Source organism: Frankia casuarinae (assembly GCF_000013345.1).
In the GTDB taxonomy this organism is placed as follows: Bacteria; Actinomycetota; Actinomycetes; order Frankiales; family Frankiaceae; genus Frankia; species Frankia casuarinae.
Map to the genome: position 1 here is coordinate 3,438,691 of NC_007777.1, position 57,671 is coordinate 3,496,361.

Here is a 57,671-nt window from a genome sequence, read left to right on the forward strand (position 1 = left end):
GCCCGCCAGATCCGCGGAGCCCGGCCGCGGGTCGTTCACGGCGAAGTCCACGGGGTCGTTGGCCCGGCCGGCGAAGGTGATCATCGTGATCTTCTCGCGACCCCGGAACCGGGCGAACCTGCCGGACAACGTGTCGTCCGCACCGGTGAGTCCGCGCAGCGCCGCCTGGAGCGCCGCTATCCGTGATCCGGCCATCGACCCGGACACGTCGAGCAGGAAGATGGCGTGGCTGGGCCGCCGGAACCGGTCGAGGTAGGCGGACAGCAGCTGGTCGGCGACCTGCCGGCTCGCCGGGAAGGGCAGCTCGGTGAGCGTCCGCGTCGGGAACCGGGCGTCCAACGCCACCCCGGGCAGGGCCGGCCGGCGGCTCGTGGCAGTCTGCAGCCGGTGCTGCGTCCGCGGCAGGCGCAGCCAGCTGACGACCCGGTCATAGAGATCACGCTTGTCCGGCCGCAGCAGCAGGAGAGGGTAGTCGGAGGTGACGATCCCGTCCCGGGGATAGATCAACTCCAATGGTTCGCGCAGCCGGTGCCCGGCGTTCAGGGCCAGCAGCACCGACTCATAGTTGATCATGCCGCCGAGAGTGTCCTGGGAACGGGCGTAGGCGTCGGTCAGGAAACCGGAACTGCCCGCGGTCAGTGCCTGGCCAGAGAAGAACGAGGTCAGCTGGGCAGGTCTGATGTCCTGCGGGCGCAGCGCGTCCGAGGTGCCGGCGAGTGCCGCCGCCACCCCGACCAGGGCGGAGAAACCCGAGTTCGACGCCGCGGGATTCGTCATGGCGTAGGAGAGCTGGCCGGCCGCCACCTTCGCGGCGATGTCGGCCCAGGTCACGTTGGGGTTGCCGGTCCAGCCGAACTGCCGGGCCAGGCTGCGTCGGACCCCGAACACCACCGGTGACAGCATGATCGACGATCGCGCGGCTACGGACGTCGCGCCGTTCGGCAGCAGTCGCAGGTACCGGTCGGAGGCGAACCAGGCGGCGTCGGCCTGGGCGGTGCCCCTGGTAATCGCGTCGGCGCCGTCCAGGGTGCCGGTGTAGCTCAGCCGCAGGGTGACGCCGGTCGCCCGGGTGAGATCGGGAAGCAGCGGCTGGATGTCCTGGAGTTCGGAGCCGGCGAGGACGGTGAGTTCGCCTGCGGACCCGCCGGTGCCGGACCCGTCCGCCGGTCCCGGGCCTCCGCCCGAGCAGGCGGCCACGAGCAGCACCGTCAGGAGACACGCGAGCAGGGCCGCGGGCGGCCGTCGGTTCACCGGCCGCCGCCCGGCAGCGTCAGCTCGCCACCGCCGTCGGGGTACGAGCCGAGCTCGCCGATCTCGCCCGCGGCCGACCGGTCCAGGTAGGCGGTGGCCCTGCCGATCTCGGTGGACAGCGCGTCCACCGTCGTCCGCATGGTGTCCAGCGCGGCGGCGCGGTAGTCGTCGATGGCGTCGATGGTGGCGTAAATGTTCGCGAAGGCCTGCTGGAGGGTCCGCAGCGAGACGGTCGCCGAGGACGCCTGCCGGTGCACGTCGGCGCTCTGCCGGCGCAACAGCTCCGACGTGCCAGAAATGATCTTCTCGGTGGTGCTGTTCAGGGCCGAGATCTGGTCAAGGACCATCTTCTGGTCGGCCAGCGCCTGGGCGACGATCACCGCGGTGCGCAGGGCCGACACGGTCGTGGTGCTCGCCCGGTCCACACCCTTGATGAGTTCGAGGTTGTTGCGCCGGAGCAGGTCCAACGCAAGGTAGCCCTGTGCGCCGACGGCAAGCTGGGTAAGCAGGTCCTGGTGCTTCTGGCGGACGTAGAACAGCACGTCCCGGCGAAGCTCCTCAGCCCGGTCCGGATCGGCGCCCGCGAGCGCCGCGATCCCCGTTTCGAGCTCACCGTCGAGTCTGCCGGCGAGGTAGGCATACTCCCGCAGCCGGCCGATCGCCACCCACAGGTTCTGCTTCTCCTGCTCGATGGCGGCGTTGTCCCGGCGCAGCTCCTCCTGACCGTGCTGCAGGGCGCGCAGGATCCCGTCCAGATGGGCCTGCGACGACCGGTAGGACGCGAAGTAGTCCCGCAGCCGGTTGCCGAAGGGGAGCACGCCGAGCAGCTTTCTGGGGGCGTCGAGATTCTGCCGGGAGGGGTCGAGGTCCGCCACGACCCGGCGCAGCTCGACCAGGGACTTCGACACCGCCGAGGTCTGGTCGAAGGGCCCGGAGTTCATCGCCCGGGTGGGCTTGTCGAGCAACCGGTTGGACACCGACGCCGATTCCCGGATCTCCTTCTCCCCCAGCCGGTGCACGGCGGCGACCTTCGACGCGAACGCCGGCGAGTGGGCATCGATGGACAGCAGCGTGCGCGCGAACGTGCCAGCCTGCTCGTCCAGTCGGGCCACGGCGTCCGGATCGATCGGAACGGCCGGTTCGGCCCGGTCAAGGGGCACCGGTGCCACCGGCTCGGGCGGGGTCAGCACCAGGCCGCCGGGTGACGTATTGCCAGGTGCCGTATTCCGGTCGGCGGCCGGCGGTTGCGTGGTCAACCGGGTCTCCCCTGCGCCTGGTTCACAATCTTGTCAATCATGCGTTCCTCGATGGCGGCGGTGGGCGGTTCCACCACGTCGACCAGTGACGGCGGCGGCGCGAGACCCCGTTCGGTGGCCAGGCGGCGGCCGTACGCGGCATCCGCGGTACGAAACCCGTGCTGAGCCGCGAGACGCTGCAGCTGCGGGTCGGTGGCAAGCAGCCGCCCGGCGGCATCGCCATCGGCGGTCAGCGGTACCACCGTGTGCTTCGCGTAGATCGTTGGCTCCGGGTACATGAGGACCATGTCGGGGCTGATGGAGCCGTCCTTCGCGAGCTGGCGGGCGACGAACTGCGCCTCGTAGATCATGGCCATCGGCGTCTTCCCCATCCCGATGGTGAGGAAGTCGTCGAAGGGTTCCTGGGTGGACTGCTCGACATAGCCCTGCTTGACGAACAGCGGTGCGCAGCGGGCGGCCACCCGATCCGCCGCGGCGCTGTCGGCGACGACGTTACCGCCGTTCTCGACATAGCTGGCGATCGCCAGGTACAGCGCCGCGGAGTTCGACGTCCGCACATCCGTCGAACTGATGAGCACGGACTTGCCGGTCTCGAAAGCGGTGTTCCCCGGCAGGTCCGACCAGCGGGTGTTCTTATCGACCAGATCGAGGTAGCCGCGCATGTTCAGGACGCGGTGGCCGCCGTCCATCCGCACGACCCCGGCGTTCTGCAGCAGTGACGCGATCGGCTGGAAGGTGGCGATCGCCATCGGGCTGAAGAAGGGGACGTAGGACTTCGTCACCTTCCTGGCGGCCCTGATCCGGTCGGCCTGCGGCGCATCGGCCGGAAAGGCCAGGTCATATGGGGTCAGATCGCGGCTGGTGGCGATCTCCCTGGAGCCCGCGGTATCGACCTGCAGCCGGTAGCCGAGCTCCGCGAGCCGGGCGCCCACCGCGGGGTCCGCGAAGAAGTCCCGCTTCTCCGAACCGGCCAGGACCCGGACGGTCCGCACGTTGCCATCGGGCGGACCGCCGCCGGCGTCGCCCCCCAGCCGGGGGACCACGATCAGGGCCACCACCGCAATCACGAGCAGACCGGCCAGCAGGAGCCCGACGGTCCTGCCCCGCTGCGCCGAACGCACCAGCCCTCCGCCCGAATCCCCCGATTGACCCCTCTGCCCCCATAATGGTAGATCCTGGCGACACGTTCTCGACGTTCAACCCACGCGACCGTTTCCTGGTGACCGGTGGATCGCCGCGGCGCCCGTCCGTGGGAGACGAGGGGGTGCCAACTGTCGCTCGTCCAGTAGTCATTGGCGCTCTATAGTGAGCTATGATGGTCATGTGAACCTCAAGGAGTGGGCCGAGTCGCAGGGTGTGGCGTATGTGACCGCGCGCCGTTGGTACGCGGCCGGCAAGCTCCCAGTTCCGGCGCGCAGGGTCGGCGGGCTGATCCTCGTCGGCGAACCTGACCAGCCGACGGGCGATGGGCTGACCGCGGCCCACGCCCGGTCGAAGCCGGGCAGCGCTGGGCGGCGGCAGCGCGCCGCCCAGCTCGCGGCGATCCATGTCCGGGTCGCGAACCAGCGCCACAACGGGCTGCACAAGCTCACGACCCGGCTCGCCCGGTCCCACGACACGGTCGTCGTCGAAGATCTGCACGCAGCCGGGATGGTCCGTAACCGGCGGCTCGCCCGCGCGGTCGCCGACGCCGGCATGGCCGAGGTCCGCCGGCAGCTTGCCTACAAGACCCGCTGGTACGGATCGACGCTCGTCGTCGCCGACCGCTGGTATCCCAGCTCGAAGACCTGCTCCGGCTGCGGCTGGCGAAACCCAAGCCTGACGCTGTCCGAGCGCACGTTCACCTGCCAGTCCTGCGGGCTGGTACTCGACCGCGACCACAACGCCGCGATCAACCTGCACCACCTCGTCGCCGCCAGTACACCGGAGACGGTAAACGCCCGTGGAGCCGACCGTAAGACCCGCGCGAGCGGGCGGGTGGCTGGGAAGCGGGAACCCGGCACGGCCACGGCCGGTCAGACCGGGGGTGCCTCGCCGAGAGGCGAGGCGGCATAGGTGCGGCTGAGCCGGGTGGTACTGAGCCGGGTGGTACTGAGCCGGGGTCAGCCCAGTACCACCCGGTGCGCGCCGGTGTAGAGGTTCATCGACGTACCGCGCACGAACCCAGCGAGCGTCATCCCCGCCTCCTCGGCGAGGTCCACCGCGAGCGTCGAGAGCGCGGAGACCGCCGCGAGCGCCGGCACCCCGGCCATCAGCGCCTTCTGCCCGGAACCGACGACAGCCACCGCACCCCGACGGGTCGGTCTCATCGGCTCCGGGGCCGGCCGGGACCGCGAAACGGCCCCGGCCGGTGGGAGGATTCGTTCCCTCAGTAGTTGACGCGAGTCCAGCTGAAGACGCCCGGGGCAGCCGGGTTGATCGTGAGCTTCAGGTAGTCGTTCGCCTGAGCGCTGCCATCGACGACGACGCGGGTCACGTTGGGAGCCTGCAGGGTCTTCGGGGCCAGCGGGTGGATGCCGTAGAGCGGGTCCGTGCTCGTGAACGGGTGGTCGACCCGGAAGTTGTGCGAGTCACCCTGCAGGATGAGCACCGGCTTACCGAAATGCTCGGCGAGGGTCCCGATCCGCTTGACGATGGGATCGAAGCCACTCAGCCCGTCTCCACCGGCGGCCAGCGCGCTGGTGTCCCACATATCGGCCTGCATGAGCAGCGCGACCCCCGGCGCCCCGGTCCGGCGTGCGACGTTGAACGCCTCGTTGATCCACTCAAGGTCCGCGTCAAGCCTGGTAGAATACTCTTTCCGCTGCTCCGCGGACAGCGGCGTCACCCCGAACCACGGGACGAGGTCGTTGTTGCTGCCCTGCACGTTAAGTGTCGAGAAAACCACACCGGACTGGGTCCACATGGTGTTCTCCACGAAGGGCGCGTAGGCCGGGTCCGCGGATTCGCTGGTGACCTGCCGGGCGTTCACGCCGAGGGTCCGGCCTGGGACAGGGAAGAACACCTGACGCAGTTTTCCGAGACGTTCGAGAGGATTGTAACCACCGTTGTTCGCGCGGTGGCAGTCGGTCCACTCGTTGTCGCCGGGGGTGTAGACAAAAGGATCCTGGAACTGGTCGAAATCCGACTTGATGGTGGCGAAGTACGAGTCCGAGCAGACGCTGCTGCCGTTCTTGATATCGCCGAGATGCGCGACCAGCGAAACGTCGGGATCGGCGTTGATCTTGCCGATGTCGGTGGGAAACTCGGCGATCTTGGCGGCGCCGTAGGGGATGTCGCCGATCACGGCGATCGTAGACGGAGCGGTCCCGGTCCCGGCGCCGAGCGGGGTGGCCGCGTTCGCCGAGATCGGGATCGACACGGACGCGGTCAGCGTACCCACGGCCAGTGCCAACAAAAGCCTGCGGTGCCGCATTGCCGGGCTCCTTCACCACGAGGACCGCACGGTTCTTTTCCGGGGACGGCGATTCATCGGGCCGACGGCCCGCCACCCGCACTCCGGACGTCCGGAAGCTATCGGGTCGACCGGAACGCCCCCGGAAGGGGTGATGAACCTTCACCCACGGCCAGCACAACACGGGTTACCCTACCCCTGCCATCTCGGCCGCTGAACACCGGCGGCCGGCGACGGGAGTCGATCGAGGGAGGCACCGATGGAGGCAGGGGCATCCCCTCCCCCGCGGACCGAGCGGACCGAGCGGACCGAGCGAGAATGTCGGCGCGTCGAGGAACGGGGGCTGTGGTTCGACGAGCTGGAGACCGACGTCGTCTACGTCCACCGGCCCGGGCGGACCGTGAGCGAAGCCGACAACACCCTGTTCAGCACGCTGACGATGAACACCCAGGCGCTGCACCTCGACGAGGCATGGAGCACGACCCAGACCTTCGGCACTCGGCTGGTCAACAGCATGTTCACCCTCGCGACGCTGGTCGGCCTGTCGGTGAGCCGGCTGACCCAGGGAACGACCGTGGCCAACCTCGGATTCACCGAGATCCGCTTCCCCGCACCGGTGTTCCCCGGCGACACGCTCTACGCCGAGACCGTGGTACGCGACAAGCGGCTCTCCCGCAGCCGACCCGGGCAGGGGGTGGTCACCTTCGAGCACACCGCGCGCAACCAGCACGGTGACGTGGTAGCCGTGGCGGTACGGTCCGCGCTGATGCTGCGCCGGGCGGCGGACCGGTGATCGGGCAGCTGCCCGGCCCGGCGTTGCTGTTCTGCCCCGCGGACCGGCCCGACCGATTCGCCAAGGCGGCCGCCGCGGCCGATGGGGTCATCCTCGATCTGGAGGACGGCGTGGCGGCGGCGGACCGGCCGCGGGCACGGCGCGCGTTGCGGGAGAGCATCCTCGACCCACTGCGGACGATCATCCGGATCAACCCCGCCGGGACCGCCGACTACGACGAGGACCTGCGCGCCCTCGCCGACACGCCCTATCCCGTCGTCATGCTGGCCAAGACGGAGTCCGCCGAGCAGGTCGCCGCCGTCGGGCCGCGCCGGGTCGTCGCCCTGTGCGAGACACCGCGCGGCGTGCTCGCCGCGGCCGAGATTGCGGCCGTTCCCACCACCATCGGCGTCATGTGGGGCGCGGAGGATCTCGTCGCCGCGCTGGGTGGCCGGTCGAGCCGGGACGAGGCCGGCCGCTACCGGGGCGTCGCCCTGCATGCCCGGGCGAGCGTCCTGCTGGCGGCCGGAGCGCACGGGCGGGTCGCCGTCGACTCCGTGTACCTGGACATCGCCGATGTCGACGGCCTCGCGGCCGAGGCTCGTGACGCCGTCGCGAGCGGCTTCGCGGCGAAGGCGTGTATCCACCCGAGGCAGGTCGCGGCCGTGCGGCAGGCGTTCGCGCCGTCCGCCGACGAGGTGGCGTGGGCGCGGCGGGTACTCGACGCGGCGACGCACTCCGCCGGCGTGTTCTCCTTCGAGGGACGGATGGTCGACGCGCCCGTCCTGCGCCACGCCGAACGCACCCTTGCCGCCACCGAGCATGATCCTGCTGTCGCCGTCACAGACTCACCCGCCGATCAGCGGCGGCGCCAGGACCTACCACGATCTGTGGATAACCCGGCCCGGCATGGCCCACCCCGGCCTGGCCGGGGAAACATGGAGGGTTGAGTACGGTCTGGCGGCGTCAGACCGTACTCAACCCTCCACAACTCTGCGTAGAGAACTCTGGTCAGCCGGTCGAGGTGAGCGCGGCGACGAGAGAGGTGTCGTGAGTCGCGGTCCGGAACCGGGAATCGTCGAGCACCCGCAGGAGGAAGGGCACGGTCGTGGCCACGCCCGGTCCCTCGATGCGCAGCTCTGACAGGGCCGAGCGCATCCGCCGGACCGCGCCGTCGCGATCCGGCGCCCAGGCGACCACCTTCGCCAGCAGGGAGTCGTACCGGGTCGGTATCCGGTAGCCGGGGTGCGCGTGGCTGTCCACCCGGACGAAGGGCCCGCCGGGGAAATGGCACTCCGTGAGCGTTCCGGGCGCGGGGGCGAATCCCCGGACCGGGTCCTCGGCGTTGACGCGGCACTCGATCGCGACGCCGCGCGGGACGACCGCGTCCTGGGTGAGGTCGAGTTTCTCCCCCGCGGCGATCCGGAACTGCTCGGCGACGAGGTCGATGCCGGTCACCATCTCCGTCACCGGATGCTCCACCTGCAGCCGGCAGTTGACCTCCATGAAGTAGTACGCACCGGCCGGGTCGACCAGGAACTCGACGGTGCCCGCGCCGACGTAGCCCGCCGTGGCGACCCCGCGCAGCGCGGCCCGCCCCATCTCCTCGATGAGGTCCGCGGGCAGGCAGGGCGCCGGCGTCTCTTCGATGAGCTTCTGGTGGCGCCGCTGCACCGAGCAGTCCCGGGCCCCCAGGTACACGCCGTTGCCGTACTGGTCGCAGAGCACCTGGATCTCCACGTGCCGGGCCGAGGGCAGGTACCGCTCGACGTACACCCGCCCGTCGCCGAAGACGGCCTGCGCGCCAGCCCGGGTCTCGGTGTAGGCGCGCAGGAACTCCTCGGGCTGCTCGACGATGCGCATCCCCCGACCGCCGCCGCCGGCGGCGGCCTTGATGATCACGGGATAGCCGATCCTGTCGGCGAACACCTCTGCCTCGTCCGCGTGGTCGATCGCGGTGTGGCTTCCGGGCAGCAGCGGAAGGCCCGCGGCAACCATCAGCGAGCGGGCGACGGCCTTGTCCCCGAGCTTCTCCATGACCGAGGCGGGCGGTCCGACGAAGGTGATGCCCTCGGACTCGCAGACCTCCGCGAAGTCCGCGTTCTCGGAAAGGAATCCGTATCCGGGATGGATGGCGTCCGCGCCGGCGAGCCGGGCGGCCTCGATGATCGTCGGGATGTTGAGGTAGCTGCGGCCGGCGGGGCCCGGACCGATCTGGACGGCCCGGTCGGCGAGCCGGGTCACCATGCTGCCGCGGTCGTCGGCCGAGTAGACGGCGACGGTGCGCAGGCCGAGCTCCCGGCAGGTACGCAGGACCCGCAGAGCGATCTCGCCCCGGTTGGCGATCAGGACGGTGGTGACCATCAGCCGCGGGCGTCCGGATCAATGGCGATCAGCCGTTCGCCGTACTCGACCGATGTCGCGTCGGGCTGGCACACCTCGACGATCCGGCCGGCTGTGTCCGCCTCGATGGGGATCATCAGCTTCATCACCTCGAGGATCGCGACCTGCTGCCCGGCCTTCACGGTGTCCCCGACCCGGACGAACGGCCGCGCACCGGGTTCGGGAGCGTAGTAGAAGACCCCGACGCTCGGCGCGGTGACGTAGCTCAGGCCAGCGTCACCACCGGCGGTCGACGAGTCCGCCGGCCGCTCCTCGACCGGCGCGGCCTCGCCGGGAACGGCACCACCGGAAACGGCACCACCGGAAACAGCGCCACCGGAAACAGCGCCACCGGAAACAGCGCCACCGGAAACAGCGCCACCAGGAACGGAGCGAGGCGCGGGAACCGGATGACGACGCGGCGGCGCCGTCGCCTGGACGGGCTCGCGCCGGTCGTCACCGAGCTCGGCCAGGTCGGTCCAGGCCAGCTCCACGACGATGTCGCCGGCGGTCACCCGCAGGTGCGACGGCGGCCGCACCGCGTTCGCGTACAGGGCAAGGGCATGGTGCTGCACCGCGGCCAGGACGGTGTCGACGTCCGCCGCGTCGATGGCGGACAGCGGGCCGGACGCGGCGGTCGACCATCCCGGCGCCGTGCCCGGATCGTCGACCGCCCGGTTTCCGTTGGAGGAGACGGCGCCGGAGCGGCGCGCTGCCACAGTCGTGCTCATGAACTCTGCTCCCTGTGTTCGGAGTGTCCCGGGTGTTCGGAGTTGCCCGGGCGTCCCGGGGGTGACGCGCCGGCCGGCTCACCCGCCACCGCGCCGAAGCGACGGAAGCGCAGCCACCGCCGGTACACGAGCTCCTCCGGGCCGGCCAGTCCCAGCGTCGCCAGCGTCGCGCGCAGTGCGGCACCGACGAGCGCCGCGGCGTGGACGGGATCGGCCGCGGCACCGCCGTCAGGCTCGGGTACGACCCCGTCGACAATCCCGAGCTCCAGCAGCTGACGCGCGTCCACGCGCAGCGCCTCGGCAGCCTTCGGCGCGGCGGTCGCGTCCTTCCAGAGGATCGACGCGCATCCCTCCGGGCTGATCACCGAGTACACCGCGTTCGCGCACATCAGCACCCGGTCGGCGACCGCGAGCGCCAGCGCCCCGCCGCTGCCGCCCTCGCCGGTGACGACGGCGACAACCGGAACGGGCAGCGCCCCCATCAGGCGCAGGTTCTCGGCAATCGCGACCGACTGTCCCCGTTCCTCCGCCTCGACGCCGGGATGGGCGCCGGCGGTGTCGATGAAGGTGACCACCGGCAGGCCGAGCTTGGCCGCCAGCCGCATGACCCGCGCCGCCTTGCGGTACCCGGCGGGACTGGGCATGCCGAAGTTCCGCTCGCTGAGCTCCGCGACCGTGTGCCCCTTCTGGGTACCGATCACGGCCAGCCCGACTCCGCCCAACCGGCCGAGACCGGCGACCATCGCCGGGCAGTCGGCGGAGGCCCGGTCGCCGTGCAGCTCGTTGAAGTCGTCCAGCAGAAGCGAGATCAGGTCGAGGGTGGTCGGGCGCCCGAGCGCCCTGGCCTGCCGCACGGCGTCCCAGGGATGACGGACGGGCAGGTGGAGCACCTCGGTGATCACCCGCTCGGCTCCGTCATGCCCGTCGGACAGGCCGCCCCCGGCTGTGGCGCCCTCGGCCGTGGCGCCCTCGGCCACCTCATGAACGCCGGTGGCGACGCGCAGGAGCCGGGACAGCGCGGCCCGCAGGTCGCCACGGGGAACAATCATGTCCACGATTCCGTGGTTCAGCAGGAACTCCGCCGTCTGGAAGCCGGGCGGCAGCTTCTGGCGGATCGTCTGCTCGATCACCCGGGGACCGGCGAACCCGAGGCGGGCACCCGGCTCGGCGACGATGACATCACACAGAGTAGCGAATGAGGCTGCCACTCCCCCGAACGTCGGGTCGCTGATCAGTGCCACGGTGAGCACGCCCGCCTCGTCGAGCCGGCCGAGCATCTGGCTCGTCTTGGCCATCTGCATCAGCGACAGCAGGCCTTCCTGCATGCGGGCACCGCCGGAGGCGGTCACAATCACCAGCGGTGTGCGCTCGGCCAACGCCAACTCGCCCGCCCGGGTGATGGCCTCGCCGACGGCCGATCCCAGGCTGCCGCCCAGGAAACGGAAGTCCATCGCCGCGACGATCACCTCGGCGCCGTCGATGCGTCCCCGCGCGCAGACGACCGCCTCGGCCAGTCCGGTCCGCTCGCGGGCCTGGCGCACCCGGTCCGGATAGGGGGCCGAATCGGTGAAGCGCAGCGGATCGGGATCCGCGGGCACGGGCGTCGCCAGCTCGGACCATCCCGGGTCCAGCAGCTGGGCGAGCCGACTCGGGGCCGTCAGCGGCGCGTGCCAGCCGCACTCCGGGCAGACCCGGTTGGCTGCGAGGAACCGCTTGCCATAGAGAAGGGTCCGGCATCCCCCGCACAGATGCCAGGCGAGGCGGTCCGCGGTCGACTCCGCCTCGACGGCTGGCACGGGCACGGGCGCCGGCGCGGTCGTGCCCGCGGTGGCTCCGGTCGTGGGCGCGGTCACCGGGCACCCGCCGTCAGGACGTACCGGTGCGCCGGCGAGCTCTCGCGCGTGGCCGGCGGTCGGTAGGCGGCCGCCCGCGCCGGCAGCCGCACCCCGGCGAACCGCAGCGCCGCGGCCCGCCCGGTGTAGGCGGCGCCGAGCATCAGCTCACCCGCGACGTCCACCGCGCTGCGCCGGTCGACGTCCGCCAGGTAGCTGCCGGCCGCCCAGGTGTTGAAGGCGCCCAGGGACGGGCCGCACCAGATCTGGTAGTCGGTGATCCGGTCGGGCGCGGCGGAGATCGCCCAGCCCGAGGACAGCCCGAGATACCAGCGGAACACCAGCGCCATCCGTCTCTTCGGGTTGGCCTGCGCGCGTTCGATCTGCTCCGGGTCGCGCCGGCTGAAGTAGTCGACGGTGTCGGCCCATACCTCGTCCACGGACCGGCGCAGGACCGAACGCTCCAGCCAGTTCCGATCCTCCGCCGAAAGGTCGTCGAGGGAGTCGTGGGCGCGGTAGAGGTCGTACAGCCGGCGGCCCCGCCCGGCGAACATCGTGCCGCGGCGCAGGACCTGCACCTCGGCGCCGATCTCGAACATGTCGGAGGCCGGCGCCATGTCGATGTCGTTCGGGCCCGCCTTCGCCAGCAGCGCCCGCGCCGCCGCCGACTGACCGGACTCGACGCACGCCTGGTTCACCGAACCGGTGACGACGTAGGCTGCGCCGAGCGCGAACGCGGCGAACACCGCCGATGGCGTACCGATGCCACCCGCGGCTCCCACTCTCGGCGGGCGGCGGTAGCCGAGCTCGGCGGCGATCCGGTCGCGCACCGCGATGATCTCGGGGAGCAGGACCGGGAGCGGCCGGCGGTCGGTGTGGCCGCCGGAGTCCGCCTCGACGGTGATGTCGTCGGCCATCGGCACCGTGCGGGCGAGCGCGGCCTGCTCGGCGGTCAGGGTGCCATCCGCCACCAGCGGGCGCAGCAGCGCGTCCGGGGCGGGGCGCAGGAAGAGCTCGGCCACCTCCCCGCGGGAGACCTTGGCCACCACCCGGTGCCCGACGTGTACGCCGCCAGCGCCGCCCGGCCGCAGCCCCGCGGCCCGGTAGGCGACGATCTGCGGGGTCAGCTCCAGGAACGCGGACGCCTCCACGCAGGTCACCCCGTGGCGCAGGCAGGCGGCCAGGATGGCCCGTTCCAGCTCCAGCTCGTTCGGGCTGTGGATCAGATTGCAGGCGAAGGGCGCCGGGCCGAGCTCACGGCGGATCCGCCCAAGCGCGTCGTCGATCCGGTCGGGCAGCACGCCGGCCGCCCCGTACGTGGCGAGGAAGCCCGCCCGTGCCATCGCCACGACCAGCTCCGGCGAAGCGATGCCGTTCGCCATCGCGCCGGTCATGTAGGGCTGACGCACCCCGTAGTCGGTCAGGAAGGACGCGGCTCCCAGCCGCTCGGGGCGGGCCGGCGGCGCCACAGCCAGCACCGTCGCCCCCGCCGCGCGCAGGCTCGCCGGGTCGTCGGTGGCCGCGATCGCGCCGCCCTGTTCGCTCACCACGACGCAGGGCGCGTCCAGCCGGGCGAGCAGGTCGTGGATCTCCTGGGCGGATCGCGCGAGCCGCGGCCCGCCCGATCCAGGGCGCGGCGTCGCCGGCGCGCCACGGACCGTCGTTGTCGTCGTCACCATGATTGCGCTCCTCTACCGCGCGCTTCGGCGGCGATGTCGGTCAGTCCGTAGATACGCATACCGGGTTTCCAGACGCTGGCGTCCGCGACGACCCGTGCCCGGGCACCGTCGCGGCGGACGTCCTTGATGTGGACCTCCAGCGTCATCTCCCCGTCATCCGGGCGGATCTGGCCGCGGTAGCGCCAGCTCATCGGCAGCCCGGCCGGCACGACGAAGACCGGCTCGACGAGGTCGTCGGTCAGGCCCTCCTGGACCATCCACTCCTGCAGCGCCTGGATGACGGCCTCGACACCCAGCGAGCCGGGCATCACCGGGTCGAGCCAGAAGTGCCGCGCGAAGAACCAGTCGTCCGGGCTCGTGGGGCGGACGGCGTGCAGGTAACCGCGGCCGAAGTCGCCGCCGCCGTCCACCACCGTGATCTGGTCGAGCAGGGCCATGGCGCCCTGGGCGCACAGCGGCGCGTTCGCGGCCCGCCGGGCGGCCACGTCGATGGTCCGCCGGTCCGCCTGCGCCGGGTTGGTGCGTTCCAGCCAGGTCGGCACGAACGCGCCCTGATCGAGACCGTTCTGGTTCGCCAGCGTCCGCTGGGTAAAGAAGCCGAACAACGACTCACCGACGTAGAACGGCTCGCCGTCACGGTCATCGCCGTCACGGCCGGACCCGTGCGATCCGGATCCGTCGACCGGCACGAGGAACAGCTCGTACTGGAAGTTCTGCAGGATCGCGCCGCTGAGCACGGTCGTGGACAGCAGGGTCGAACGCTGCCGGATGGTGCGTCCCGCCAGGTCCACCTCGCGCCGGACGGTCGCCGTGCCGTCGAGGTTGCGCAGGACGTAGTCGTTGGCCGGGTCGGTCAGGGTCGCACCCAGGTAGTAGCCCAGCAGGAGCGCCGACTGTAGCGATGTCTCCATGTGCACGATGTTCGGCATCGTCGGGTTGGGGCTGTCGGTGTAGTACCAGGAGTCCGCCGGCGAGTCGTACTCGGTGATCATCGACGCGCCGCCGCTGAGCTGACCGCGCGCGCCGTCCACCCGCATGACCCGGTCCACCAGCCGCAGGCCGCCGCCGGGCAGCCGGCAGACCGTCCGGCCCGCGGCGGAGGCGAACTCGGGACCGAGCGCGATGGCGAGGTCGCCGCGCGCCGCGTGGAACATCTGCAGCTCACCGAGCAGCGCCGACTCTCCGGTCGCGCCCACGCGGCCGAGGAAGGCCGGCAGGACGCCGCCGTGCGCCGGACCCACGGGGGTGCCCGGACGTTCCCGCACGGCCAGGGCGATCCCGCGGATCGTGGCGACCGGCCCGTGGGCGTCCCGCAGCTCAATGTCACCGCGCAGCCAGGGCCGCGGCACCAGGTCGATGTCGGTGACGGTCAGCACGAGCTCCAGACCGGCCTCGACGGCCGGCCCGGCACCGTGGCCGGGCGCGTGGATCTCGATCGACAGCCGGCCGAGCCCGTCGGGGAGTTCCAGCCGCTCGTCGGGCAGCGCGACGTCGAGGTGCGCATCCGCGATCACCAGGTGCAGACCGGCGGCCATCGCGAACACACTCACCGCCTGCCAGGAGGCGGTGAGCGCCGCGATGGCCAGGTGGGTCGGATCGGGCTGCCCGTCGTGCTCCACGCGGCCGGTCAGCCGGCTCACCGAGGCCCGCAACTGGCCCCGGCCGGCCGCGCCGCCCCGCGGCGCGAGCTCCGGCACGGCGGCCAGCGGACCGCCGGGGGCGAGCCGCACCGACGGGTTCACCCCCCGCTGGTCGTAGCGGGCGCCGAAGACGCCGGCAACGTCACCGCGCGTCAGCCGGTCCAGGTCACCGGCGTCGAGGGTGGTGCGGGTGGTACGGCCGGGCAGTTTGAACGCGTCCTCCGTCCAGCCGCGCGCGCCCCGGGAGCCGGAGGCAGCACCCACCGGCTCCAGGGCGGCGAAACCGGGCGGGTTCCCCGGCGCTTCGATGCCGGCGAACCCGGCAGCCCCGGCGAGACCGCCATGGCTCGCGCCGTCCCGCGCGAGCCACCGGAACACCCCGCCGAGGACCTCCAGGAGCACGTCGGGGCCGCGGGTGACCCGCAGCGCAAGTGTGACCTCCGCCGTGGCCGGGTCGAACCCGCCGGGGGCCCCGATGCGGGTGGTGGCCTGAACACGCAGCTCGTCCCCGACCCGGGGCAGCGGTCCGCTGGTCACCAGAGCCGCCCGGGTCAGCACCCAGTGCCCCCCTCCCCGGGGTGCCAGGTGCGCCGACCCGCGCAACACCTCGTCCAGGGCCTGGCGGACCACGGCGGGCAGCGACACCCAACCGTCGATCGCCGCGGCGTCCCGGGCCACGACGGTGACATCCACCGTCAGCTCGGCAGGCGCCGTGATCTCGACGGGGGCGATCGCGGGAGCGGGCCGCGGCGGAGTGCCGGGCGCCGAGGCACCCGCGTGCCCGGGGAGCCCCGTATCGTGGCAGGCCGGCCGGTCCACCGCCGGGGTGCCCCATCCCGGCCCACCCCGACCACGATCACCCACGGCGGCCGGAATCCGGCCGCCGGGCGGTGCGATGGCGGCCATCGCGGCCAGCGCCCGGTCGGCCAGGGCGGCCTGCGTGCGCATCGCCGAGGCGTGGGCCGCGACCACCGAGGCCCGCAGCCGACGCAGGGTGGCCGTGGCGTCGTCGACAGCCGGGGCGGCTGCCGTACCCACAGCAGCCGTGTGGCCCACGCCGCTCAGGACGTCCGCGCCGCGGGTGGCTGCCGTGATCTCCCTGCCCCCGTCGGCGTTGTCCTCCTCGCCCCCCTCGACATCGCCCCCCTCGACGTCGCCCCCCTCGACGTCGTCAGGGCGGTGGGTGCCGCCGGGCCGCGCCTCGAACTCCGGGCCGGCCTGCATCGCCGCCCAGACGGCGGCGTCGGTGGGCTCGCCGTCGAAACCCAGCCCGTCCTGCGTCGCCTCGACCGTGATGGTCATCGTGATCCCTCCCATCGCCCGTGCAGTGCCTGGTCTTTCGGCCACCGACCGGACCTCATGCCCGGTCACCCGACTGCCACCGCTGCGCCCCCTGACGGATCAGATCCGCCATGTCCGGGGTGCCGACGAAGGTGAAGTCGGACAGGCGCTGCAGCACCCGTCCATCCGGGGTGTGGGCGGTCACGGTCACCGTGACCGTCATCGGGCCGGGTCGGACGTCGTCGACGACCACGATGAACGTCTCGTTGGCCGGCAGCGGAGCGAAGAACTCCGCGTGCCCGATCTCGATCGGCAGGGCGCCCACCTCGTTCAGGGTCCACCGGGCGAGCACGCTCCCGGCCGCGGCGAGGATGTCGCACAGGACCGGGCGGTGCAGCGCGCCCGCGAACGCGCCGCCGGCGAAGGGCAGTTCCGGCAGGCGGCACTCAGCCACCAGACGGCCCGGCTCCCGCACGAGCAGGCGCCGGATGCCCCGCATCAACGGCCCGTGGATGAGCAGCCCGTCGGTGTAGACCCAGGCCGCGTCCTCGCCCTGCTCGCCGAGCCGGTAACCATCGGCGGGCCAGCCCGGGGCGGTCGGGGCGGCCCCGGCGGCCTTGCCGACCTCGGTGACCTCGGCGAGCACGAGGGTGCCCGCGTAGTGCGAGGTCGGCAACGCGCCGCCGCTGTCCCCGCGAACGGTCGCGGACACCGTCACCGGCCCGCCGTCACGCCCGTCACCGGGCCCACCGCCGGTCCCGTCGACGGGCCGCGCGTCGAGCCAGTAGTCCCGCAGGTGCGCCCCGTCGAACACGATCCCCTTGTGCACGATGAAGTTCCGGACCTCGACGACCTGACGCCCGGGCAAGGCTCGTTCGACCCCGTTGACCAACCAGCCGAGACCGGCGGTGGCGGGCAGCACCGGGGCCGGCCCGATCTGGTGCTGGTCGATGACCGTCTCGGTGTCCATAGCCGCTATCGAACGGTGCGCCACGAACGCGGCGGGCGCCGTGCCACCCGCGGCCCGCGCGAGCGGAGCGGATCCACCGATGAGGACCGCGCCATCCGCGCCGTGGCCGTCGACGAGTTCCGCGACGAAGCGGCGCGCGCCCTCGTCCGGCGGCAGCAGCGTCACGCCCCGGGAGCGGAAGAGCTCCCGCAGGTCGGCCGTGACCATCCCGCCGTCCCAGGCGCCCCAGTTCAGGGCGACCACCCGGCCGGTGAGCCCGGTCCGGGCCCAGGCCGCGACCCTGGTCAGCGCCTCGTTGGCCGTGGCGTAGTCGGCCTGCCCCGGGTTACCGAAGACACCGGCGACCGAACCGAACAGCACGAGATGACGCAGCGGTGCCCCCTCCAGCGCCGTGAGCACGGAGCGCAGGCCGGCGAGCTTCGGGGTGAGCACCGACCGGATGGCCGGGACGGTCTTGTCCGTGAGCATCGCGTCGGCGAGAGCGCCGGCGCCGTGCACGACGCCGGTGACCCGGTCACGCCAGGGCGCGAGCGCCGCGGCCGTCGCCACCGGATCCGAGGCGTCCACGGCCTGGTAGTGGATCCGCGCGCCGGTCGCGGCAAGGTCACCGAGGGTGGCCCGCACCTGCCGGACGGCGATCACGGCGGCAGCCGCGGCATCGACGTCGGGCAGCCGCACCTTGCGTCCCTCGGCACGGGCCCCGGCGAGATACGCCGCCTTGAGGCCGTCATCCTCGACTCCGGCCGCCCAGCCCGGCTCCTCAACCAGATTCGTGCGTCCGAGCAGGACGAACTCGCAGGAGGCGCGGCGCGCCAGCTCCTCGACGCAGCGCGCGGTCACTCCGCGGGCTCCGCCGGTCACCACCAGGACGTCATCCGGGCCCACCGGGGGCCGGAGCGTCGCCGGGGAGGTCGTCCCGGTCACCCCGGCCGCCTCAGCCACCCCGGCCGCCTCAGCCACCCCGGTCACCCCGGTCACCCCGGTCACCCCGCCCTGGACATACTCGACGGACCAGCGGCGTCCCTCGGGATCCAGACCGACCTCGACGACGTCCCGGGCGGAATCGACGGCCTCCGCCAGGACGGCCGCCGCGAAGGTGTCGTCGTCGAGCGCCGGATGGACGTCGACCGACCGGCAGACCAGCTCAGGTGCCTCGAGCGCGACGGTCTTCACCAGCCCGGTGATCCCCGCGGTGACCGCCCCGGCTATCGAGGACCCGCCCCGATGGCCGAGCAGCCCGTCGACCCGCGTCACCGTTAGGAAGGCCGCGCGCCGGCCCGCCGAGGCCGCCGCCCGCAGTGGTACGACGAGCCCCTTCGTGGCCAGGATGGCGTCGGCGAGCCCACGCGCGGCGACGTCGAAGTCGGCCAGCCCGGTGGCGCCGATCCCGGCTCGATCGTCCTCCCCGGCGCGGTCCGGCTCAGCCCCGGATCCGGCGCCCGGTGATGCCGGAGCGCCGAGGGCGAGCAGGCAGAGGTCCAGGCGGACCGATCCGGCGACAGCCGCGAGCGCCGCCTCGACCGCGGCGCCATCCCAGCCGAGGAGGCCGGCGGTGTCGGAACCCGCAAGGGACCCGATCGCGATCCGCTCGACCGAGATGCCGCGCTCCCTGAGGTGGCGGACCAGCGCCACACCACCGGCGTCACCGACCTCGATCACGAGCGCGCTGGGCTGGACGCCGAAAGGATCGTCGAGCGGGTCTACGGCCGGCAGAAGGCGCGGCACCGCGCGCAGCCGCTCGATGGGCGCCTCGGTCGGAACGGGGTGCGGCGCCGATGCAGTCGCCGTGGGCATCGACGCCGCCGTCTCAGTAGCGGTGGGCGGGGTCGACTCGGGTGCGGCGCTGGCCGGCGCGGTCAGGCCCAGGCCATCACGCAGGAACGAGGCCACATCCGCCAGCGTCCGCATCTCCGCCGCCCGCTCCGGACCCACCGCAGGAACACCCGGGAACCGCTCCTGCAACGACCCCAGAATCTGCACCCGCTTAATCGAATCAACCCCCAGATCCGACTCCAACGCCATCGACGGCTCCAGCACATCCACCGGATAACCCGTCTTCTCCGCCACCACCTCCGCCACCGCCGACTCAATAACCGACACGTCGACCGCAGCCACACCCGCACCCGCACCCTGAACCACCGAACCCAGGCCATCACGCAGGAACGAGGCCACATCCGCCAGCGTCCGCATCTCCGCCGCCCGCTCCGGACCCACCGCAGGAACACCCGGGAACCGCTCCTGCAACGACCCCAGAATCTGCACCCGCTTAATCGAATCAACCCCCAGATCCGACTCCAACGCCATCGACGGCTCCAGCACATCCACCGGATAACCCGTCTTCTCCGCCACCACCTCCGCCACCGCCGACTCAATAACCGACACGTCGACCGCAGCCACACCCGCACCCACAGCCACACCCGCACCCGCACCCGCACCCGCACCCGCACCCGCACCCGCCGAACCCTGAACCACCGAACCCAGGCCATCACGCAGGAACGAGGCCACATCCGCCAGCGTCCGCATCTCCGCCGCCCGCTCCGGACCCACCGCAGGAACACCCGGGAACCGCTCCTGCAACGACCCCAGAATCTGCACCCGCTTAATCGAATCAACCCCCAGATCCGACTCCAACGCCATCGACGGCTCCAGCACATCCACCGGATAACCCGTCTTCTCCGCCACCACCTCCGCCACCGCCGACTCAATAACCGACACGTCGACCGCAGCCACACCCACACCCGCACCCACACCCGCACCCGCACCCGCACCCGCACCCGCACCCGCCGAACCCTGAACCACCGAACCCAGGCCATCACGCAGGAACGAGGCCACATCCGCCAGCGTCCGCATCTCCGCCGCCCGCTCCGGACCCACCGCAGGAACACCCGGGAACCGCTCCTGCAACGACCCCAGAATCTGCACCCGCTTAATCGAATCAACCCCCAGATCCGACTCCAACGCCATCGACGGCTCCAGCACATCCACCGGATAACCCGTCTTCTCCGCCACCACCTCCGCCACCGCCGACTCAATAACCGACACGTCGACGCCCGCCGGCGGCTCGGCCGTCGCCGGCTGGGCAATCCCAGCGGTGGCCGGCTGCGACCCCACGGTCGCCGGGGCCGCGGATGGGACGGTCACCGGAGGCACGGATGGGACGGATGGGACGGATGGGACGGTCACCGGAGGCACGGGCGGGGCAGCCGCGATCGCACCCGCCGGACGCCCGTTACTGTTCCCGGTGCTGGGGATCGGAAGCGGGACGGCCGGCAGCCCGGGCGCCGGGATTCCCGGCGTACGCAGATCGCCCGCCGTTCCCCGTCCGTACAGGTCCGTCGGTTCCGTACCGGTGGTGAGCGCGCCGCCCGGCGCCCCGCCGGCCGCGAGCCCGCCGGCGCCGTGGCCGCCGACGCCGTTGCCGTACTCCAGGTCGGTCAGGGACGCCAGGATCTCGTTGACCCGGATATGGGCCTCACCCACGGCCAGGCTCTGCCGGGTCACAGCGTCGGCAGCGGCCCGGATCTCCTGACCCGCCCCATTGTCCGCGGGGGCCGCGCGAAGGACCTGCACGAGGCCCTCGGCGACCCGGAGCTGGGTGTCGAGGAACTGGGAGTGCAGGGCCAGATGGTCGCGGGCGACCTCGCTGATGCCGGCGACCTCACCGGCGCTCGGGGCCGGGGCCGCCAGGGTGGCTGCCGCCGGAGCAGGCGCTACCGGAGCAGGCGCTACCGGAGCGATGGCCGTCGGGACGGGTACCGCCCGGGTGGGCGCCGGTGCCGGCTGGGTGGGTACTGGCCGGGTGGGCGCCGGTGCCGGCTGGGTGGGTACTGGCCGGGTGGGCGCCGGTGCCGCTTCGGGGACGCGCCGCTCGGTGGCGGTCGGGACGTTTTCGAGCGCCGCGGCGGCCGACTCCCGCGGCCGGACGGCCGCGGCGGCCGCGAGCGTGACCAGCGCGTCGGCGTAGGCGCGACGGCGAGGCTCCGAGACGTAGTCCGCCCCGGTCAGCGCAACCGTCATCCCGGTCGGCTGCACCTGCTGCGGCAGCGGGGCCGTATAGCGGTTGAGCCCGCTGAGCTCGACGCCGAGCACCGCGAGGCGCACGGCCGCGGTCATCAGAGCCACCGCGCCGTCGCCGTCGCGACCGGCGTCGGTGGGGATCGCCACGACATCGTCGCCGAGGGTGCGCCGGACCAGACCGGTCAGCACCTGGCTCGGCCCGATCTCGACAACCACCGTCGCGCCGTCCGCGTGCAGGGCCTGCAGCCCGGCGACGAACTCGACGGGGTTGCCCAGCTGCCGGGTGAGGACCCGGCGGTTCTCGGCGGGGTCGTCGCCGTACCGGGCGCCGGCGGTGTTGGCGTGCACCGGCACGGCCGGCGATCCGATTTCGGTGACGTCCACCGCGGCGGCGAAGTCGTCCACCGCGTGCCCGACGAGCGAGGTGTGGAACGCCGCGGCCACGGAGATGCGCCGGGCGTCGAGCCCGTTCGCGGTGGCGGCGGTGACGAACTCCTCGACGGCGGGCGTCGGACCACCAACGACGACCTGGTCGGGGGCGTTGTGGTTACACACGACCACGTCCGGGTGCGCGGTCAGCAGCTCGGCGACCGCGTCGCGGTCGGCGCGGACGGCGGCCATGGTGCCGGGGTCGAAGCCGGGTTCGTCCGGCGGGGCCATGGCCTGGCCGCGACGCCGGGCGAGCCGGAAGAAGTCGGCGTCGGCGAGGGAACCGGCGGCCCACAGGGCGGTCAGCTCCCCGAAGCTGTGGCCGAGCAGGCTCACCGGGCGCAGTCCCAGCTCCCGCAGGAACCGGAACTGGCCGACGGAGAGCGCACCGATCGCGGGCTGCGCGTACTCGGTGCGCGTCAGGTTCATCTCGTGGTCGGCACGGTCGCCCGGATCGAAGCTCGGCGGCGGGAACACCGCACGGGCGAGCGTGAGCTCGGCCCCGGCGAAGGTGGCGTTCGCCGCGTCGAAGGCCTCCCGCACCGGCGGGATCTCGACGGCGGCGGTGAGCCCCATGTCGACGTACTGGCTGCCCTGGCCGGCGAAGACGACGCCGACGCGGGGCTGCTCGGCCGCCTGCCGGCGGTAGTGCACCCCGGCGGGATGCGACCATTCGGCGGCGTCGGCTCGCGCCGCGAGCTGCTCGATCGCGATCGCGCGCAGGCGCTCCGCCTCGGCGCCGGTGCGCGCGACGAACCCGACCCGCGCGGCGCTGCCCGGGATGCCCGTGTCACCGTTCGGTTCGGCCTGTCCGCGCACCAGGTCGAGGAGCTCCGCGGGCGTCGCGGCATGCCACAGGTGGGCGCGGACGGCACGGTGCGTCGCCCGGGCGGCACGCTTATCGGCGTCCGGGCGTGCCGTGTCGGGGGTCTCCTCCAGGACGACGTGGAAGTTGGTACCGCCGAACCCCATGGCGGAGGCGGCCGCCCGGCGCCGCCCCACGTCCGGGTCGAGCACCCAGGGCCGGGTGCGGGTGCTGAGGTAGAAGGGCGAGCCCTCCTGGGCGAGCGCCGGATTCGGTTCGCGGACGTTGATCGTGGGCGGCAGCACCCGGTTGTACAGCGACAGCGACAGCTTGATCAGGCTGGCCGCGCCGGCAGCGCCCTTGGTGTGCCCGATCTGCGACTTCACACTGCCGATCGCCGCCCGGCCCGGGCGTGCCCCGGCCTCGGCCAGGACGGCCCCGAGCGCGGACAGCTCGGTGGCGTCACCGACGGCGGTACCGGTGGCGTGCGCCTCGAACAGCTCGACGGACGCCGGGCTCACCCCGGCGTCCGCGTAGGCCCGGCGCAGCGCGCGGACCTGGCCCTCCGCGCGCGGCGCGTAGACGCTCTTGAACCGACCGTCGCTGGACGACCCGAGACCCCGGATGACCGCGTAGATCCGGTCCCCGTCGCGCTCGGCGTCGGCCAGCCGCTTGAGCGCCAGCATCCCGATGCCCTCGCCGACCAGGGTGCCGTCGGCGCCGGCGGCGAACGGCTGGATGCGGTCGGACTTGGACAGCGCCTGCGTCTTCGAGAAGCACATGTAACTGAAGATCGAGTTCTCGGTGTCACAACCACCGGTGATCATGAGATCGGCACGGTGGTCGATGAGTTCGGCGATGGCCCCGCGGACGGCCGTGAGCCCACTCGCGCACGCGGAGTCGACCGTGTAGTTCGTGCCTCCGAGGTCGAGCCGGTTGGTGATCCGGCCGGAGACGACGTTGCCGAGCAGCCCGGGGAACGAGTTCTCCTCCCACGGCGGGAACGCGAGCGAGAAGGCCTCCGAGACCGCGGCGGTTTCGGCCTCGTCGAGTCCCGCGGCGCGCACGACCTCGCGCAGGACCGGCGTCTCCAGCCGGGCCGCCAGCGGGTGGGCCATCGTGGTGGGGCCGGCCATGCCCAGGATGACCCCGGTGCGCTCGGAGTCGTACCACGCCGATCCCGGTGCGCCCGCGTCGACGAGCACATCCCGCGCGACGATCAGACTGAGCAGCTGCACGACCGCGGTCACGTCCAGCAGGTTGGGCGGAAAGCCGAACTCCACCGGGCTGAACGCGACCTCGGGGAGGAAGCCGCCCCGGCGCGCGTAGGTACGGTCGGGCACCGTCGCATCCGGGTCGTAGTAGTCCTCCGGGCGCCAGTGCGTCGACGGCACCTCGGTGACGCAGTCGACGGCGTCGATGACGTTGCTCCAGTACTCCCGCACGTCGCGCGCCATCGGGAACAGTCCGGCGAGCCCGACGATCGCGATCGGGTTGTTCGCGAGTCGTCGGTCGTCAGGGCGGTCGGACTCGTCCACGTGCTTCTCCCCTTTACTGGCCGGCAGGTCACCACCGCGTGCGGCGGGACCCTGATATGTCGGGCGTGGTGCCCTAATATGTCGGGCGTGATGTATCCGGCGGAGGTATTCAGGTGTGAGGTATTGGGAACCGGTTCACCGGAGCGGACCGGCCGGTCCGCCGGAGAGCCAGACGGCCGGCGGGTTGTTCCGGAACAACGTTGTCCCGGAACAACGTTGTTCCGAAGCACTGCCGCAGGTCTTCGTGGCCGTGACAGCGAACCGCGAGGCCTGGCGACAGTTTACTCGTATCCGATCCGCGCGGGCATCCTGGAACCAGTGTCATCGACGTCCTGTTGTTCCGCAAGAACAACCTGCCGAACACTCGATCGGCCGAGGCAATCGCCGCGACGGTGCGTCGTGAGATGCTTCACTCCCGATCCACTCGACGTCGGGTCAGAATACGTCGAGAGGCCGGTCAACCGAACAGGGTCAGGATGGAACCGGAACCGGAATCCGGGGAGCCGGGCGCGACAGGACTTCGCGCACCAGATCCGCAAGGAGACTGGCGACGAATTCGTATCCGGCCGCGTTGGGATGATAGTCCCCGGGGTTCCACAGTTGAGAGTCGTGGGCGCGGTCGACGTGATCGAAATCGACGAGGAGAATTCCGTGGTTCGCCGCGGTCGAGCGGACATGGTCGTTCGCCCGCTCGATCCTGGAGCGGAGTACGTCCAGGATCGCCGGCGGCGCCGAGAGCCTGGTGGTGAGGTCCGGAAAGGTGAAGGTGAACGCGGTGGTTCCCGGGACCGCGAGAGTCGCGACTAGGTGGGTGAAGTTTTTTTCGAACCTGTCCTGCGAGTAGTCCGCGAGCAGGTCGTTGCTGCCCGCGGCGATCCCGACGAGGGCCGCCGGGGCGGAGGCGGCGACGTCGAGCTGCGTGTCGATGACATCCTGCGTCGTCGCGCCGTTCCGCCCCAGGTTGAGAACGCGACTGCGCGGAATACCCAGAGCCGCGGCCATTCTGGGCGCCCAGCCGATCCAGGCGCCGTCGGGAGCCGGGTCACCGCGGCCCTCGGCGAAGCTGTCGCCGACCACGGTGAGCATCGGCGACGGCGTCGGACCGCCGATGATCGGTCGACTGTCCATTACACGGCCGCCGCGGCCAACATGATGGACTCGACGTTCTCCGGCGCGAGAAAGACCGACGACGGCACGACACCCGCGATCATTCCGAAGAACTGCGCCCGCGCCGTCTCGTTGTTCGGCAAGGCCCGCCACAGCGCCACGAGGTGCGGCGGGAAGTTCAGCTCGCCCAGCGTCGTGGTGAAATTGAACGCACCGGCCGATTCCTCGTCGCGCAACCGCTGATACTCGGCGAGGGCCTCGTCCATGGGCCGGTCGCCACGCAGCGCCTGGTCCACGTGCTCGGTCAACAGGTCCGCGCAGCGGAAGGCGTCGGTGATGCCCAGACCGGTCACCGGGTCCTTGTGGTAACCAGCGTCTCCGGTCAGCGCCCAACCCGGACCATAGGACGTGCGGTAGTAGTTGTCCGGATAACGGATTCCGTAGTAACGGTCCTCCTGGACGCCATGGCTGTCGAGATCCTCGGCGAGCTCGGGCGCGACGCTGCGGAAGGTCCGGCGCAGGCTCCCGTCGATATCGGCGCGGAACTCCTCGAAATCCTCGAGGTTGCGCATCGCGGTGACGAGGGTGAGCCCGTCATGGGTGGGCCAGCCGGCGCACTGCTCGTGGTCACCGAACCGGCTGTGGAACTGCCAGTCCAGCCCACTGAAATAGGAGTAGTAGATGAAGCTGGCCGCCGGCACGACCTTGTAGAAGTCGGCTCCCACCAGGTCGGCCACGACGGAGTTGCGGCCGTCGGCGCCCACGACGAGAGTGGCCCGCTCCTCGACGACGGCTCCCGTGGCGTCCCGGCCCACGATCCCCGCGACCGTGCCGTCGTCGTGACGGATCAGATCTCGGACCGAGAAGCCCTCCCGGACTTCGACACCCGCCGCGACCGCGCCGTCGAGCAGGAGCTTGTCCAGCACGATGCGGCGCGGCGCCATCGAGAACGCCAGCCCGTCGACCGGATCGGCGAACCCGCGGATGACCACACCGAGGTGGGACACCGTCATGTCGGTGATCGGCCGGCAGTTGGTCGCCGTGAGTGCGTCGAGCAGCCCCCACTCCCGCAGACGGAGCAGTGCGGCCTGCTGAAGATAGTGGGTGGAGATCGTGTCGCTGGGAAAGGACACGCGGTCGACGAGCAGCACCCGGTGACCGCGCCGGGCAAGCAACATCGCCACAGGTGAGCCGGCGCAGCGCGCTCCCACGACAATCACGTCGTACATGGTCGGAGACTCCCTGAAGTATGCCGGTCAACCGATCGTTACACTGGCACGACGGGTCCCCGGCGGATGTGTTGTCGTTATCCTCCTGGGCATCCTCCTAGGCTCCCCTATATACCTGCAAGGCGTCACAAGGTGATGTAATCGCACGATAGGAATCACCAATGGCAAAGGGTTCGTAAAGTCGCCTCGAATTCATCCCGAAGAAACCTTTCCAGCGGATGCTCAGTAACATGTCTGCTCAGTCGGAGATACGATCCCCACTGGAGATGGTTCGCGAGGCGCACTTTCAGGCGAACGGTGACGCGCCACCAAATCTCGAACAACTCCGTTCCGTCATCGACACGATGGTGCCATTCTGCAACCTGACCGGGGTGCGGGTCGTCGAGCTGCGCCGGGACGGCGGCGTGGCGGAGCTCCCCAACCGACCCGACCTCCAGAACCACATGGGCACCGTGCATGCGGCGGCGCAGTTCCTCGCCGCCGAGGTCTCCGGAGCCGCGGCGTTCTCGGGCGCCCTGGCACCGAGGATCTTCAGCCTCCGCAGCTTCGTGCTGCGCGACTGCCGGATCATGTACCTGCGGCCGGCGGTCGGTCGGATCCGGGCCCACGGTTCAGTGGACATCGAGGTGGCGCACCCGGCAGCGGAGCGGACCGCCGAAGAACGCTTCGAGATCCGCGGGGGCTCGCTGCTCTACGACGACGCCGGCGCCCTCGTCGCCAAGGCGGAGTTCGACTACCGCGCCTGGTTCGACGCCTCCTGACAAGACACCTGCAGGAAAGATACCTGCAGGCAAGGCGCCGCCGGCAGCAGGAGGGCCCTGCCCGCAGGTAAAGCCCGTAACCACGGCTCTCCCTCGCCCGGGCCGGGCATCCCGGCCCGGGCGTCCTCCGCGACTTCACTGGAAGAAGTCCACAGACGTTACTACGCTCACCATCATGCCCGGCTTTCCGGCTGCGCTCACCAACCTTTATCGGACCCGCTGTCGGAAATACCGATCAGACGATCGGCGATCCGGATGGAAGGAGCGGCACGTGTCCGCAGATGCTCTTGTTCCTCCCCCGTCGGCGGCCGCCGGTGAGACCGAACCCGCGGCGGAAAGCGAGACGGAACTCGAGGTCGCCACCACTGCCGGGACGCGATTCGGCCTGCGTGTTCTTCCGCAGGCCGACGAGTCCGCGCCGGTGATTCTCCTGCTTCCGGCGATGGGGGTTCGGACAAAGTACTACACCCCCTTCGCCGAGGCACTGCGGTCGCTGGGGTACTCGGTCGTGACAACCGATCTGCGCTGGCATCACCACGGAGCCGCGGCGCTCCGGCGCTCGGCCGGCAGCCGGGGCAGCTACCAGGAGGGTGTCGAGGACGACCTGCCGACGATCACGGCGGCGACGCGGGAACGATTCCCCGGGGCGCCGCTGTTCGTCGTGGGTCACAGTCTCGGCGGACAACTCTCGATCCTGCGTGCCGCGCGGGAGGCCCCCGACAGCGGCGGGCTGAGCGGCCTGGCCGTCATCGGCGCGGGCACCTCGTACTGGCGCGTCTTCAGGCCCCTTCGTTCAGCGTGGGTCCTGGGCGGTTCCACGTTCGTCGCGGGGGTGTCGCAGCTGCTGGGCTACTGGCCCGGGCACCGGTTCGGCTTCGGCGGGCGGCAGCCCAGGGCGCTGATGCTGGACTGGGCCAGAAGTGCCCGCACCGGCCGTTACCGGCTGGCCAGGTCGGAGCCCGACCTCCTCGGTCTTCTCGGCGCGGTGACCCTGCCGGTACTGGCCATCTCCCTGGACGCCGACCATCTCGCGCCGCGCCGGGCGGTCGACTATTTCACCAGGCGGTTGACGGGCTCGGAGGTCCATCGCGTCCACCTGGACCGCACGAGTGGATCCACCCACCTCGGTCACTTCGACTGGATGAAGGAACCCGCTGTCATAGCACGCCACGTGGCCGAGTGGATCGACCTCGTCCTCGGCCGGAGCGGCACGGGCGCCCGGTGACGGGAACCGCACCGTGACGGGGTGCTCGTCGCGGTTCCGCTCACTGTCGCCATCCCTCTTGTTCGCCATCCCTCTTGTTCTTGTTCGCCATCCCTCTTGTTCGAACTTGTTCGAAGCAGCCGCTCCCCACCGTGATTCTCGCTTCCCACCGGGCAGCCCCGACCGTCCGGTTCACCACGGTTGACAGACGGCTTGTCTTCGTCTCGAAGACAGCCTGTCCATCGCACGTAGGGTGCAGTCATGTCTCCCCGTCGCTACGAGCAACGGCTGCGCACGGCTGGTGCGGACCAGACCCGCCGCCGGATCCTCGACGCGATGTACGAACAGCTGCCCCGGCTCGCGAGCGTGGAGGCGGTCGCGCGGCAGGCGGGCGTGGCCCGGTCGACGGTCTACCTGGTGTTCGGCTCCCGAGCGGGGCTGTTCGATGCCCTCACCCAGGACGTGCTCGACCGGGGCGGTTTCGCGGACCTGGTGCGGGCCGTGCAGGATCCGGACCCACTCGTTCACCTGCGCGGCGGGATCACCGCAAGCGTGCGGGTGTACGCCGGGCAGCGCGACGCCCTGTGGGCCCTGCGCTCGATGGAACAGGCGCTCGATGGCGCGCTGCAACGGGCCGAGCAGGACCGTCTCGGCGGGATGGAACATCTCGCCGAACGCCTGGCCGCCCACGGCCTCCTGCGCGTGCCGGTGGCCGCCGCGGTCGACGTCCTCTGGCTGCTTACCAGCTTCGACGCGTTCGACCTGCTCTACACCGGCCGCCGGCTGTCGGTCGACGAGGTCGCGGCCCGGCTCCTGGCGACCGCCGAGCACGCGCTGCTCTGAACCGGCACACATCCCGCTGGAGCTACCCGAAGGCGGCGATCGACCTCGTCCTCGCCCAGATGGAGACCCTCACCGAGGACTGGTCCCCCGCCGACCAGTAAAACGACACTTCTCCTTGGTCATCGAGCAACCAATGCGCTGACCGGACGAGCTGCTGCCCCCGACATTCTCCGCCTCTTACGGAGATCGATACTCCTGTACTGGACGTGTACTGGACGTGTACTGGACGATAAGAGATGACCTTAACCTTGCTGAATTCGCCGAAGTTCAAAGCCGGTAGCTTCCGCTGGAAGACCTGGGCGGGCGAAGCCGCGTTAGTACTGGGTGGTCGCGGCCAGGGCCAGCAGAACCAGCGCGATCACCGCGGCGGTCGTGCGGATGCTGTTGAAGAAGTCCCAGCGCGCCCGCTGCTCGCGCCAGTCGGCCGGCGGAGACTCCGGCCGCCAGGTGGCCATGGCGTTGTTGATCGGAAGGTCGCCGCGCACGGTGACCAGGATGTTGGTGAGGACGCAGGCCGCCACGATGCCGGCCAGCACCGCGCAGGCCGTCGCACCGGTGACGCCGGCCGCGACCGCCAGGGCGATCGTAGCGATCAGATTTGTAATCTGCAGCAGCTTCATCATCCGCGGGTAGCTGATGTCGAACGCCTGCTTGACCATTACGTAGGGAGTGGGCGGCAGTGAATGCATCGCGGGCCGTACGGCGACCAGGCCGACCGTCAACGTGCCCGCCACCAGCCCGGTCAATACGAGAGAGATCACGACCAGCGCCGAGACCATCCGCTTCAGCTCTCCGTCCTGTGCATGTTGGGGACATACAGGTGACGAGCAGAGACCCGGGCTCGCCCCCGGGCGACTGTGGGGCTAAGGCATTCATACCGCAGACGACGGCTACCCGAAGGCTGGTTCACGAACCGCGTCCAGAATTACCGAAAGTTCCGGGTCATAGGGAAACGAGGCGGCTCTCTACCGAGCCGGTCACAGGCCCAGGTCGTTGATGATCCGGCCGAGCGGCTCGGGCGTGACGGACGGCTGCGGACTATCGACCGTGAGGCGGTTCATCCCCTCCAGGTAGATGTCCACTTGTTCCCTTTCATCCAAATAGGCGGTAAATATTCACATGGTTTTGTGGTCCGGGCATGACTGTGTGCCGCGCGGCCACTCGTCCAGGTAGCGCACCGTCACGGTGATGGTGTTACGCAGTTCCCGCCGTGGTGATGTCGACCTGCTGGTTGCGCCGCACCATGTCGACGATCCGGTTCACCGGTCCCACCACGAACAGCTCGTCCCCGGGCCGGAGCCGGGTGTGGCGTCCCGGCCGGTAGTCCGGCCCGCCACCGGGAGCCCCCTGGCCGTCCCGCTCCACGCCGCCGTCGGTGTCCGCGCCGCTGTCCAGATTCACGCCGCTGTCCAGATTCACGTCTCCGCCGGTGTCCGCGTTCGCGGCCGCGGTGATCACGGCGAGCACCCGGGTCCCGGTGGACAGCTCCCGCAGGGTCGGGCCGACCAGCCCGCCGCCGGCGTGGATGGTCATCCTGGCCACCAGGAACGGCGTGCGCTGCACGTAGAAGGTACTGATGACGTCGTAACCGAGCGCCGCGCCGACGAAATACGGCGTGGCCAGGGCGGACGCGCTGCGTGCCGTATGGATGCCGAAGCGCCGCTCGACCTCGTCGGCCATCGTGGTGTCGAAGATCCGCAGCACTACTCGCAGGTCGGGGTGGTGCGTGTCCGGGTCGGACTCCCGCATCCGGCCGCGGGACCACCCGCCGCCCCGCCGGGCGGCCCGCCGGGCGGGGCGGCGGGCCGCCCACGCCCCCCGCAACTCCTCGTGCGCTTCCCGGGCCGACAGCACGGCCTCCAGGTTCGCGACGTCGTCGCTGGTGAGCACCGCGATCGTGGCGGCATGGGCGAGGCCGGCCTCCAGCAGCGTCGAGCGGACGGTGGCGTCCCCGATGATCACGGGCACCCCACGTTCACGGGCGACGGGCAGGTACCGGTTGTTCTCGTCACGCTCGATCACCACCACATGCCGGCCCGCGCGCACCAGGCCGTTCATCGTGGCGACCCCCACCGAGCCGAGCCTGCATAGAATGACGTGGCCACGCACCGCCCCGGCCCGCCCGCGTCCCATCACCCGCTCCAACCGACGGCTGATGATGATGTTGGTAATGAACGCATAGACGACGGCGATCGACAGGGCGCCGAGCAGCATCAGTCCGATGCCGAACACCTGTAGCCACTCGTCGGCGGCGCCGAAGTTGAAGTCGCCGTAGCCGACCGTGGCCATCGTCGCGACCGTGAGGTAAAGCGCGTCCAGCGGGCCGAACTCGGCGGGTGCGGCCTCGTTGTGGTTGGCGTAGGTCAACCACAGCACGACCGTACCGACCATCATGATCGTTACTACGGCGGCGAGTGCGAACCGGAAGGGGGGGTCGAGCTCCCCACGGATCATCGAGACGATCTCCCGGAACCTGGCCACCGTGGCCCGCCAGACCCCCCGGACCCCTCCGGGCTCGCGGGGATCGCCGGGATCGCCATGCTCGGCCGAGCCGCCGGCCAGCGCGGCGAACAGCCGCGCGTCGTGCAGGCCCGCGACCGTCATGCCCCGCTCGTGGAACTCCGACAGCCGCCCGAGGAGCGTCAGCCGGTCGCCGGGGCGCAGCGAGACGTCGCGGGGCGGGCAGAGCTCGGGGAGGCGCTCCCCCGCGCGGCGCAGCGAGATCGGGGTCAGATCGCCATAGCGGGCCCGGAAGGCATGCCGGCCTATGATCGACTCCTCGATCACCGCGAAGACCTCGGCATCGGACCGTTCGTCCATCGGGAAGGCGTGCGTCACGTCCGAGCGGAGGCACGCCTCGACGAAGCTCGGCCCCGCGAGCTCGGCCCGGTTCAGCACCCGGACCTGGCTGAGCGCGTCCGCGAGCTGGTCGCCGAGCTGGCGGTTACTGATGGCCACGACGAGCCGGACACCGGGGGCCGTCTCGGCCGCGACCAGCGCCGTGCCCAGGTTGTCGAGGTCCGTCTCGTGACAGGACACGACCGCGAGCGCCGCGGCGATGCCGGCCTCGCGCAGCGCCCCGGCGCCACGGGTACTCTCCACCAGGACCCGCACGCCCCACCGCTCCACCCTGCGCCGGGTGGCGGGGGCGACCCGATCGTCGATGGCCACCACCGTCACACCCGACGCCCGGAGCTGTTCGGCCAGCCGGAGCCCCAGGTTGCTCAGCCCGCAGACAATGACGTGACCCGACGAGTCGGAACCACCCGAACCACCGAGACCACCGAAGGCGCCCGAACCTCCCGAGCCGCCCTGACCGTTGACAGCGCCATGCCCGCTGAGGGCACCATGAACGTTGACGGTGCCATGCCCATCGAGGGCACCATGAACGTTGACGGTGCCATTGCCTCCGGTCACGCCGGGACTTCCAGAACCCGCTGCCATGCCACCCCCCTCCAGCACGCCGAACCGGTCCCGTCCCGGTCATGCCTCGACCGGACCATCCTCAACCGGATCGGTCCGGGGCCGATCAACACCGCTCGGCACGCCGTGGCGCACCTGGCCGGTCCTCGCCGGACCCGGCCGGGATCGGGCGCGCCACAAGGGGAACAGGCACCGCGCTGAGGTGGGGTATGGGGACTCGTCCGCTGCCGCCAGTTTGTCATACCGGCCCGCGGCGACGGCCGGGCACGGACCCGGTGGGCGGATCCGCCGCCTCCGATAGTCTTTTCCACCGGTAAGTGGCAAAACGGTTCGGATTCGGCTACCCAGGCAGGGCGGAGAGCAGCAGTGAAGGCGAACGAAACTACTCTGGGTGAACTCCTCCAGGGTCAGTGTCAGTACGTCGTCCCGTTGTATCAACGCCCCTACAGCTGGGAACGCGCCAACCTGCGGCAACTCTGGGCCGACATCACGAGCGTGGCCGCCGCCGGTCCAGCGGCAACACACTTCCTGGGTTCGCTGGTTCTCGCGCCGAGCCCGTCAACCACGCCGGCCGGAGTGGCGATCTGGCTGGTGGTAGATGGTCAGCAACGGCTGACGGCGCTGAGCATCCTGCTCTGCGCGATCCGCGATCATGTCCGAGATGACGATCAGATGCTCGCGGCGAAAATCGACGATCTGTACCTCATGAACAGGTACGCGGCCGGAACCGAACGTTACACCCTGTTACCGACGCGAGCCGACCGGACCGCCTGGACCGCTCTCGTCGAGCGGTCGCCGGAGGCAGGAGGCCGGGCGGGGATCGGCGACGCATACCAGTTCTTCCGCAAGGAACTCGCCGCGTTGCGCGACGCCGACGACCCGCTGGACGCAGCACTGATCGAGCAGGCCGTGGTCGGTCAGCTCGCAATCGTGGAGATCGCCGCGCATGTCGACGACGACGTCTACCGCATCTTCGAATCGCTCAACCACACCGGCCGCCGGCTCACCCAGGCGGACCTGCTGCGCAACTACCTGTTCATGCGGCTACCCACCCGAGCGGACCGGGTGTACGACTGGCGGTGGTTCCCACTCCAGGAACTGCTCGGTGACAGACTGGAGGATCTGGTCTGGCTCGACCTCGTGCTCCGCGGCGACGACCGTGCCACCAAGGAGACCGTGTACCAGTCGCAGCGGCAGTATCTCCAGACGCTGCCGGACGAGGACGCCATCGAGCAGTGGATCTCCGAGCTGCATGCAAAGGCCCTGCTGTTCAGCCGGATCCTCGATCCGGACCGGGAGGAGGACCCGGTCCTGCGGCAGGCCCTGCACCGGCTGCGCCGGTGGGGGGCGGACGTCGTCCGGCCGATCGTCCTACACATGCTGATCGCGCATGCGAATGACCGTCTCGACGCCACCGAGACCGCCGCGGCACTCCGGGTGGTGGAGAGCTACCTGGTGCGGCGGATGCTGGTCGGCATCGCGAGCGCCAACAGCAACCGCATCCTCATGTCGCTCGTCAAGGAGCTCGGCGACCAGACACCGACCGCCGCCGCGGTCACGCGGGTTCTCTCCGGCCCGCGTAAGAAGTTCCCGACCGATCAGCCTGTGAAGGAAGCCGTCCTGCTCAATCCCTTCTACTGGACCGGACGCGGCCCTCAGCGCACCTATGTGTTGCGCAGCCTGGAAGAGGATTACGAGCATCTCGAACCAGTCGACTGGGGCGTGAAGCTGACGGTTGAACACATCCTCCCCCAGTCATTGTCGAGACCGGGATGGAAAGCGGTTCTCGACGCCGATGCCCACGAGGGTGAGACGCGCGACGAGCTGCACCGCAGGCTCGTCCATACTCTGGGCAATCTGACGCTCACCGCCTATAATCCGAAACTCGCCGATCACGAGTTCACCGAGAAGAAGAAGCTGCTGGCCGACAGCGGGCTGGCGATGAACCGAGAAATCGCCGGTCAGGACAGATGGGGCCGGGAGGAGATCCAGAATCGTGGCCGGGCGCTCGCCGAGCGGATCGTGAAGATCTGGCCCGGCCCGGACGAGTCCGTAGTACCGCCGCCCCAGGACCAGCGATGGACCCTGATGAGCCGGGTACTGGCCGCGATCCCACCCGGCCGCTGGACCAGTTACTCCGACGTCGCGGAGGTGATCGGGTCCCACGCCGTCGCGGTGGGAGCCAAGCTGGCCAGTGCCCGGATCTCCAACGCCCACCGCGTCCTGCTCCTGAACGGTTCCGTCTCCCCGGACTTCCGCTGGCCCGATCCGGAACGCACCGACGATCCACGGGAGATCCTGACCGCCGAGGGTGTCATTCTCAGCAGGTCGGGCCGGGCACTGGCCCGCCAACGCATGACCGCCGCCGAACTCGCCGCCGCCGCCGATCTCGAAACCCCGGAAGAGAGCCAGGGCGCCGCCGGAACCAAGGAACGTCTGTGGGCCGCCCCGGCCGCCCGGTCCGCCGTGGGGCTCGCGGTCAGCCTGTGGCCATCAGAGCGGCGCGCGGCGGCGCCCACGGACGATGCGAACTCCGGCCTCTCCTACCGGGACCGGGTCCGGGGCTGCCTGCTGGGCGGGGCGTTGGGAGACGCGCTCGGTGCGGCAATCGAATTCCAGTCGCTTGACGAGATCCGACGGGAGTACGGGACCAGGGTGACCCGCAAAGTCTGTTTGTGCAGGTAGACGGTGTGAGACGGGGTGCGGGGGGCTGGGGCCGGTGGTGGTGTGAGGATCCGGGCCCGGCTGCTGTTTCGTCGCTGTGAGTAGCGCGTGTGAGGGTGGGTTCCGGCGCCGGCGGAAACGCCACCGATGACGTTCTGTGACAGCCGGTGGGGTGGGTGGGGCGGTGGGGCCGTGGGGTCCGGGGGAACAACGGCGGGCCACCACGGTGAGGGTGGCTGCGGTGAGGCAACGGGGTCCCGGTAGGACGGGGATTGCCTAGATCACCAGCCGTAGGGAGCCCCGTTGCCGGTCCAGTCTCGCATGCCCGTCACTCCCACCGATCTCGGACAGGCCGGGTCGGGGCAGCTGGTCCGGATGCGGCGGTCGCTGCGGGTCCTGGGGGCGCACGGCGGTGAGGTGCAGGGGCTCGCCGACGTACTCGCCGGGGTGCCTGACCCGCGGGACCCGCGAGGGATACGTCACCGGCTCCCGGTGATCCTGGGACTGTCCGCCGCAGCGGTCGCCGCGGGGGAGAAGTCGGTGGAGGAGATCGCGGCCTGGGCTGCGCACGCCCCGACGCAGGTCCTGACCGCTCTCGGGGCGCGGGTCCATCCGGTGACCGGGCAGCCGCAGGCACCGTCGGTGGACACGATGATCCGGGTCCTGTCCGCGGTGGACAGCTCGGCGCTGGCGAGGGCGGTCGGGATGTTCGCCGCGGCCCGCGCCCGCCAGGCCCGTGGTGGTGGGCGGCGGGTGGTCGCGGTCGACGGGAAGACCCTGCGTGGCGCGGCTGGGCCTGAGGGGCGGGCACCGCACCTGCTCGCGGTCGCCGAACACGGCACGGGTGTGGTGCTCGCCGAGCATGAGGTCGGCGCGAAGACGAACGAGGTCACCGCGTTCGCACCGCTGCTCCGCGAACTGCATTCCCATGATCCGCTGGATGGGGTGGTGGTGACCGCTGATGCGTTGCACACGACCCGCGCCCACGCCGACCTGATCGTCACCGAGCTGGGAGCGCACTTCGTGTTCACGGTGAAGGCGAACACCCCGGCGTTGTCGGTCGACTGCCACCAGGCGACCGACTGGACGAAGATCCCGATCGGGCACAGCGCCGAGGGCAGGGCCCATGGACGGTTCGAACGACGCACCATCCAGCTGGCCCAGGCCAGCGAGGCGATCCGTGCCCGCTATCCCCATGCCCGCACCGTGGCGCGGATCCGCCGTCATGTCCGGCGGACCGTGACCACCGGCACGGGCCGGGCCCGGGTCACCCGGACGATCCCGAGCACTGTCACGGTCCACGTCCTGACGAGCCTCACCCTCGACGCGGTCACACCCGCTGATCTCGCGGGCTACGCCCGAGGGCATTGGACGATCGAGAACAAGGTCCACTGGGTGCGCGATGTGACGTTCCGTGAGGATGCCTCGCGGGTTCGGACCGGCCCACTGCCCCGCATCATGACCACGCTCCGTAACCTGATCATCGGGCTGATTCGCCTCGCTGGCCATAACCGCATCGCCCCGACCATCCGCAGAATCCGACACGACAACGCCCTGCTCCTGGCCATCCTCACTCTCGACAACCCCGCTGACCTGCATCAATGACTTTGCGGGTCACCCTGAGTACGGGACGGCGGGGGTCATCGGCCTCACGGCCGCCTACGGGGTACACGCTCCGTTTACAGATGACACTCAGATGACGCTCTTTACCGTGGAGGGTCTGATCCGGGCCTCGGTCCGCAGCCGTTCCCGGGGCATCGCCGATCCGCCCGCGGTGCTGTGGCGCGCCTACCAGCGTTGGCTCACGACGCAGCGGCGGACCGGTCCGGCCGCCGGGGAGGTGGACGGCTGGTTGGCGGCGCAGCAGCTGATGTATGCCCGGCGCGCTCCGGGGAACGCCTGCCTGTCCGGGCTGGGGCGCCCCGAGATGGGCACGCTCGCGCGGCCGGCGAACCCCGACAGCAAGGGATGCGGGGCGGTGATGCGCTCGGCCCCGTTCGGGCTGCTCCGGCGGGGCCCGGAAACCTCCTTCGACCATGCGGTCGCATGCGCCGTGTTCACCCACGGTCATCCCTCCGGGTACCTCGCCGCGGGCGCGTTCGCATGGATCGTCGCCGCGATGGTAGACGGCGCTGGCATCACCCAGGCCACCGCATCGGCCCTCGGCCGCCTGTCGGCCGAACGCGACGGCAAGGAAGTAGCCAGAGCTCTGCGGGCGGCGCTCGGAACGGCAGCGGACGGTGCGCCCACGGCGGAACGCGTGGAATCGCTGGGCGCCGGCTGGGTCGCCGAGGAGGCGCTAGCGATCGCGGTGTACTGCGCGGTGGCGGCGCCCGACGATCCGCAGACGGCGCTGCTCGCGGCAGTCAACCACTCCGGCGACAGCGACTCGACCGGCGCGATCTGCGGGAACCTCGTTGGCGCCGCTCTGGGTGAGCCGGCGCTGCCGGCAGCCTGGCTGAAGGAGCTGGCGGGCTATGAGCTGGTCGGGCAGGTCGCGGACGATCTGGTAACCGAGATCGAGAACACCGCGACCGTCTCCGACGCCTTCGGCGCGGCCACCCCGGCCTGGTCCACCCGCTACCCCGGGAGCTGAGCTCACGCACATCAGATCTCCCATCGGTTCGAGCTGCGCCGGTGCTCCGTGGTGCTTCCGGCTCACCTGGTCGGGGGACGTTAACCTGACCGTCCCCCTACCGAAGGTCCCTTTCGGCCACCCGGGGCGGCGAGGTGAGCTGGGCTGCGAGGTGAGTTGCATGAAGGTGCGGACAACAACGGGCCGGCGATGGATCGGGGCGGTGGCGCTGCTGGCGGGCGCGCTGCTCGTGCCGCTGGGATGTGGCGGCGGTGCCGGTGGCGGCGGCTCCACCGACGTCACCACGCCGAAGCCATCGGTGTCCGGCACCACGCCGGTGCCTTCTCCGTCCGTGTCCTCCCGCTCGCCGGATGGACCGGTGGTGACGTCGCCTTCCACGACCGCGACGCCGCGGGAGCCGGTCTGGTCGAGCGAACCGCGCCGCGTCGAGCATCAGCTGTACGGTAACGCGACGGTCGTCGCGGTGCGCGGCGCGCACAACGTCGCCGGCGGGATGGCTTTCGATCGGCTGACGATCGAGTTCCAAGGGCAGCTCCCTGGCTACGAGGTGCGTTACGTGGCCGAGGTGCTGTCGCCGGGCGAGGGCGTTGCGGTCCCGCTGCGGGGGCAGGCGTTCCTGGAGGTGGTGTTGTTCCCGGCCGTGGCCCACGATGAGACCGGTAGGTCGACGCTGCGCACACCGCGGGCCGGCGGCGGGCTTCCCGCGCTCGTCCAGTATCGGATGACCGGCGACTACGAGGGATACGTCCATTTCGGCCTGGGGGTTGACGATCGGGTCGGCTTTCGGGTGCTCGAACTGTCGAACCCGTCGCGCGTGGTGATCGACCTCGCCGCCTGAGGCCTGCCGGTGAGGTCTGCCGGTGAGGCCTGCCGGTGAGGCCTGCCGGTGAGGCCTCGGCCCGTGGCCTGCCCGCGCCGCCCTGGCGCGGGCAGTTCCCTCTTTGCCGTCGCCGGTCATCGAGCCACACCGCGCCGCACCCCGAAAACCCAACACAACAGCATGATCAACTTAGGCTGCCCGGCACTGGTCCGGGAACGGCCCGTTCGGCATCGGGGGTCGGGACCTTCCGCACATGGTCTCAGGACTGGCGCGATATGGGGTGCTTGGCCTCGGCAGAGAAACATACGTGCCGGTCGGGGCACGCCGGAAGGTGTGCCCGCCCTGTGGAGATCGGGAGGCTGTCATGACGTACGTCCCACCTGGAAAGCCAGGCAGTATCGTCCATGTTACGGACCGGTACGAGAACTTCATCGGTGGAAAGTGGCTGCCGCCGCGGGCCGGTAAGTATTCGACCAACCTCAGCCCGGCCACGGCGCAGCCGATCTGTGAAATACCGCGGTCGGCGGCGGAGGATGTCGAGGACGCCCTGGACGCGGCGCACGCCGCCGCCGGCTCCTGGGCCGCCGCGTCCCCGGCGGAGCGGGCCGAGGTGCTGACCGCGGTGGCGGATGCGATCGACGCCAACCGGGAGATGCTCGCGGTCACGGAGAGCTGGGAGAACGGCAAGCCGGTGCGGGAGACGCTGGCTGCCGACATCCCGCTGGCCGCCGACCACTTCCGGTACTTCGCCGCGGCGGCGCGCACCCTGGAGGGGTCGATCTCCGAGATTGACGGCAGGACCTACGCCTATCACTTCCACGAGCCGCTCGGGGTGGTCGGGCAGATCATCCCCTTCAACTTCCCGTTGCTGATGGCGGCGTGGAAGCTGGCGCCCGCGCTGGCCGCGGGTAACTGCTCGGTGATCAAGCCGGCGTCACCGACGCCGTGGTCGATCCTCAAGCTCGCCGAGGTGATTCAGGACGTCATCCCGCCCGGCATCATCAACATCGTCAACGGGCCCGGCGCCGAGGTCGGCAGAGCCCTGGCCACCAGCCCGAAGATCGCGAAGATCGGGTTCACCGGTGAGACCACGACCGGCCGGCTGATGATGCAGTACGCGGCGCGGAACATCATCCCGGTCACCCTGGAGCTGGGCGGAAAGTCCCCGAACATCTTCTTCGAGGACGTCCTGGCCGCCGACGACGCCTATCTGAACAAGGCGGTCGAGGGGCTGGTGCTGTATGCGTTCAACAAGGGCGAGGTGTGCACCTGCCCGTCCCGGGCGCTGATCCAGGAGTCGATCTACGACGAGTTCATGGCGCGGGCGCTGGAACGGGTCGGCCGGATCCAGCAGGGCAACCCGTTGGACCCGGCGACAATGCTGGGCCCGCAGGTCTCCGCGCAGCAGCTGTCAAAGATCGGCTCCTACGTGGACATCGGCCTGGCTGAGGGCGCCGAACTGCTGGCCGGTGGGCACCGGACGCGGCTGGCCGGAGAGTTCGCGAACGGCTACTTCTTCGAGCCGACGCTGCTGAAGGGCCACAACAAGATGCGGGTCTTCCAGGAGGAAATCTTCGGCCCGGTGCTGGCTGTCACCACCTTCAAGGACGAGGCCGAGGCGTTGGCCATCGCCAACGACACGCCTTACGGGCTCGGTGCCGGTGTGTGGACGCGGGACGGTGCCCGCCAGTTCCGGATGGGCCGGGGCATCAAGGCCGGCCGGGTCTGGGTCAACTGCTACCACCAGTATCCGGCGGGCGCGGCATTCGGCGGATACAAGGTGTCCGGCATCGGCCGCGAAAACCACCGGATGATGCTGGAGCACTACAGCCAGACCAAGAACATGCTGGTCAGCTACGACGAGAACGCGCTCGGCCTGTTCTAGGGTCTCGGAGTCCAGGGTTCCGGAGTCCAGGGTTCCGGAGTCCTTTGGCATTTCCCATCGACGATTCCCCTGACTGGAGGATGTTATGAAGGCAGCAGTTGTCACCGATTTCCGGGCACCGTTGCGTATCGAGGACCGGGACGTCCCGGTGCCGGGGCCGGGCCAGATCCTGGTACGGATGGAGGCCAGCGGTCTGTGCCACACCGACATCCACGCGGCGCACGGTGACTGGCCGGTGAAGCCGACTCCCCCGTTCGTCCCTGGTCACGAGGGCGTCGGCGTGGTCAAGGCCGTGGGCGCCGGGGTGACCGGGCGCGCGATCGGCGACCGGGTCGCGATCCCGTGGCTCGGTCACGCCTGCGGACGCTGCCGCTACTGCGTCGGCGGCTGGGAGACGCTGTGCGAAAGCCAGCGCAACAGCGGCTACTCGATCGACGGTGCGTTCGCCGAGTACGCGGTGGCCGACGCGGACTACACGGTGCCGGTGCCCGGTGACGTGCCGTCGTTCGACGCCGCGCCGCTGACCTGCGCCGGCGTGACCACCTACAAGGCCATCAAGGTAGCCGGGGTGACCCCGGCCGAGACGGTGGCCGTGTTCGGCATCGGCGGGCTGGGCCACCTGGCGTTGCAGTACGCCCGCATCGCGGGTGGTTTCACCGTCGGGGTCGACGTCACCGAGGCCAAGCTGGAGCTGGCCACCGAACTGGGCGCCGACCACGTGGTGAACGCGCGGACCGCCGACCCGGTCGAGGCCATCCAGCGGCTGGGCGGCGCCGACGTGGCGGTCGCGCTCGCCGCGTCGCCCCGTTCGTTCGAGCAGGCGTTCGCCTCGCTGCGGCGCGGCGGCCGGCTGGTCTGCGTGGCCCTGCCGGCGGATGGCACGATGTCCATCCCGATCTTCGACACGGTCCTGAAGGGGATCACGGTCAAGGGATCGATCGTCGGCACCCGCAACGATCTGGCCGAGGTGTTCCGGCTGCACGCGGCCGGCCGGACCAGGGTGATCGCTTCCGGCCGGAAGTTGGACGACGTCAACGCCTGCATGGACGAGGTCCTGGACAGCAGGGTCCCGGCCCGGCTGGTGTTCGAGTTCTGATCTGGCCCATTCCGACCGGTCCGGCCTGATCAAATTTGACCCGATCTAACGCGATCTAACGCGATCTGATCCGGTCTGACCTGGTCTGACCTGGTCTGACCTGGTCTGCTTTGATCTTGCCCGCACGGCCATCGGTCCTCATCCCCCCAACGGGGAAGGGAACACGAGGAGAATCCCGAAAGGGGGAAAGACCATGAGTCCGCTTACCGTGGGCGTGGCCATGGAGACCGCGCCCGGCGAGCGTCGGGTGGCCATGGTTCCGCAGGTCGTGGGCCGATTGGTCGGCTCCGGTCTCGACGTGCTCGTCGAGACCGGAGCCGGACGTGGCGCATGGTTTCCCGACGGCGCCTATGCCGAGGCCGGCGCCACCGTCGTCGCACGGCTCGACCTGTTCGCGCGGGCAGACGTGGTGGTGTCGGTCAGCCTCCCGGACCCGCGGACGCGCGCGTTGCTGCGCGGCGGGCAGACCCTGGTAGGGCTGCTGGCGCCGTTGCCGCGGCCGCAGGTGATGGCGCAGCTGGCCGAGGCGGGGGTGACCGCGGTGAGCCTCGACGGGCTGCCGCGGACGCTGAGTCGGGCCCAGTCCATGGACGCGCTGACCTCCCAGGCGAATGTGGCCGGGTACAAGGCGGTGCTGGTCGCCGCCGACGCCTACCCGCGTTATTTCCCGCTGCTGATGACGGCGGCCGGCACGGCCCGGCCCGCCGAGGTGCTGGTGCTCGGCGCGGGCGTGGCCGGGCTGGCCGCGATCGGCACGGCCCACCGGCTCGGCGCGGTCGTCCGCGGTTACGACGTCCGCCCGGAGGCGCGGGGCGAGGTGACCTCGCTCGGTGCGAGTTTCCTCGACCTGGGTGGGCCCGACCTGGGCGGGGTGGCCGGCGGAGCGGGTCAGGGTGGCTATGCCCGGGCGTTGACCGCCGAGGAACTGGCGGGCCAGCAAGAGGCGCTGGCTGCCGCCGTCGCCCGCCATGACGTCGTCATCACCACCGCTCAGGTTCCCGGCCGCCGGCCGCCGCTGCTGGTGACGGAGGAGGCGGTCAAGACGATGCGGCCCGGGTCGGTCGTCGTGGATCTCGCCGCGAGCCCCCTCGGGGGCAATGTGGAGATCTCCGCGCCGGATGAGACGGTGGTCACCGCGGGTGGCGTCACCGTGATCGGCGCCGGCAACCTGCCGGCCCTGATGCCGGCTGCGGCATCGGCCGCCTATGCCCGCAACGTTGCCGCGTTGCTGGGCCATCTGGTCCACGACGGCGCGCTCACCATCGACACCGCCGACGAGATTCAGGCCGGGGTCGTCATCACCCACGCCGGCCGGGTCGTCCACCCCGCCACCGCCGCCCTGCTGACCGGCGGCTCCGCGGAAAGCCAGTCTGGAGCGTGAGGACATGACCGAGACGTTGGTCACCGACCTGACCGTCCTCGTCCTGAGCCTGCTGGTCGGGTTCGAGGTCATCAGCAAGGTGCCGTCCACCTTGCATACACCGTTGATGTCCGGCGCGAACGCGATCCACGGCATCGTCGTCGTCGGCGCGATGCTGGTCGCCGCGACAGCGCACACCCCACTGGGCTACGTCCTGGTGTTCTTCGCCGCCGCGTTCGCCGCGATGAACGTGGTGGGCGGCTACGTGGTGACGGACCGGATGCTGGAGATGTTCCACCGGCGCCCGGCCGCGGAGCGAAGCCGGCTCGCAGGGCAGAACCAGCCGGCAGGGCGGAACCAGCCGGCAGGGCAGAACCAGCCGGCAGTGGGGAGTGAGCGGTCATGAGCGGCTCGGACACGGCGATCCGCCTGCTGTTCCTGGCCGCGGCGAGCTGCTTCGTCCTCGGCCTGCACCTGATGAACTCGCCCGCGACCGCCCGCCGGGGCAACCAGCTGTCCGCGGCCGGGATGGTGGCGGCCGTCGGGACCGCCGTCGGGCTGCTGGCCCGGGACGGCGTCATCACCGCTACCGGCCTGATCGTCCTGATCGCCGGTGTGCTCCTGGGATCCGGCGCGGGCCTGTATGCGGCGCGGACCGTGCGGATGACCGCGATGCCGCAGCTGGTCAGCGTGTTCAACGCGGTCGGCGGCGGCGCGGCGGCGCTCGTCGCGTTCGCCGAGGTGGCGCGGTTGGGCGGCGCGGCCGGGCTGGCCGGGGCCTCCGGTCAGACCACCGTGACCGTCGGCCTCGACGTCGTCATCGGCGCGGTGACCTTCTCCGGCTCGCTGGTGGCCGCCGGCAAGCTGCAGGGCCTGATCAGTGGCGCGCCGGTGCTGTTCCGCGGCGCCCGACTACTGAACGCCGCGCTGGCCGCGGTCGCCGTGACCGGCGTGGCGGCGATCGTCGCTGGTCACGGTGGGACGATCGCGCTGTCGATCGTCGCGGCCGCCGCGCTGGGCTTAGGCGTGACGATGGTGCTGCCGATCGGCGGCGCGGACATGCCGGTGGTGATCTCGCTGCTGAACGCGTTCACCGGGACGGCCGTGGCGATGGCCGGTTTCGTGCTCGACAGCACCGTTCTCGTTATCGCGGGCGCGCTGGTGGGGGCGTCCGGCTCCATCCTCACCGTGCTGATGGCCGAGGCGATGAACCGGTCGATCCCGGCCATCATCGTCGGTGGTTTCGGCACCGCGGACTCGACCGGAAACGCCGGCGCGGCGGCCTCGGCCCCAGTGCGGTCGGTCGCGGCGGACGACGCGGCCCTGCAGCTGGCGTACGCGTCGAAGGTCATTATCGTGCCCGGCTACGGGCTTGCGGCGGCGCGGGCCCAGCATGAAGTAGTCGAGCTCGCCGACCTGCTCACGCAGCACGGGGTGGACGTCTGCTACGCGATCCACCCGGTCGCCGGCAGAATGCCGGGCCACATGAACGTGCTGCTGGCCGAGGCGCACGTCCCCTATCCGCAGATGAAGGAACTGGCCGAGGTCAACCCCGAGTTCGCGCAGGCCGATGTCGCCCTGGTCGTCGGCGCCAACGACGTGACCAACCCGGCGGCCCGCCGTCCCGGCAACGCGATCTCCGGTATGCCGATCCTCGACGTCGACCAGGCGAAGAGCGTCATCGTCATCAAACGCTCCATGGGCCACGGCTACGCCGGCATCGACAACGAGCTGTACACCGACCCGAAGACCGGAATGCTCTTCAACGACGCGAAAGCCGGCCTGAGCGCGCTCACCGCCGCCATGAAGACACTCGTGCACTGACCTCCCCGGCGGTCCGTCCTCCCCGGCGGTCCGATGATGCTGCTCGGCCTCTTGGCAGATGGTTCACCAGGCCGTTCCCTGAGCGATCCCGGCTGCACGCGGAGTGGGATGCGGATGTGGATAAGGCCCTACGTCGTACCGGGATGGTGTGGTGCGGTGGGTGCGGGTGGGACACTCGTCGGGTGATCGGCGGGGCAGGGTGATCGGCGGGGCAGGGTGATCGGCGGGGCAGGGTGATCGGCGGGGCAGGGTGATCGGCGGGGGCACATCGCGCGCAGCCTTCGATCGTGCGCACCTTTCTCACCGAACGCTTTACCGACCCGTATCTCACCCGGTCCGAAACCGGCTACCAGGAACTACTCGCCACGGTCTCGGCACACCAGGTCCACGCCGCTCGCCGCCGGTACGACACCGGCGGCGAGCGGCGTGATCACGCGTGAACCCGGCCTCCCCGAGGACCTGACAGGCCTTGACCGTCAGTCACGATCTGGCGCATCGGCACCATCGGCACCCGGCCCTACGCGGCGACGGCCTCCAGCGCGCGGTCGAAGTGCCGATGGGCGGCCACGGCCGTGGCGAACGCGGAACCGAAGTCGCCGAGCACGGACGGCCCCGCAAGGTCGCGGACCGTCACGATACCCCGGTCGGACACCACCGCGTCACCCTGGTCGGCGACCCGCGCGCCCGGCAAGGATGCGATCTCGAGCAGCGACACCCCCGCGCCGACCGCGCCGATCGGCTTCGCGTGCTTGTACGCCTCGCCGACGTAGTGCACGGCCTCGCCGTTGTGTGTCAGTGCGGTGACACCGCGCTCGCCCGGGGCGACGAACACCGCGTCGTAGAGGACCGAGGACATGGTCACCAGCGTTCGGTCCACCGGCAACGCGTCGCCGGACACCGTGGCGAGCATGCCTCCGTGCGGCGCGAGAACCTCCAGGATCGCGCCCTGTTCGCGCAGCGCGGCGGTGGCCGAACGCAATGCCACCTCGTCCACGCCGTCCGCCGCGAGCACCGCGATCCTGCGGGTGGCCACCCCGCTGGGCTGGTCGGCCTGACTCAGCGCGGGTGAGGATCGTCCGTGGTTCGGGGTGCTCTCCGGTGGCACCGGCAGTCCGAGGTTCTCGGCGACCCCGGCCGCGAGTTCGTGGTCCACCTGGGCGAGATGTCCCAGGACACGCTCCTTGATCTGGGTGTAGTCGACCTTGCCGAGCTCAAAGCTGAACGCGTCGACGATGTGCCGCCGCTCCCAGGAGGACATGCTGTTCCAGAACAGGGTGGCCTGGCTGTAGAAGTCCTTGAAGCTCTCGCTCCGCTTACGGATCGTGTTCCCGTCGACCCGCTCGGCGTAGTGCACGTACCCGCCGTGCGCCGGATCGGAGAGCACCGGGCAACCGCCGCTGATCGAGTTCGGGAAGTACGACGTCTGGCTCTGCTGGATGCGATGCTGCCCGTAACCGTCGCGGGAGTTGTTGTGCACCGCCGCGACCGGCCGGTTGACCGGCAGCTGGGCGAAGTTCGGGCCGCCGAGCCGGATCAGCTGGGTGTCCAGGTAGGAGAACAGCCGGGCCTGCAGCAGCGGGTCGTTCGTGAAGTCGATGCCGGGGACGACGTTCTGTACGCAGAACGCCACCTGCTCGGTCTCGGCGAAGAAATTGCCGGGGTTGCGGTTGAGCACCAGCCGTCCCACCGGCCGCACCGGCACCCGCTCCTCAGGGATGATCTTCGTCGCGTCGAGAAGATCGAAGTCGAACGCGTGCTCGTCGGATTCCGGCACGAGCTGCACGCCGAGTTCCCACTCCGGGAACGTACCGTTCTCGATCGACTCCCACAGGTCCCGCCGGTTGAAGTCGGGGTCCTTGCCCGCGATCTTCTGTGTCTCGTCCCAGACCAGGGAGTGCGTGCCGAGCTTCGGCCGCCAGTGGAACTTGACGAAGGTCCCCTGCCCGGCGGCATCGACGAACCGGAAGGTGTGCACGCCGAAGCCCTGCATCATCCGGTAGCTGCGCGGCAGCGCCCGGTCCGACATCAGCCACATCATCATGTGCATCGACTCGGGGACGAGACTGACGAAGTCCCACAGGGTGTTGTGCGCGGAGGATGCCTGCGGGATCTCGTTGTGCGGCTCCGGCTTCACCGCATGGACGAAGTCGGGGAACTTGATGCCGTCCTGAATGAAGAACACCGGCATGTTGTTACCGACGAGATCGAAGTTACCCTCCTCGGTATAAAATTTTACGGCAAATCCGCGTACGTCCCGGACCGTGTCCGCGGAACCGCGGGAACCGCCGACGGTCGAGAACCGTACGAACACCGGGGTACGCCGGCCGTCCTCGCCCAGGAAGTGCGCCCGGGTCACGTCGGCGAGCGACTCGTACGCCTCGAAGTACCCGTAGGCACCGGCACCACGGGCGTGGACGACCCGCTCGGGGATGCGCTCGTGATCGAACCGAGTGAGCTTCTCCCGGAAGTGGAAGTCCTCCAGCAGCGTCGGACCGCGTTCCCCCGCCGCGAGCGAGTCGTCGGTGTGTTCGACACCGATCCCCTGGTCGGTGGTCATGCGGGCGCCGTCGTCGCCGATTCGGACGGCGTCGAGTTGCTGCTGCTTCGCGTCGTCCCGGGGGAGGCGCGACGTCCCGGGATCGGTCATGATGGTCACCTCGCTGACTACCTGATGCTGTCCGGGCGTACCCGGACCTACCCGCGACGACACGAGTAAACCTCGCTTCCGGACGGCGTCGCGCCGGCGTCGCGGTCTTCCCCGCCGCCAGCGGGAACCAGCGAGGAACCAGCGAGGAACCAGCGACGAACCAGCGAGGAGGCATCCGTTGCGGGAGAACCTGGCGGAGTCGCGCAGCATCGCCCGGCTACTCCACCCGCGCACGGTCGCCGTGGTGGGGGCGAGCCGCGAGCCGGGCTCGATCGGTCACGAGATCTTCCGTCGGCTGCTCGCCAGCGAGTTCACCGGCTCTGTCTATCCGGTCAACGCCGCGGCAACCCATGTGGCGTCCGTCTACGCCTACCGAGACCTGCGCGACGTCCCAGTCGAGATCGACCTCGTGGTCGTCGCGGTGCCGGCGCCACGGGTCGCCGAGGTCATGCGGGCCTGCGCGGAGAAGGGGGTACGCGGCGTCATCGTGGTCGCGGCCGGCTTCGCCGACGGGGGTGACGAGGGACGGGCCCGGCTCGCGGACGTTATCCGGATCGCCCGTGACGGCGGCATGCGACTGATCGGGCCGAACGCGATGGGCGTCATCAACACCGTCCCGACGGTCCGGCTGCACGCCACCTTCGCGGTCGGCGACCCCCCGCCCGGCCGGGTCGGCCTGTTCACCCAGTCCGGGGCGCTCGCGGGCACGTTCCTCACCGACGCCTCCCGGCGCGCGCTGGGCATCTCCACGTTCGTCTCGATCGGGGACCGCTCGGACGTCTCCTGCAACGACCTGCTGCGGTACTGGCGCTCCGATCCACGAACCGGCGTGGTCATGCTGCATCTGCAGAGCCTGGGCAACCCACGCCGGTTCGCCCGGATCGCCCGCGAGCTCAGCCGGCACAAGCCGGTCGTGGCGCTCAAGAGCGGGCGGGAGGCCGCCCACAGCGACATCGGCGCCCTGTTCAGCAGCGCCGGGGTGATCCGCGTCGACACGTTGAGCCAGCTGTTCGACACGACCCAGCTGCTGGCCTGCCAACCGCTGCCGGCCGGCCGGCGGGTCGGCATCGTCGGGACCTCCAGCGCGCTCGCGGCGCTCGCCGCCGACGCCTGCCGTACCTACGGGCTCGACGTGCCGGCGCTGTCCGCCTCGACCTGCGCCGGCCTCGCCACGCTGGTCGGCCATCGGTACGCCACGAACCCCGTCGATCTCGGGCCGCTGGCCGATCCGGACCGGTTCGACGCCGCGCTGCGCGCGGTCGCGGCCTCCGGGGACGTCGACGCGATCATCACCCTGGTCACCCCGCACGCGCAGGTCGACCGGCTGGCGAGCTCGGTGCGCGCGGTGGCCGTCGAGAGCGGCCTGCCGCTGCTCGCCTCCTTTCTCGGGCAGGATGGGATCCCCGCCCAACTGGCTGTCCGGGACGGCTCGGGTACCCCGGGCCCGGGGTCGGTGCCGTCCTACGCCTCGCCGGAGTCGGCCGCGCTCGCGCTGTCCCGCGCGGCCGACCATGCCGCCTGGCGGGCCCGGGACCAGGGCAGCGTCCCCGTGCTGGCCGGCATCGACCTGGACCGCGCCCGCGCCGAGGCCGAGCGCTACCCGAAGGACGGGGCGTGGCTGCCCGATGCCGCCGTCGCGACCCTGCTGGCCGGGGTCGGCCTGCGCGCCTGGCCGAGCCGGCGGGTCGGCGACCAGGCCGAGGCCCTCGCCGCGGCGGAGGCGTTCGGGTGGCCGGTGGCGCTGAAGATCGCCGACGAACGGTTCCGCAGCCGGCTCGACGTCGGCGCCGTCCAGCTCGGAGTCGACGATGCGGCCGGGCTCACGCAGGCCTGGCAGGCCATCCGCGCCGCCGTCGGGCCGGGCGACATGCTCGTGCAGCCGATGGCCCCGGCCGGGGTGTCGACCGTGGTGCGGCTGCGGCAGGATCCCATCGTCGGTCCGCTGCTCTCACTGCGCCTGGGCGGGGTCGTCGCGGACCTGCTCGTCGACCCGCTCTCCCGCACGCTGCCGCTGACCGACCGGGACGCGGCCGAGCTCATCCAGGAGATCCGCGGCAGTGTGCTGCTGCTCGGCGGCTCCGGGGCGCCCGCCGCCGACACCGACGCCCTGGCCGACCTGCTGCACCGCGTCGCCCGGCTCGGGGAGGAACTGCCGGCCATCGCCGAGATCCTGCTCGATCCGGTGCTCGTCGGCCGCCGCGGCGTCGTGCTGCTGCACGCCGGCATCCGCCTGCTCCCGCCCGAGACGGAGCCACGGACACTGCCACGGACGCTGCCGCGCGCGCTCGCCGCCGGCGGTTGAGCCCGCTCCTCGGGCGCGGGGGGACTCCTCGCCCGGGGACTGTACGGTCGAGGAGTCAACACCGGCACCAACACCGGCACGGACCCAGCCGGCACGGACCCAGCCGGTACCCGATCCAGCGGATTCGAGGACATGGATGACCGCCCGACAGAGGATCGCGTTCCAGGGCGAGCGGGGAGCCAACTCCCACATCGCCTGCCGGGACGTCTATCCGGACTACGACGCGGTCCCTTACCAGACCTTCGACGAGTGCTTCTCCGCGCTGGAGGAGGGTGAGGTGGACCTGGCGATGATCCCGGTGGAGAACTCCACCGCGGGTCGGGTCGCCGACATCCACCATCTGCTCCCCCGCCCCGGGGTGCACATCATCGGCGAGTACTTCCTGCCGATCCGTCACCAGCTGCTCGGCCTGCCCGGGGTGACCCTCGACGAGGTGAAGACGGTGCACAGCCATCCCCAGGCGCTGGCCCAGTGCCGGGAGGCGCTGCGCACGCTGGGTCTGACGGCGGTCGCCCACGCCGACACCGCCGGGGCCGCCCGGGAGATCGCCGAGGCCGGCGATCCGGCCAGGGCCGCGATCGCCTCCCGGCTCGCCGCCGAGGCGTACGGGCTGCAGATCCTCCAGGCCGATCTCGAGGACGCGGAGCACAACACGACGCGGTTCCTGATTCTGTCCGGCGAGAACCTGCGCGCGGCCGCCGGTGTCGGCCCGATCGTCACGACGTTCTTCTTCAAGGTACACAATCGGCCCGCCGCGCTCTACAAGGCCCTCGGCGGCTTTGCCACGAACGGGGTCAACATGACCCGCCTGGAAAGCTACATGGTGGGCGGGGGCTTCGTCGCCACCCAGTTCCTCGCCGACATCGAGGGCAGCCCGGAGGAGCCGGCCGTCGCCCGCGCCTTCGAGGAGCTGTCCTTCTACGCCGACCACCGCATCCTCGGCGTCTACCGGGCGAGCCGGTACCGGGAACGGATCAGCACCGGTTCCGGGGCCTGATCGGCCGCCGGTGGAACGCGCCCCGGCAGAAGCCCGGTAGGAAAGGACCAGCCGCTGCCCGGCTGGCCCCCGATGCCCGCCGGTCCAGATCTCACCGCGCCGCGGTGGCCTCACCCGGCGGCGTCGGCGAGATTGGGCAGCCCCGACACCGCTGGAGCCCATCGCGGGACGGCCTACCCACAGCACTGGTTGCAAGCACCTGCAGCCACAGAGATACGATTCAAGATCTTTGGACTGTGCCGGTCCGGTTCCGGGCCCGGCCGCGCATCGGGGGAGGGCCCATTGGACGATGAGCGCTGGACGCAGTGCACACCGTCCGAGTACGCCTGGGAGCGTGCGGCCCTGTCCTATCTCAAGGCGCAGCTACCAACCGGGGATCCCTACCGGGCTTGGGCGAACGCCGAGTTTCTCGGGTCCGACGGTTCCGTCAACGAGGTCGACCTGCTTCTCGTCCTGCCGGCGGGCATCGTCGTGCTGGAGATCAAGTCCTGGTCCGGTGTCCTCGTGGGAGACGCGGGCACCTGGCGTCAGAGCCACCGCGCCCCGGTCGACAACCCCGTCATCGGAGCAAACCGCAAGGCCCGCAAACTGAAGTCGCTGCTGGTTTCCCGGCCGGCGATGCGGGGCCGACGGGTGCCATGGGTGGAGGGCGCGGTATTCCTGAGCGACGCGCGGCTGGAGATCCGCCTTGTCCCAGAAGGCCGGGCGCACGTCTTCGGACGGCATGACCAGACCCAGCTGCCGAGTTTCCTGGACTTCGCGCGGCAGCCCGGCCGGGTGGACGGCGAGCTCAGTAATGCCCTGGCCCGGGCCGTCGACCAGGCCGGAATCCGCCCGTCCCAGCGGGCGCGGACCGTCGGCAGCCTTCGCCTGGAGCTGCCCGCCTTCCAGGAGGGCGTCGGCTGGCAGGACTTCCTCGCCCGCAACCAGCGGTTTCCCGACGACCGGCCGCGGCGGGTGCGGATCTATCTGGCCAGTGGTGTGGAGTCGGTGCACCAGCGTGACCAGCTCGTGCGGGCCGCCGAGCGGGAGTACCTCGCACTACGCGGCATCGACTATCCGGGGATCGCGGCGCCGATCGACTTCGTCGAGCACGATCTGGGCCCCGCGCTCGTCTTTCCCCACGATCCCGAGCTGATCCGGCTGGACCATTTCCTCCAAGAACACGAACGCGAGCTGTCCTTCGACGATCGGTTGGCACTGCTGCGCGTCCTTGCCGAGACCATGGCCTACGCCCACCGGCGGGTGCTGACGCACCGGGGCCTGAGCCCGCGATGCGTCTGGGTTCGGCGCCGGTCCGACCGCTTCGCCCTCCAGATCACGGACTGGCAGACGGCCTCCCGCGGCTCCGAATCGACGTCAGGGATACCGAGCACCACCGGCCCGGCCACGTCGACGGGGGGCTACGTCGAACTGGCCGACGACGCCGCCGCGGCCTACTTCGCACCCGAGTGGAGCTGGGGCACGGCGAAGGGGGTCACCCTCGACGTCTTCGGGGTCGGCGCCATCGCCTACCGGATCTTCACCGGGAAACCCCCCGCGGCCTCATCCGGGGAGCTCAGCCGACGTCTGTCCGAACACAACCGACTGTTACTCGCCGAACAGGTTGATGCCGTCTCCGAGGAGCTCAACAAGCTCGTCGCCCGGGCGACCGAGGCCGACCCGGAGCAACGCACCCGGGACATGGCCGCGTTCCTGCTCGATCTCGACCTGGTTCGGGAACGGCTGGCCGCCATCGCGGAGGAGGCACCGGTTGTCGTTGATCCCCTGGAGGCCGAGGCCGGCGCCGAACTGGAGGGCGGATTTTCGGTCCTCGGCCGGCTGGGCCGCGGCTCGACGGCGCTCGCTCTGCTCGTCGAGCGGGACGGCGGGCGCGCGGTTCTCAAGGTGTCGTTGGACCGAGACAGGGATCCGCGGTTGGTCGCCGAGGCCGAGACGCTGCGCACCCTCAGCGAGCATCCCGGTGTCGTGCAGCTGCTGAGCGACGGCGTGATCGACGTCGGCCCACGCCGGGCCCTGTTGATCACTTCAGCCGGGGAACGCACCCTCGCCCAGGAGCTACGCGAGCGAGGCCGACTACAACCGGAATGGCTCCAGGGGTGGGGCGACGACCTGCTGGAGATCGTCCAGCATCTACAGCGGGCCGGGCTGGCGCATCGCGACATCAAGCCGGACAACCTCGGCGTCGCCGAACGTGGCGGCAGGGGCAAGAAGCGGCAGCTCGTCCTGTTCGACTTCTCCCTGGCGAAGGAGCCGTTGGAGGCCATCGAAGCCGGCACCCGCCCGTACCTCGACCCGTTCCTCGGCCGCGGCGAGCGCCGCCGATGGGATCAGGCTGCCGAGCGATACGCCGCGGCGGTGACGCTCTACGAGATGGCGACCGCACGCCGGCCCGAGTACGGAACCCATGGCGGGCATCCGAGTTTCGTCGACGCCGACGTGGCGATCGAACCCGAGCTGTTCGACCGGTCGTACGCGACCGGTCTCACCGAGTTCTTCCGCCGAGCGCTGCACCGGGACGTCAGACAGCGCTTCGACACCGCGGAGGACATGCGCCGCGCCTGGAACGCGATCCTGGCCGAACCGGCCAGCGTGGTCCCGCAGCCGCCCTCCGCGCGCATCAGCCGGGACACGCCCATCGGCGCCGCCGGTCTGTCCCGCCCGGTGCTGTCGGTGTTCGAACGGCTGTCGATCGATACGGTGGGCGGCGCGCTCGACCTGTCGCCCGCCCAGGTCGTCTGGCTGCCCGGCATCGGTACGAAGACCCGCCAGCAGTTGCGTGCGGACCTGGACCGGCTGGCCGGCCAGGTCACCTCCTCCCCGGCCGAGCGGCCCACCGAGCCGACGCTCCTCGACCGCGTCGCCGCCGGGCTCATCCCCCGCGCGACCGACCGGGCCGTCGCCGAAGCCCTGCTCGGCCTCGGCGAGCAGGGCGGCAACGCATGGACGAGCGTGCGCGACGCGGCCAAGGCCCTTGACCGCGAGCAACGTACCGTCCGGCAGGCGGTAGCCAGGTTCGAGCGGCATTGGCTGGCCCTCGACGGGATGCGAGAGCTGCGGGACACCATCGTCAAGGTCGTCGAGTCGGTCGGTGGGGTCGCCTCCGCCCGGCACTGCGCGGCGGCCCTGCTCGACTTTCAGGGCAGCACGGTGGAGGAACCGCTGCGCTCCCGGCTCGCCGAGGCCGTCGTACGCGCGGCGATCGATGCCGAGCTGGCCGACGACTCCCCCCGCGACGACACCACTCACGACACCACCCACGACGCCTCCGGCGGTTCCGAGATGGGTGGCGATCCACGGCTGGTGTACAGCCGAGAGCCCAACGGCATCCTCGTCGCCGCCGGCCCCGCGCGCGCCGGGGACGGGCCCTCCACCGCCGATCGGTTGGACTGGGCCTCCCGGCTCGGCGGCGCGGCCGACGACCTCGCCGGCGCGGACCCGCTGCCGGCTCCGGCTCGGGTCATCGAGACGTTGCGCGCCGTCCGCGCCCCCGGCGACACCGACCCCTCCCTGATCTTCCCCGAACGGCTCCTCGACGTCGCCATGATCGCCTCCGAGAACGCCGCGGTGACGCCGCGCCTGGAGGTCTACCCGCGAGGCCTCGACGCGGGACGGGCGCTGCGGCTGGCCGCCGGGGCGCTGTACGGCCGCACGGAGCTGACCCCCGAGCAGGTGGCCGAGCGGATCATCGTGCGGTTCCCGCACGCGGGCGCGCTGCCCGGCCGTCCCGAGCTGGACGCCCTGCTCGACGCGGCCGGGGTGCCGCTGTGCTGGGACGACGAGAAAAAGCGGTACGTGACCCGCCGCATCGAGGTGACCGGGCTCACCTCCCTGGTCACCTCCCGTGGAACCAGGCCGCGCTGGAGCACCGGCGCGGGCGCCGCCTGGACGACAATGGGATGGCGCCGGGTCTCCGACGAGGTGCTGGCCGCGGATGACCGGCTCACCCGTTCGCTGGTGGACGGCGGCTGGCTGGTGCTGTCGGTGCCGCCGCGGCGACTCGCCCGGGCCGAACGCTGCCTGGCCGCGCAGGATGTCACCGTTGTCGACGCGGAACAAGCCCTGCTCGCGGGGATGCGGGAGTTCTGCGCCCAGCACCGGGTGCAGTGGTCGATCGTCCTGGCGGCCGACGCCGCCGACCGATCGTCGCGCGACTGGGCCAACCTCTCAAGGGTCGCGCAGGCCGGGCTCGCCGGTGTGCGGGCCTCGATCGAGGCCGCGGGGCCGGCGGTGCTGATCACGAATGCGGGGGTGGTCGCCCGGTACGATCCGGCGCTGGTGGTACTGGATGAGCTGCGCGCATCGGTGCGGATGACGACCGAGACATCACCGGTGCGTACGGTGTGGCTGCTCGTACCCTGGGCCGACGTGGACAAACAACCGTTGTTGGATGGTGGCGCTCCCGTGCCCCAGTTCGGCAACCAGGGCCTGGCGCTGTCCGAGGAGTGGATTGTCCGGCACGAGTCTCGGCTCGCCGACGGCGCTGAGGGAGGAGCAGCGTGATCGAGGCGAGACGCCTGTTGGCCGATCTCCAGCGGCAGGTCCGCGGCCTGGAGGCGGACCTGCGCGCGCGGGCCCGGTCGGACCGGGACGTCGACGATCGGCTGCACAAGCGGTACCAGGAGGCGAAGACCGGCTGTCGCACCGGCGTCGGCTACGAGACGTGGCTCGACCAGCAGCTCACCCAGGTGGCGGTCGGTTGGGTGCTGGCCTGCGTGTTCACCCGATTCTGCGAGGACAACACGCTGCTGGGACGTCCGATGCTGGCCGGCCCGGTCCGCCCCGAGCAGGAGGCCGACGAGACAGGCGAGGCCAGGGAACGGGTCGACGGGGTGGCCGAGGCCCGGGAATGGCAGACTTTCTACTTCCAGGCGGAGGACCACAAGAATGACTCCGACCTGGACTACCTGCGGGCGGCGGTCGCCCGGCTGGAGGCGTACGACGCAACCCGGGATCTGGTCAACCGGCACAACCCGCTGCACCTGGTGGACATCTCACCGGACGCGGCGACCGGCCTGCTGGAGTTCTGGCGGCGGATCGACCCGGAAACCGGCGCTCTCGTCCACGACTTCTCCGATCCGGCGTCCTCCACCCGCTTCCTCGGCGATCTGTACCAGGATCTTTCCGAACAGGCGCGTAAGGACTACGCGCTGCTCCAGACCCCCGAGTTCGTCGAGGAGTTCATCCTCGGCCGGACCCTTGCCCCGGCGATCGACGAGTTCGGCCTCGCCGAGGTTCGGATGATCGACCCGGCCTGCGGCTCCGGGCACTTCCTGCTCGGCGCCTTCGACCTCCTGCTCGACCGGTGGCAGAAGCAGGAACATGGGATTGACGTCAAGGTCCACGTGGAGCGCGTACTCGGCCAGGTCCACGGTGTCGACATCAACCCGTTCGCGGCGGCGATCGCCCGGTTCCGCCTCGTCATCGCCGCACTGGCCGTCTGCGGGATCACCCGGCTCGTCGACGCCCCCGTCTGGCGCATCCGCATCGCCATCGGTGACTCCCTGCTGTGGGGCACCGAGGATCAGCAGGACGAACTCGACGGCGTCGCCACCCACGCCCTGACGGGTTCCACCGGTGAGGGTGAGTTCACCTACGAGTACGAGGACGCTCGCGAGCTGAAGGAGATCCTGGAAGCCCGCTACCACGCGGTTGTCGGCAACCCGCCGTACATCACGGTCAAGGACCGGGCCCCCAGCAACGCCTATCGGGTGCGCTGGAGCGCATGCCATCGCCAGTACGCGCTCAGCGTGCCGTTCGCGCAGCGGTTCTTCCGACTCGCGGTCAACGGCGGCTTCACCGGCCAGATCACCGCGAACTCCTTCATGAAGCGCGAGTTCGGCAAGAAACTCATCGAGGAGTTCTTCCCGAGCGTCGACCTCACCCTGCTCGTCGACACCAGCGGCGCCTACATCCCCGGCCACGGAACCCCGACCGTCCTCATCTTCGGCCGCCACCGCCGCCCCTCCCTGACCACGGTGCAGACTGTCCTTGGGATCCGGGGCGAGCCCAGCGCACCGGCCGACCCGGCCAAAGGCCTCGTGTGGACACGAATAGTAGAGAACTTCGCGAATGCTGACCACACGGATGCGTATATCAGCACCCTCGGAATCAAGCGGATAGATCTTGCGAGGCATCCCTGGTCACTCGCTGGCGGTGGAGCGGCTCAGTTGCAAGCTCAGATAGACACAACCAGCGCGCGTCTACATAATCTCGGAGTTGACATCGGACGCACCGTCCAGCTCGGCGAAGATGACGCTTGGATACTTGCCCATAGTTCTCCGGCGGTGACCAGGTTTCAGGACAACATGGTCCCCCATGTTTTCGGCGAGCTAGTACGTGACTACACGATCGAACAACCTCCCATTGCAATTAATCCGTATGCCGACATAACCAAAGGAATCCCCCTTTTAAAAGATCAGGAAGTTGTACAAAATCTCCTCTGGCCAAACCGAACAATCCTGTCTGCTCGCACAATATTCGGTAGAAGTCTTGCCGAAAACGATCGACCATGGTATGCATATTTAGAAATATATGCAAACCGACTGCACACCCCGCTGGCGATCGCCTTTCCGTTCGTCTCGACCCACAACCACTTCACACTCGACCGAGGCGGCAAGATATTCAATCGTACCGCAACCGTTCTCAAGCTGCCCGAGGGAGCCACGGAGGAGAAACATCTGCGGCTGGTCGGGGTGCTGAACTCGTCGGCGGCGTGCTTCTGGCTCAAGCAGGTGAGCCACGACAAAGGAATCCGTGGCCAGGGAGGAGGCTTCACCAGTGACGACTGGGAACACTTCTACGAGTTCACCGGGACCAAGCTGAAGGAGTTTCCGCTGCCGGACGGGGCGCCACTGGTGTTGGCGACGCGGCTGGACGGGTTGGCTCAGGAGCTCCAGCGGGTCGCGCCGGCCGCGGTGGCCAGGGACGCTGTTC

General features: G+C 70.6%; 34 protein-coding genes and 2 pseudogenes (2 of these 36 only partly in view). 20 read left to right on the top strand and 16 right to left on the bottom strand.

Annotation, left to right across the window (positions count from 1 at the left end; genetic code table 11):
- The 3 genes in view from FRANCCI3_RS14675 to FRANCCI3_RS14685 are tightly spaced (each overlapping or abutting the next) and all read right to left on the bottom strand, a layout consistent with a single transcriptional unit that may run on beyond the window.
- A protein-coding gene (locus tag FRANCCI3_RS14675) for a vWA domain-containing protein (RefSeq protein ID WP_011437305.1) crosses the window boundary here: on the bottom strand, window positions 1-1,251 show its 5' portion. 354 nt of this gene lie to the left of the window's left edge; the window shows 1,251 of its 1,605 coding nt (coding positions 1-1,251); it begins with the start codon at window positions 1,249-1,251; its stop codon lies off the left edge, out of view.
- The gene (locus tag FRANCCI3_RS14680; protein WP_011437306.1) at window positions 1,248-2,507 is read right to left on the bottom strand and encodes a toxic anion resistance protein; all 1,260 of its coding nucleotides are present in this window, start codon (window positions 2,505-2,507) and stop codon (window positions 1,248-1,250) included. Before FRANCCI3_RS14680 ends, FRANCCI3_RS14675 begins: the two co-directional genes overlap by 4 nt.
- Window positions 2,504-3,628: a solute-binding protein gene (locus tag FRANCCI3_RS14685; protein ID WP_011437307.1), complete on the bottom strand. Its 1,125-nt coding sequence runs from the start codon at window positions 3,626-3,628 to the stop codon at window positions 2,504-2,506. Before FRANCCI3_RS14685 ends, FRANCCI3_RS14680 begins: the two co-directional genes overlap by 4 nt.
- 358 nt (window positions 3,629-3,986) lie before the next feature.
- Between FRANCCI3_RS14685 and FRANCCI3_RS14690 the strand changes: the two are divergent.
- Window positions 3,987-4,562: pseudogene (locus FRANCCI3_RS14690) on the top strand (RNA-guided endonuclease InsQ/TnpB family protein); the annotation flags it as partial.
- A 47-nt stretch (window positions 4,563-4,609) separates the two neighbouring features.
- Here the strand turns inward: FRANCCI3_RS14690 and FRANCCI3_RS14695 are convergent.
- Window positions 4,610-4,771: pseudogene (locus tag FRANCCI3_RS14695) on the bottom strand (formate dehydrogenase accessory sulfurtransferase FdhD); the annotation flags it as partial.
- Window positions 4,772-4,875: 104 nt separating this feature from the next.
- Entirely contained in the window at window positions 4,876-5,922 is a 1,047-nt protein-coding gene (locus tag FRANCCI3_RS14700; RefSeq protein ID WP_011437310.1) for a metallophosphoesterase, read from the bottom strand.
- Between the two features lie 238 nt (window positions 5,923-6,160).
- On the opposite strand from FRANCCI3_RS14700, the gene FRANCCI3_RS14705 reads away from it, so the two are divergent.
- Window positions 6,161-6,694, top strand: a complete 534-nt coding sequence (locus FRANCCI3_RS14705; RefSeq protein WP_011437311.1) for a MaoC family dehydratase — start codon at window positions 6,161-6,163, stop codon at window positions 6,692-6,694.
- Window positions 6,691-7,623: an HpcH/HpaI aldolase/citrate lyase family protein gene (locus FRANCCI3_RS14710; RefSeq protein WP_011437312.1), complete on the top strand. Its 933-nt coding sequence runs from the start codon at window positions 6,691-6,693 to the stop codon at window positions 7,621-7,623. Before FRANCCI3_RS14705 ends, FRANCCI3_RS14710 begins: the two co-directional genes overlap by 4 nt.
- Before the next feature lie 61 nt (window positions 7,624-7,684).
- Here the strand turns inward: FRANCCI3_RS14710 and FRANCCI3_RS14715 are convergent, their stop codons facing one another.
- From FRANCCI3_RS14715 to FRANCCI3_RS14750, 8 genes are all read right to left on the bottom strand, one after another.
- Window positions 7,685-9,037, bottom strand: coding sequence for an acetyl-CoA carboxylase biotin carboxylase subunit (locus FRANCCI3_RS14715; protein WP_011437313.1), 1,353 nt, complete (start codon window positions 9,035-9,037; stop codon window positions 7,685-7,687).
- A complete protein-coding gene (locus tag FRANCCI3_RS27520; RefSeq protein WP_011437314.1) occupies window positions 9,037-9,786 on the bottom strand; it encodes an acetyl-CoA carboxylase biotin carboxyl carrier protein in 750 nt (249 codons plus the stop codon). Before FRANCCI3_RS27520 ends, FRANCCI3_RS14715 begins: the two co-directional genes overlap by 1 nt.
- On the bottom strand, window positions 9,783-11,639 hold the full coding sequence (gene accA / locus FRANCCI3_RS14725; RefSeq protein WP_011437315.1) for an acetyl-CoA carboxylase carboxyl transferase subunit alpha: 1,857 nt from the start codon (window positions 11,637-11,639) through the stop codon (window positions 9,783-9,785). Before accA ends, FRANCCI3_RS27520 begins: the two co-directional genes overlap by 4 nt.
- Entirely contained in the window at window positions 11,636-13,297 is a 1,662-nt protein-coding gene (locus tag FRANCCI3_RS14730; RefSeq protein ID WP_011437316.1) for a PfaD family polyunsaturated fatty acid/polyketide biosynthesis protein, read from the bottom strand. The genes accA and FRANCCI3_RS14730 overlap by 4 nt, the downstream gene beginning before the upstream one ends.
- Window positions 13,291-16,239, bottom strand: coding sequence for a beta-hydroxydecanoyl-ACP dehydratase (locus FRANCCI3_RS14735; RefSeq protein WP_236701544.1), 2,949 nt, complete (start codon window positions 16,237-16,239; stop codon window positions 13,291-13,293). Before FRANCCI3_RS14735 ends, FRANCCI3_RS14730 begins: the two co-directional genes overlap by 7 nt.
- A gap of 55 nt (window positions 16,240-16,294) precedes the next feature.
- On the bottom strand, window positions 16,295-23,977 hold the full coding sequence (locus FRANCCI3_RS28765; RefSeq protein WP_011437318.1) for a type I polyketide synthase: 7,683 nt from the start codon (window positions 23,975-23,977) through the stop codon (window positions 16,295-16,297).
- Between the two features lie 471 nt (window positions 23,978-24,448).
- Window positions 24,449-25,105: an SGNH/GDSL hydrolase family protein gene (locus FRANCCI3_RS14745; RefSeq protein ID WP_011437320.1), complete on the bottom strand. Its 657-nt coding sequence runs from the start codon at window positions 25,103-25,105 to the stop codon at window positions 24,449-24,451.
- Window positions 25,105-26,313 carry an NAD(P)/FAD-dependent oxidoreductase gene (locus FRANCCI3_RS14750; RefSeq protein ID WP_011437321.1) on the bottom strand — a complete coding sequence of 403 codons (1,209 nt, stop codon included), beginning with the start codon at window positions 26,311-26,313 and terminating at the stop codon, window positions 25,105-25,107. Before FRANCCI3_RS14750 ends, FRANCCI3_RS14745 begins: the two co-directional genes overlap by 1 nt.
- A 230-nt stretch (window positions 26,314-26,543) precedes the next feature.
- On the opposite strand from FRANCCI3_RS14750, the gene FRANCCI3_RS14755 reads away from it, so the two are divergent.
- The 3 genes from FRANCCI3_RS14755 to FRANCCI3_RS14765 all read left to right on the top strand — a co-directional run bounded on the left by FRANCCI3_RS14755 (window position 26,544) and on the right by FRANCCI3_RS14765 (window position 29,121).
- Entirely contained in the window at window positions 26,544-27,074 is a 531-nt protein-coding gene (locus FRANCCI3_RS14755) for a PaaI family thioesterase (protein WP_023841482.1), read from the top strand.
- A gap of 271 nt (window positions 27,075-27,345) precedes the next feature.
- Window positions 27,346-28,299, top strand: a complete 954-nt coding sequence (locus FRANCCI3_RS14760) for an alpha/beta hydrolase family protein (RefSeq protein ID WP_011437323.1) — start codon at window positions 27,346-27,348, stop codon at window positions 28,297-28,299.
- Window positions 28,300-28,539: 240 nt separating this feature from the next.
- Entirely contained in the window at window positions 28,540-29,121 is a 582-nt protein-coding gene (locus FRANCCI3_RS14765; RefSeq protein WP_011437324.1) for a TetR/AcrR family transcriptional regulator, read from the top strand.
- Between the two features lie 314 nt (window positions 29,122-29,435).
- On the opposite strand, the gene FRANCCI3_RS14770 is transcribed toward FRANCCI3_RS14765, so the two are convergent.
- Together FRANCCI3_RS14770 and FRANCCI3_RS14775 are read right to left on the bottom strand one after the other, a co-directional pair.
- Entirely contained in the window at window positions 29,436-29,900 is a 465-nt protein-coding gene (locus FRANCCI3_RS14770; RefSeq protein ID WP_011437325.1) for a DUF1772 domain-containing protein, read from the bottom strand.
- Between the two features lie 415 nt (window positions 29,901-30,315).
- Window positions 30,316-32,565 carry an NAD-binding protein gene (locus tag FRANCCI3_RS14775; RefSeq protein WP_011437326.1) on the bottom strand — a complete coding sequence of 750 codons (2,250 nt, stop codon included), beginning with the start codon at window positions 32,563-32,565 and terminating at the stop codon, window positions 30,316-30,318.
- Between the two features lie 345 nt (window positions 32,566-32,910).
- Between FRANCCI3_RS14775 and FRANCCI3_RS14780 the strand changes: the two genes are divergently transcribed.
- The 10 genes from FRANCCI3_RS14780 (at window position 32,911) to FRANCCI3_RS27060 (ending at window position 45,229) form a co-directional block, all read left to right on the top strand.
- Window positions 32,911-35,229, top strand: a complete 2,319-nt coding sequence (locus FRANCCI3_RS14780; protein ID WP_011437327.1) for a GmrSD restriction endonuclease domain-containing protein — start codon at window positions 32,911-32,913, stop codon at window positions 35,227-35,229.
- Between the two features lie 300 nt (window positions 35,230-35,529).
- Entirely contained in the window at window positions 35,530-36,813 is a 1,284-nt protein-coding gene (locus FRANCCI3_RS14785) for an ISAs1 family transposase (protein ID WP_049760812.1), read from the top strand.
- A 37-nt stretch (window positions 36,814-36,850) separates the two neighbouring features.
- Window positions 36,851-37,804, top strand: a complete 954-nt coding sequence (locus tag FRANCCI3_RS14790; RefSeq protein ID WP_258165193.1) for an ADP-ribosylglycohydrolase family protein — start codon at window positions 36,851-36,853, stop codon at window positions 37,802-37,804.
- 160 nt (window positions 37,805-37,964) lie between these two features.
- The gene (locus FRANCCI3_RS14795; protein WP_011437329.1) at window positions 37,965-38,642 is read left to right on the top strand and encodes an AMIN-like domain-containing (lipo)protein; all 678 of its coding nucleotides are present in this window, start codon (window positions 37,965-37,967) and stop codon (window positions 38,640-38,642) included.
- Between the two features lie 346 nt (window positions 38,643-38,988).
- Window positions 38,989-40,509: an aldehyde dehydrogenase family protein gene (locus tag FRANCCI3_RS14800; protein WP_011437330.1), complete on the top strand. Its 1,521-nt coding sequence runs from the start codon at window positions 38,989-38,991 to the stop codon at window positions 40,507-40,509.
- An 85-nt stretch (window positions 40,510-40,594) separates the two neighbouring features.
- Complete coding sequence (locus FRANCCI3_RS14805; protein ID WP_011437331.1) at window positions 40,595-41,605, top strand: zinc-dependent alcohol dehydrogenase; 1,011 nt, start codon at window positions 40,595-40,597, stop codon at window positions 41,603-41,605.
- 193 nt (window positions 41,606-41,798) lie between these two features.
- On the top strand, window positions 41,799-42,986 hold the full coding sequence (locus FRANCCI3_RS14810; protein ID WP_011437332.1) for an NAD(P) transhydrogenase subunit alpha: 1,188 nt from the start codon (window positions 41,799-41,801) through the stop codon (window positions 42,984-42,986).
- A 4-nt stretch (window positions 42,987-42,990) separates the two neighbouring features.
- Window positions 42,991-43,371, top strand: a complete 381-nt coding sequence (locus FRANCCI3_RS14815; RefSeq protein ID WP_011437333.1) for an NAD(P) transhydrogenase subunit alpha — start codon at window positions 42,991-42,993, stop codon at window positions 43,369-43,371.
- Window positions 43,368-44,789 carry an NAD(P)(+) transhydrogenase (Re/Si-specific) subunit beta gene (locus tag FRANCCI3_RS14820; RefSeq protein ID WP_011437334.1) on the top strand — a complete coding sequence of 474 codons (1,422 nt, stop codon included), beginning with the start codon at window positions 43,368-43,370 and terminating at the stop codon, window positions 44,787-44,789. The genes FRANCCI3_RS14815 and FRANCCI3_RS14820 overlap by 4 nt, the downstream gene beginning before the upstream one ends.
- A gap of 287 nt (window positions 44,790-45,076) precedes the next feature.
- Window positions 45,077-45,229: a hypothetical protein gene (locus tag FRANCCI3_RS27060; protein WP_157493469.1), complete on the top strand. Its 153-nt coding sequence runs from the start codon at window positions 45,077-45,079 to the stop codon at window positions 45,227-45,229.
- Window positions 45,230-45,306: 77 nt separating this feature from the next.
- Here the strand turns inward: FRANCCI3_RS27060 and FRANCCI3_RS14825 are convergent, their stop codons facing one another.
- Complete coding sequence (locus FRANCCI3_RS14825) at window positions 45,307-47,436, bottom strand: catalase (RefSeq protein ID WP_011437335.1); 2,130 nt, start codon at window positions 47,434-47,436, stop codon at window positions 45,307-45,309.
- Between the two features lie 178 nt (window positions 47,437-47,614).
- On the opposite strand from FRANCCI3_RS14825, the gene FRANCCI3_RS14830 reads away from it, so the two are divergent.
- The 4 genes from FRANCCI3_RS14830 to pglX all read left to right on the top strand — a co-directional run.
- Window positions 47,615-49,738: an acetate--CoA ligase family protein gene (locus FRANCCI3_RS14830; protein ID WP_011437336.1), complete on the top strand. Its 2,124-nt coding sequence runs from the start codon at window positions 47,615-47,617 to the stop codon at window positions 49,736-49,738.
- A gap of 136 nt (window positions 49,739-49,874) precedes the next feature.
- Window positions 49,875-50,735, top strand: a complete 861-nt coding sequence (locus tag FRANCCI3_RS14835) for a prephenate dehydratase (protein WP_011437337.1) — start codon at window positions 49,875-49,877, stop codon at window positions 50,733-50,735.
- 282 nt (window positions 50,736-51,017) lie between these two features.
- Window positions 51,018-55,238: a BREX system serine/threonine kinase PglW gene (pglW, locus tag FRANCCI3_RS14840; RefSeq protein WP_011437338.1), complete on the top strand. Its 4,221-nt coding sequence runs from the start codon at window positions 51,018-51,020 to the stop codon at window positions 55,236-55,238.
- Window positions 55,235-57,671, top strand: the 5' portion of a protein-coding gene (pglX, locus tag FRANCCI3_RS14845) for a BREX-2 system adenine-specific DNA-methyltransferase PglX (RefSeq protein ID WP_011437339.1). 1,283 nt of this gene lie beyond the right edge of the window; the window shows 2,437 of its 3,720 coding nt (coding positions 1-2,437); its start codon is at window positions 55,235-55,237; its stop codon lies beyond the right edge, outside the window. Before pglW ends, pglX begins: the two co-directional genes overlap by 4 nt.

What these genes read in the sequence shown, in the direction of transcription:
- FRANCCI3_RS14700 (WP_011437310.1), bottom strand. Translation starts at nt 5,922, where the DNA reads ATGCGGCACCGCAGGCTTTTGTTGGCACTGGCCGTGGGTACGCTGACC.
- FRANCCI3_RS14705 (WP_011437311.1), top strand. Translation starts at nt 6,161, where the DNA reads ATGGAGGCAGGGGCATCCCCTCCCCCGCGGACCGAGCGGACCGAGCGG.
- FRANCCI3_RS14715 (WP_011437313.1), bottom strand. Translation starts at nt 9,037, where the DNA reads ATGGTCACCACCGTCCTGATCGCCAACCGGGGCGAGATCGCTCTGCGG.
- FRANCCI3_RS27520 (WP_011437314.1), bottom strand. Translation starts at nt 9,786, where the DNA reads ATGAGCACGACTGTGGCAGCGCGCCGCTCCGGCGCCGTCTCCTCCAAC.
- FRANCCI3_RS14730 (WP_011437316.1), bottom strand. Translation starts at nt 13,297, where the DNA reads ATGGTGACGACGACAACGACGGTCCGTGGCGCGCCGGCGACGCCGCGC.
- FRANCCI3_RS14735 (WP_236701544.1), bottom strand. Translation starts at nt 16,239, where the DNA reads ATGACCATCACGGTCGAGGCGACGCAGGACGGGCTGGGTTTCGACGGC.
- FRANCCI3_RS14745 (WP_011437320.1), bottom strand. Translation starts at nt 25,105, where the DNA reads ATGGACAGTCGACCGATCATCGGCGGTCCGACGCCGTCGCCGATGCTC.
- FRANCCI3_RS14750 (WP_011437321.1), bottom strand. Translation starts at nt 26,313, where the DNA reads ATGTACGACGTGATTGTCGTGGGAGCGCGCTGCGCCGGCTCACCTGTG.
- FRANCCI3_RS14755 (WP_023841482.1), top strand. Translation starts at nt 26,544, where the DNA reads ATGTCTGCTCAGTCGGAGATACGATCCCCACTGGAGATGGTTCGCGAG.
- FRANCCI3_RS14765 (WP_011437324.1), top strand. Translation starts at nt 28,540, where the DNA reads ATGTCTCCCCGTCGCTACGAGCAACGGCTGCGCACGGCTGGTGCGGAC.
- FRANCCI3_RS14770 (WP_011437325.1), bottom strand. Translation starts at nt 29,900, where the DNA reads ATGGTCTCGGCGCTGGTCGTGATCTCTCTCGTATTGACCGGGCTGGTG.
- FRANCCI3_RS14775 (WP_011437326.1), bottom strand. Translation starts at nt 32,565, where the DNA reads ATGGCAGCGGGTTCTGGAAGTCCCGGCGTGACCGGAGGCAATGGCACC.
- FRANCCI3_RS14785 (WP_049760812.1), top strand. Translation starts at nt 35,530, where the DNA reads ATGCCCGTCACTCCCACCGATCTCGGACAGGCCGGGTCGGGGCAGCTG.
- FRANCCI3_RS14795 (WP_011437329.1), top strand. Translation starts at nt 37,965, where the DNA reads ATGAAGGTGCGGACAACAACGGGCCGGCGATGGATCGGGGCGGTGGCG.
- FRANCCI3_RS14800 (WP_011437330.1), top strand. Translation starts at nt 38,989, where the DNA reads ATGACGTACGTCCCACCTGGAAAGCCAGGCAGTATCGTCCATGTTACG.
- FRANCCI3_RS14805 (WP_011437331.1), top strand. Translation starts at nt 40,595, where the DNA reads ATGAAGGCAGCAGTTGTCACCGATTTCCGGGCACCGTTGCGTATCGAG.
- FRANCCI3_RS14810 (WP_011437332.1), top strand. Translation starts at nt 41,799, where the DNA reads ATGAGTCCGCTTACCGTGGGCGTGGCCATGGAGACCGCGCCCGGCGAG.
- FRANCCI3_RS14815 (WP_011437333.1), top strand. Translation starts at nt 42,991, where the DNA reads ATGACCGAGACGTTGGTCACCGACCTGACCGTCCTCGTCCTGAGCCTG.
- FRANCCI3_RS14820 (WP_011437334.1), top strand. Translation starts at nt 43,368, where the DNA reads ATGAGCGGCTCGGACACGGCGATCCGCCTGCTGTTCCTGGCCGCGGCG.
- FRANCCI3_RS14825 (WP_011437335.1), bottom strand. Translation starts at nt 47,436, where the DNA reads ATGACCGATCCCGGGACGTCGCGCCTCCCCCGGGACGACGCGAAGCAG.
- FRANCCI3_RS14835 (WP_011437337.1), top strand. Translation starts at nt 49,875, where the DNA reads ATGACCGCCCGACAGAGGATCGCGTTCCAGGGCGAGCGGGGAGCCAAC.